Genomic DNA, 40,966 nt, shown 5'->3' on the forward strand with positions numbered 1-40,966 from the left:
CGCGACGACGCCGATGATGAGCCGAGGTCTCGGCATGGCGTCCTCCTTCCTTCGAGAGGGTTAAGCGGGGCCCCTTCCTATACCGGAGGCGTTAAGAAGGGGCCCCGCCTTGCATCTCAGCTTCGGGGGGTCCACTGCTGGTTGGTGCCGCCGTGGCAGTCCCAAAGGTTGATCTTCGTGCCGTTGGCGGTGCCGTAGCCGGCCGCGTCCAGGCAGCGCCCGGACTGCACGCCGGTGATGGTGCCGTTGGCGTTGACGTTCCACTGCTGGTTGGCCTGGCCGTTGCAGTCCCAGATGATCACGCTGGTGCCGTTCGCGGTCCCTCGACCGTTCGCGTCGAGGCACTTGTTGCCCAACACCTGCAACTGCTTGGCGGAGGTGTACGTCCAGCGCTGCGGGGTGCCGCCCCAACAGTCGTACAACTGCACCTGGGTCCCGTTCGTGGTGCTGCCGTTCGGCACGTCCAGGCAGCGGCCCGAGCCGCCGCCCACCAACTGCACGTTCTGGTATGTGCCCCCGCTGCTACCCGGGGTGCCGATGCTGCCCTCCACCGACCGCAGTGCGGCATACCAGACGGCGGCCATCTTGTCGTAGCCCCCGGCGGTCGGGTGGATGCCGTCGATCAGGTCGGCGGTGCTCAGCGCCGAGTGCTGGTCGACCAGGTGGACCCGCTTGCCGGCGTTCACCTTGGACTGCACGATGCCGGGGATGGCGGCGTTGAAGGTGCGTACCGCCGACTCCTGGCCGGAGTTGGCGAGCGGGATGATCTGCGCCACGAACACGTCGGCGTTCGGCGCCGTCGCGGTGATGTGGTCGATCAGGGTGGAGAGCCGGTTCGGCGCGCCTGACACGTTGTAGTTCTGGAGGATGTCGTTGGTGCCGATGTGCAGCAGCACGGTGCGCGGCTGGTAGGTGTTCAGCCAGCCGGTGATGTTGGCGTCGATCTGGTCGATCCGCCAGCCCGGGTGGCCCTCGTGGTCGTGGTCGCCGAGGTTGCCCGGCCCGTTGAACTGGGAGCCGACGAAGTCGATCCGGTAGCCGCCGGAGGCGAGCCGCTGCCACAGCCCGATCCGGGAGCCGCCGGGGACCTGGGTGCCCTCGGTGATCGAGTCACCGAGCGGCATCACCCGCACCCCGCCGTTGGACTCGGCGCCGGCCGGGCCGGCCGGGGTGAGCACCCCGGCGACGGCCATGGCCAACGCGGCGACTGCGGCGAGCCACCCTGTCCTTGTGCGCATGAGTGTTCCTCTCAGGGGCTGGTGCAGGTCAGGGACGGGTTCGACGCCGAGCCGTTGGCCAGGAAGCCGAATGTGGTGGTGCCGCCGGCCGGCACCGAGCCGTTGTAGGACACGTTGCGCACGGTCGCCGTGGAGCCGCTTGTGCTCAGCGTGCCGCCCCAGATCTGGCTGATGCTCTGGCCTCCCGCCAGGTTCCAGCCCACCGTCCAGCCGTTGATCGCCGAGGCGCCGGCCGTGACTGTCACCTCGCCCTGGAAGCCACCGGACCACGTGCTCGTGGTGCGGTAGGTCGCGGCGCAGGCGCCGCTGGTCGGGGGCGGGGTGGTCGGCGGCGCGGTGGTGGGCGGCGGGGTCGTGGGGGGCGGGGTCGTCGGCGGTGCGGTGGTCGGCGGTGCGGTGGTCGGCGGGGTGCTGGTGCCGGAGCTGAACCGCCAGTGGTCGATGTTGAACAGCGAGCCGCTGCCGCCGGTGAACCGCAGGTAGAGGTCGTGGGTGCCGGTGGCGCCGCTGACCCCGCAGGTCGTGTCGGCCCAGGTCTGCCACCCGCCGGTGCCGGACACGCGGCAGCTTCCGACGAGCGGGCCGCTGGTGCTGTCCAGGCGCAACTCGATGGTGCCGCCGCTACCGGCCGAGGCCACCCGGGCGGTGTACGAGGTCGCTCCGGTGCCGAAGGCCACGCCCTTGACCTTGATGTAGTCCCCGTTGTCGATGAAGCCGACGTTCATGCCGCCGCCGCTTGCCGCCTCGGTCTCGATCCCCTGCCCCCAGGCGATCGTCTCGGCCTCCTGCCGGACGTACGGGTTCAACGTCCCGACCTGCGGGGCGCCCGCGTTGGTCATGGACATCGTCGGGATCGAGCCGTCCGATCCGTAGGAGAACTTCTCCACCGCCACCGACCTGGTGAAACCACCGCCGCCGGGCAACGCGCCGTTGTGGTAGAAGAAGTAGGAACCGCCCTTGAAGTCGACGATCCCGGGGTGGTTGGTGAAGCTGCTGCCCTGGGTGGGCATCACCGTCCCGCGGTAGGTCCACGGCCCGGTCGGGCCGGGCGCCGTCGAGTAGCCGATGAACTCCGAGCAGCACTTGGCGGCGAACACGTTGTAGTAGATGTTGTTGCGCTTGTAGACCCAGGGCCCCTCCTCGTACAGGGTGGGTCGGTTCGCGTCCCCGGTGCGGGTCCCGAAGCCCGCGGTGGTCAGCGGGATCTGCGTCGCGCTGCCCGAGTACGAGATCATGTCCGAGTTCAGCTTCACGTACCACAGCTTCGGGTTGCCCCAGTAGAGGTACGCCTGGCCGTCGTCGTCGATGAACACGGTGGGGTCGATCTCGCCGTTGCTCACGAGTGGACGCCCGATCGCGTCCCGGAACGGCCCGGTCGGGCTGTCCGCTACCGCCACGCCGATGCCCATCTGGCCGGTCGCCCGCACGACCATGGGTACGTACCAGTAGAACTTGCCGTTGCGGTAGATCGCCTGGCCGGCCCAGGCGTCCTGCTTGGCCCAGCTGAAGGTGGCGAGGTTGAGCGGCGAGCCGTGGTCGGTCCAGTTGACCATGTCGTCGGACGACCAGACCCGCCATTCCTTCATGGTGAACCAGGTCGAGTTGTCCTCGTCATGGCCGGTGTAGAGGTAGACCCGGCCGTTGTAGACGAGCGGCGCCGGGTCGGCCGTGTAGATGTGCTGCACGATCGGGTTGTCCGCCCGGGCGATCGCCGGGAAGAGCCCGATCACGACGAGCAGGCTGGCGATCACGGCGAGTCCGCGCCGGGCCGGCCTTCTTGAGAGCGCTAACATCACGGTCCTTTCGGGGGTGGTGTGCGGGTGGTCTCAGCGGTAGCCGGCGGCCACGACGTTGGCCTGGACGGCGTTCTCGGTCGCGTCGGAGGGATAACCGGCCACCATGGCCCCCTCGTAGAAGGTGCCGGCGCTGAGGTTGGCGCCACCGCCGGGCTTGCAGCAGTCGCCGCCGCTGCCCAGGATGATCGCGCCCTGCTTCTTCATCGGGCTGTAACCGTTGGGCAGCGACCCGTCATAGAGGGTGTAGAGGCTGCCGGACTGGGCGTTGCTGCCCTTGATGGCGAACCGGCTGGTGCCGTTGTTCTTCAGCGTGGCGGTGACGAACTTGCTGGTGAAGGCGCGCTGGTTCGGGTTCCAGGACGAGCTGCCGCCGGGGAAGAGACCCCATTCCAGGTCGGCCTGCACCCAGGGGCCGCTGCCGGAGCAGCCGCCGAACCAGCAACTGGTGCTGAAGTTGATCGCGTCCATCGCTCCCGCGGCGTCGGCCTTGCGGGTGGTCTCGCTGTTGCCGTAGTCGAAGCAGCAGCCGCTGTTGACGTGGGTGCCGCTGGTGACCATGTACATGCCCTCGGGCGCGCTGCCGGTCGGGATGCCGGTCAGGTGGCCGTCGCGCCAGTAGCTGTTGTTCGGATTGATGTAGAGCGAGTACGCCTTGGCGCCGCCGACGGTCAACGACTCGCTCGTGGCGGTGGCCGGCCGGCTCGACGACGAGCCGGGGACCTGCGCCGAACCCTGGTACCACAGGTCGTTGCCGCGTCCCGACTGGTCGTAGACCACCGTGATCACGCAGGTCGTGCCGCCGCAGAACGAGTCCTGGCCGGCGGCGTCGGCGTAGCCACCGGCGCTCAGCACCCCGATGTTGCGGGTGGCGTTGTCCGAGGAGCGGCGGACCTGGTAGAGGTTGCCGCCGTACGCCGCGAGCAGCGCCCGGGTGGTGCTGTGCGCGGCCACGCACGGCGTCCCGCCGGCGGCGTAGATGTCGCACGGCCGGCCGCCGGCCGGTGGCGGCGAGGTGGGCGGCGGGGACGTCGGCGTCGTCGACGTGGTCCACCGCTGGTTGGCGCCGCCGTTGCAGGTCCAGAGGATCAGTTTGGTGCCGTTTGCGGTGCCGGCGGCGTTGGCGTCGAGGCAGAGGCCGGATTGTTGGCCGGTGATGGTGCCGTTGGAGTTGACGTTCCACTGTTGGTTGGCCTGGCCGTTGCAGTCCCAGATGATGACCGCGGTGCCGTTGCTGGTGCCCTGGCCGTTGGCGTCGAGGCACTTGGTGCCGTACACCTGGAACTGGCGGGCCGACGTGTACGTCCAGTTCTGCGCGCTGACGCCGGTGCAGTCGTAGAGCTGGACCTGGGTGCCGTTCGTGGTGCTGCCGTTCGGCACGTCGACGCAGCGGCCGGACTGCGCGCCCACGACGGCGCCCGGTCCGGGGGCGGCGACGGCCATGCGCGCCTGTGTCGCCATGGCGGTGCCGCCGGCTGCCAGCACGAGGGCCAGGGCCGAGACCAGCAGGCGTAGGCGTCTGTGCCGGACGGTTCGGGGACGGGAGATGGGCATGACGGCTCCTCGGATACGCAGGCTCCAGGGCCGTCCGTACCGGCGTGGAGCCTCACGGGTGGTGATGGCCGTCGATGAAAGGCTGACGCGCGCAGGATGAACCCACCGCCGGCGCCCGGTTCCGGCGCGAGGCCCGCACGCATGACGATGCCGGAGGTGCCGGTGGTGGCAAGCCGGACATCGATGTTAGCGCGAACATCGACGCGAATAATTAGAACACATCGGCGGGCCGGACGCGCCGGGGCGCATCGGCAGACTCCCGTGGGCCGACGGGTTCGAAGGGGGCGAGGCGCTACGCGCTGGACTGGCGCGGCGGGGTGAGCGCGCTCAGCGGGCGCGCTTCGTCGCCCGCTTGCGCGGCGGGGTCAGCAGGTCGGCGATGGCGGCGATCGAGGCCGGCACCACCCGGTAGTAGGCCCAGACGCCGCGCTTCTCCCGTTCGAGCAGCCCGGCCTCGGTGAGGATCCGCAGGTGATGACTCACCGTCGGCTGGGACAGCCCGAGCGGGGCGGTCAGGTCGCTCACCGACGCCTCGCCCTGCGGCGCGGACTGGATCAGACTGATCAGCCGCAACCGAGCCGGATCGGCGAACGCCTTCAGCACCCCCGCGAGGCGCTCGGCGTCGGCACGCTTGATCGGCTCACCGGTCAGCGGCGAGATGGACGGCATGGCAGTTTTCGCAGTTCCCACGCCATCCATAGTCGCACCAACGCCATCGATACGACGGCAAAACGGCAACCATCACGGGTGATGAATCTCCCTCGGATGCGGTCCGTGCGCCGCGCGGGGGGTGGCCGGCACGAGCCGGCGGGTGATCCACAGTGGTGAGGTGACGGCGTTGCCCATCACCACCGCGTGCGCCCCGGCCGTGAAGGCCCGGCCGATCTGCTCCGGGGTGCGGTACCGCCCCTCGGCGATCACCGGCACCGGCAGCAGCGCGGCGAGTCGCGCCACGAGTCCGAGGTCGGGCCCGTCGGTGGACGGGCTGGCCGAGGTGTAGCCGGAAAGGGTGGTGGCGACCGCGTCCGCGCCGGCCGCCACCGCCGCGACCCCCTCGGCCACGGTGGAGACGTCGGCCCAGACCAGCGCGTCGGTCCGCTCCCGCAGCGCGCGTACGGTGTCGGCGAAGCCGCGCCCGTCCGGCCGGGGGCGGTCGGTCGCGTCGACCGCGACGACGTGCGAGCCGGCCCGTGCCACCTCAAGCGCGTGCGCCGCGGTCGGGGTGATGAACACGTCCTCGGCGCCGTGCTTGTACAGCCCGATCACCGGCACGTCGACGGCGGCGCGTACCGCCCGGACGTCGTCCGGGCCGTTGACCCGGACCGCCACCGCGCCGCCGCGCACGACCGCCGCGGCGACGTGGGCCTGGACGTACGGGTCGCGCATCGGGTCGTCCGGCTCGTCGGGCAGCGGCTGGCAGGACACCACGAGCCCGCCGGCCAGGTCGTCGAGGACGTTCACGGTCCGGTCCCTCCGTCGTCTGTCGTCCGGGTGGCGAGTCGGGCCGCGCCGACCAGGACGGCGTCGGCGCCCAGCGCAGCCGGCAGCAGCGGCACGCCGGCCCAACCCTCGGGCAGCTCCGCCCGGTAGGCGGCGGACGCGGCGGGCAGCAGGACCGCGGCGGCCCCGCCGGAGACCAGGACGGCCTCCGGGTCGAGCAGGGCGACCAGCCCGGCCAGGGCCGCGCCGAGGGCGGCGCCGGCCCGGTCGACGACCTGCCCGGCGACCCGGTCACCGGTGTTCGCGCGTTCCGCCACGGTCCGGCCGGCGAGCCGGGTGCCGGTCGCCACGGCGTACGCGGCGGACAGCCCGGTGCCGGAGGCGATCGCCTCCAGGTGCCCGTACCTGCCGCAGCCGCACCGCAGCCGGTGCGCGCTGGGCGCGGGCAGGTGCCCGAGCTGGCCCGCCGCCCCGCGGGCGCCGGTCTCGACGCGGCCGTCACGGACCACCGCCCCGCCCAGCCCGGTGCCGACGGCCACCAGCAGCACGTGCCGGCGACCCCGGCCGGCGCCGGCCCAGCTCTCGCCGAGCGCGGCTGCGCTCACGTCGTTGGTGACGCGCACCGGTCGGCCCAGGCGTGCGGCGAGGGCGTCGGCGACCGGGGTGCCGGCCCACCCGGGGAGGCTGTCGGTGGCGTACCGGATGGTGCCGGTGGCCGGGTCGACGGTGCCTGCGGTGCCCACCCCCACCGGGCCGGCGCCGGCCGCGCCGAACAGGTCCGCGGCCAGGCCGGCGGCGGTGTCGAGCACCGCATCGGGCCCGGCGCGGGCCGGGGTCGGCACCTCCCGGCGGGCCCGTACCCGCCCGTCGGGGTCGACCAGGGCGGCGGCGGTCTTCGTGCCGCCGATGTCGACGCCGATCGGCGGCGCGGTCACCCCTTCAGGCCGGTGTGCGCGAGGCCCTCGACGAACTGCTTCTGGGCGATGACGAAGACCACCAGGACCGGCAGCGCGGTCATCGACGCCGCCGCGAGCTGGACGTCCCACATCGGGCCGCCGTAGGCGTCGACGAACTGGGTGAGCGCCTGCGGCAGGGTGAACTTCTCCGGCGAGGAGAGGAACACGATGGGTTCCAGGTAGAGGTTCCAGCTGTGCAGGAAGGTGAAGATGGACACCGCGCCGAGCGCGGGCCGGGACAGCGGCAGCGCGATCCGCCAGAACGTGGCGAAGCGTCCCAACCCGTCGACCCGGGCCGCCTCCTCCAGCTCGTCGGGGAGGCTGATGAAGAACTGCCGCATGATGAACGTCGCGAGCACGCTCGGCGCGCCGAAGATCGGCACCAGGATCAGCGGCCAGTGGGTGTTGATCAGCCCGGCCTTGAAGAACATCTGGAACAGCGGCACGATCGTCACCTCGCTGGGGATGAGCAGGCCCGCGAGGACGACCAGGAACAGCAGATTCTGGCCCCGGAACCGGATCCGCGCGAACGCGTACCCGGCAAGCGCCGCCACGGCCAGCGTGCCGACCGTGACCAGCAGCGCGATGTAGAGGCTGTTGAGATACTGCTGCCCGAACGGCTGCAACTCGAACACCCGCCGGTAGGCGTCGAGCCTCGGGTCGGTCGGCAGCAGCTTCGGCGGGAAGGCGAAGATGTCCGCCACCGGCGTCAGCGACGAGGTGACCATCCACCAGGTGGGGAAGACGAACGGGACGGCCAGGACCAGCAGCGCCCCGTAGAGCACCAGCTTGGCCCGGCGGGACAGCTCACGATTCATGGAAGACCCACCTCTTGCGCATCTGCCACTGCAGCACGGTGAGCGCGAGCACGATGACGAACAACAGGATCGACAGCGTCGCGCCGTAGCCGAAGTGATGGAACTGGAAGGCCTGCTGGTAGAGGTAGTAGACGAGCACCGTGGTCGAGGTGCCGGGCCCGCCCTGGGTCAGCACCGCGATCTGCGCGAAGACCTGGAGCGACCCGACCACCGTGATGATCGACGTCAGCAGGATCGTCGGGCTGATCAGGGGCACGGTGATCCGCCAGAACTGGCGCATCCGGCCTGCCCCGTCCACCTCCGCGGCCTCGTACAGGTCCGCCGGCACGCCCTGGAGGGCGGCCAGGAACAGCACCATGTTCAGGCCGACGTTCTTGAACACCTGCACGACGACGACCGACAGCATCGCGGTGCCCTCTCCGCGCAGCCAGTTCGGCCCGGTGACGCCGACGCTGTCGAGCAGGCCGTTGATCCCGCCGTTCTTCTGCAGCAGGAAGCCCCAGACGATGGTCCAGGCCACCAGGGAGACGACGACGGGGGAGAAGAACAGGGTGCGGAACAGGATGGTGCCCCGCAGCTTCTGGTTGAGCAGCACGGCGAGCAGCAACGCCAGGCCGAGGTTGAGCACGACCAGGCCGACGGAGAACAGCCCGGTGGCCCGCAGGACCGAGCCGAGGTTGGGGTCGTCGGCGAGCGCGGTGTAGTTGTCGGCGCCGACGAACTCGAAGCTGCCGGCGAGCACGTTCCACTCGTGCAGGCTGTACCAGACCACGAGGACCAGCGGCACGATCACGAAGAGCACGCTGCCGAGCAGTTGCGGGGCGATGAACAGGTAACCGGTGAGCTGGTCCCGGCGACGGCTGGTCCAGAACGGCCGGGCCCACCCTGGTGTCCGTCTGGGTCATGATTCTCGGCCCTACTTCGCCAACAACGGCTGGATCTTGGCGCAGACGCCGTCGAGCACGGCCTTGACGTCGGCGTTCGGCTGCCACAGCGGGTCCAGACCGGCGCGGACCTGCTGGCTCAGCTCGGCCTGCCCGGCGTGGCTGGGCTTGACCACGCCGCTTGTGATGCCGTCGACGACGACCTTCTGGAGCTGCTCCGGCTTGAGCTTCGGGTTGGTCTTGCCGAGCGTCTCGGCGGTGAGCTGCGACGTGCGCGGCGGCGGGAAGAACTGGGCGAGCTTCGCCGAGTTGGCGGGGTTGGTGAAGAACGCCAGGAAGTCGGCCGCCTGCTCGGCGTGCGGGCTCTTCTTCATCACCCCGAGGCCGGCCTGGCCGACCACCGCGTACGGGCCCTTCGGACCGGCCGGCAGGGGGACCAGGTCCCAGCCGAAACCGTCGTCCTTCAGCAGCGAGGCACGCGAGATCTGGGTGACCGTCATGGCCGCGTCACCGGCGAAGAAGTCGGCGGTGGTGCCCGGCCCGGGCAGCGCCTTGCCGGTGAAGATCCCCTTGTGCAGGGTGGTCATCGCGTCGACCATCTCCGGGCTGGCGAAGCCGCAGCTCCGGCCGTCCTCGCTCCACGCCTGGGCGCCCCAGCCGGTCCAGAAGGTGGACAGGTTGTCCCAGCCCTTGTAGTCGAAGTCGCGGATCACCAGGCCGGCCTTGCCCGACTCCGCCGCGGTCGCGCCGGCGGTGGACAGGGCGTTGTCCCAGGTCCACTGCCCGGCCGCGATCAGCTCGGCAGGCGTCTTCTGCCCGGCCTTCTTCACCATGTCGGTGTTGACGAACACCCCGAACGGCGAGGTGGAGAACGGGTACGCGTACAGCTTGCCGTCCTCCTGCCAGAGCTTGAGCGTGGCGGCGGAGAGATCGTCGTACTGGTAGCCGTCGGCCTTCTTGAGCGTGTCGTCGAGCGGACGCAGCGCGCCCGAGGCGACGAAGTCCGGGGCCGAGTTCTCGAAGATCCACGCCAGGTCGGGCGCGTTGCCGCCGGCGATCTGGGTGGTCAGGGTGGTGGTGTAGTTGTCGAACGGCAGCGGGTCGAACTTGATCTCCGCGACGTCCGGGTGGCTCTTGCGGTATTCGTCGGCGATCTCGTTGAACAGCTTCAGGTGCGCCTCGTTGGCCGACCAGACGGTCATCCGCAGGCTGGCCGGGCCGTCGTCCTTCGCCTCGCCGCCACCGCCGCAGGCGGACAGCGCGAGGACACCTGACAACGTCGCGGCGACGGCGGCCAGGCCCTTTCGTGTTTTCACTATCTTCTCCTCACCGGGGGTTTCAGTAGCCCGCGATCTGCGGCCAGCGGCGCTGGACGCCGGCGGCCGAGACGCGATCAGTGAATTCGGCCAGCAGGCGGGGGGTGCCGCGGACCGCACGCGGGGACTCGCCCCGCGTCAGGCAGAAGTCGGCAAGCAGGCCGGCGACCTCGCCGACGTTCCACTCGACCGGGTGCAGCCGGTAGCTGCCGTTCGTGACGTGCGTGGTGCCGATGTTCTTGCCGGCCGGCAGCAGGTTCTCCATCCGCTGCGGGATCAGCGCCCCGAGCGGGATCTCGAACGGGCAGGAGCCGACGTCGATGTAGTTGTCGCCGCCGGTCGACGGGTGCAGGTCGATGCGGTACATCCCCACGCCGATCGAGTCGGGGTAGCTGACCGCGCCGTGCTCACCCCGCACCGCGAGGGAGAGATCCTGCTCCACCACCGTGTACTCGGCGCGGATCCGGCGGGACTCCCGGATGTAGGGCGCCTGCGCCAGGCCGTCGGGGCTGCCTGTCACGTCGCCGCGCAGCCGCAGCCCGGGGAAGCCGGTGCCGCCGTCGGGACGGGGGGCCTCCGTCTGCAGCCAGTACAGGACGGAGTACGACAGCTCGCGGGCCTTGGCCAGGTGCCAGGCCGCGTTCGGCACGTCGATGACCGGACTCTCGAAGTAGTCGATCATCGGCCAGTTGACGAGCGTGATGTCGCTGCCGTACGCCCCGTCGACGAAGTTGCGCCGCGCGGCGATGCGCCGGAACGTCCACAGGTTGCCGTCACCGGGGTTGAGCCGCTGGTCGGCGTGGACGCTCAGCGGATCGTCGTCGGGGTTCGGGGTGAAGCTGCGTTCGACGATCTCCAGCGTCCGCGGGTGCGGCGACCGCCAGGACAGCATCCGGTCGCCCCAGAAGTCGGGCTTGTAGTCGCGCCAGAAGTCGTAGCCGGCGGGCCGGTCGATGGTGTGGTCGCCGTCGACGTGGTCCAGGGCGAGGCAGACGGACACCGCCTGCATGTTCATCGGCTGTGCCTGCGCCGGCGCGCTCGGTTCGCCGGTCTCCGCCCGCGACTCGAATCCGGTGACGTACTCGGTGCCGGTAAGCGGCAGCAGCTCGCCGGTCTCGGTGGCGTCCAGGACGTACGGCGCCACCACCTCGATCCGGTCGTCCCGGTCCCGGTGCGCGAGCGTGACGCCGGTGACCCGGTCTCCGTCGGTCTCGGCGGCCACCGGCCGGTAGGGCTGCAACACCGTCAACCGCCCGGACCCCCGGTGCGGCGCGAGCATCTGCTCCAGGACGGCGACCGCCACCCGGGGCTCGTGGCAGAGCCGGCTCACCCAGCCGGCGCCCGGGTTGAGGTCGGTCCAGGCCCGGGACCGTTCGGTGAGCGGGTAGTGGCGGCGGTAGTAGTCCCGGATGCCGTCCCGCAGCTCCCGGTAGCTCGCGGTGGCGCCGAACTGCTCGATCCAGGAGTGCTCGTCGGGTGGGACGGCCTGGCTGGTGAGCTGCCCGCCGAGCCAGTCGAACTCCTCGGTCAGGACGACCGAGCGGCCGGCCCGGGCCGCGGCGAGCGCCGCGGCGACGCCGCCCAGTCCGCCGCCGACGACGAGGACGTCCGCACGCATGAATACCATTGCTTCCTTCCAGTTGCGCGATCGACGGCTCAGCGCCTGTCGACCGCCGGTTCAGGTGCGCCGAGGGTGTCGCCCTCGACGAGTTCGCAGGGCAGGAGGCGCTGCTGCGGCCCGGCCGCGCTGCCGTCGATGACGCCGGTGAGCACCTCGACGGCCTGCCGGCCCATCTCCTCGCGCGGGATGTGGAACCCGGTGAACGCGATGTCTGTGGGCACCGGGGACGTCGGGTCGCCGAGCGTCACGATCGACAGGTCGCCGGGCACGGACAGCCCGCGCCGGCGGGCGGCCGACTCCAGTGCGACGGCGGTGGCGAAGTCCTCCACGAAGGCGACCGTGCTGCCGTCGGCCCGCAGTTCGTCGACGGCGGCGTCGGCCGTCCCGGCCGCCGCGACGACCTGCCGGGCGTTCTCCGCGCCGGTCGCCGCGGCGTCGAAGCCGCGCCGCCGGTCCTGCGAGGACTCGGCGGTCATGCCCATGCCCACGTACGTCAGGCGCCGGTGACCGTCGCGCAGCGCCCGCTCGACGAGGCGGGCCACCGCCGTGGCGTAGTCGGCGCCGACGTAGGGCACCGGACCGCTGGCGTCGTCGCGGCGCCCGACGGCGACGTAGGGGAATCCGTCGCGGTTGAGCCGGTCCAGCTCGGCGCTGTCGATCTCGCGGCCGAGCAGGAGGCAGCCGTCGGCGAGCCGGAGCCGGTTGTCCTGGTGGAAGATGCGCCGCCGGCCGTCCACCACCGGCGCGCTCGTGAACAGCAGCAGGTCGCAGCCGACGCGCTCGGCGTACTCCTCGATGCCGAGCAGGAACGGGTGGAAGAAGTCCCGGCTGCCGCTGGGGAAGGCGGGCTCGTACGTGAACACGCCGATGATCCGGTTGAACCGCGAGGCGAGGCGGCGGGCGGCCGGGTCGGCGGCGTAGCCGGTCTCGGCGATGACCCGCAGCACCCGGTCCCGGGTCTCCGGGGCGATGCGTACGTCGGCGTCGGTCCGGTTGTTGAGCACAAGCGACACGGTCGCCTGACTGACACCGGCCATCCGCGCGATGTCACGCTGGGTTACGCGCTTGGGGGGAGCGGTCACGTCGGTCCTTCCGGGGCGGCTAATGCGTATTAGCCTCGGCGTTGGGATGGAGCCTGACCTCTGCCCGGACCCCGTGTCAAGGGGGTGAACGAGATTTCCGGCGGATGAACTCCCTGAAGTAATGCGCATTAGCGGCAGCCGGGGTGCCCCCCTTGACAGGAGCGGCGCATGGCCCGCAACATTTGAGAAACATAGATGCTAATACGTATTAGCACACCGGCGGCGCATCGGCCTCGACGGTCGATGACGCCTGCACCTCTACCGAGAGTTATGCCTGTCCCTCGGTGCCACCCGACAGCACAGGAAGAAGACGCATGCCGAGACCATCCGTACCGTCACCCCGACGCGCCGTCGCCACCGCCGGCGTCGCCCTGCTCGCGGTCACCGCGGCCGGCGCCGTGCCGGCCGCCGCCGATCCCGGACTCGACTTCCCGGCGTTCACCTACGCGGGCACCGCCTTCGACAAGGACGACCTCGCCTACAACCCGACCGGCGAGTTCATCTTCCCCAGCGTCATCCGCGCGGCCGACTACTTCCCCCACCCGCTCGGCGCCTACTACCTCTACTACGCGCCGCACGAACGACCGGGCGGCATCGCGCTCGCGTACTCCGACTCGATCGACGGCCCGTGGACCGAGTACGACGCCAACCCGCTCATCGGCAACACCTGGCTGCCGCACTACACCACGGTCAGCCACGTCTCCTCCCCGCACGCCGTGTGGATCGAGGGTGAGCGCAAGCTCTTCCTCTACTTCCACGGCGAGAACTCGATCACCAGGTACGCGACCTCCGACGACGGCATCCACTTCAGCTACGGCGGCACCGCCGTCAGCCGCGACGCGAGCACCGGCGGCGAGACCTCGTACGCCCGGGTGTTCGAACAGTCCGTGGCCCGGCTCGGCACGCGGTACCTGATGGTCTTCATGGACAACCCCACCGGCGGCGCGCCCGGCCCCACCGGGCCGGTGTCCCGCCGGATCCGCTGGGCCGTCTCGAACGACGCGCGGACCTGGGCCGTCCAGCCCGACCCGATCGTCACCCCGCAGGGCGACGAGGGGCCGAACGCCTCGGGGCCGTTCTTCCTCCGCTGGAAGGACCGCAACCTGGTGATCTACCACGCGGCCGACGGCAACATGCACGCGGTGGACGTGGGCGCGAACTTCGACCAGGAGGTCCACCTCGGCGTCGTGCACGACTCGATGGACGCCGCGCCCGACCTCGGCCGGTCGGCGGCTCCCACGTTCTACTTCGACGGCCGCACCGCGCACATGTACTACGAGGCCGGCGCCCGGCTCACCGCGACGATCGGGCACGCCACCGCCACCCTTGCCGCACCCCTGCCGGTACGGCCGTTGGACTGCGTCGTGGACCGGCCGGTCCTGTGGCCGCCGAACCACAAGCTTGTCGACGTCAGCGTGAGCGTGGGCCTGCGGGACGGGGTGCTCGGCCCGCACGCGTTCACCCTCACCGGCGTGACCGGCGGCGGCGCCACCGACGTCAGCGGCTTCACCACCGGCACTGCCGACACCGGGGGCAAGCTGCGGGCGGAACGAGCCGGCAACGGCGGTGACCGGGTGTACCGCCTGACGTACGCCGGTCACGACGAGATCGGGCGGCCGGCCGGCTGCACCGTCACCGTCACCGTTCCGCACGACAGGCGCGGTGCCTGACGGGTGGTCCGCGCGGTCGTCGGCCGCGTGCTGCGGGGCGGTGTGGTGTGCCGCCCCGCAGTGGTCTCCCGTCGCGCCGCCGGCCCCGGAGATCCGTCAGAGGGTGATGACGACCTTCGCCCGCGCGTGTTCGCCTTCGAGGTATCGGATGGCCTCGGGCACCTCGCGCAGGGGATAGGCGCGGTCGATGACCGGGGTGAGGTGGCCGGCCTCGGCGTGGGTGCGCAGCGCGTCGAGGTGGTGCCGTCCGGGCGTCGTGGACAGGACGACGACGCGCTGCCGGACCAGCGGCGCGAGCAGCCGCCCACGCGCCATCAACCAGACCGGCCCGACGAGGCTGCCACCGCGGTAGACGCCGCCGCCGGAGAGCACGAGCGTTCCGGTCGGGGTCGACGCCCGCCGCAGCGCGCGGAGTGAGCGGTTGCCCACCAGGTCGAACACGACGTCGTGCCGGCCCGCGGCGCGGGTGAAGTCGGCGCGGGTGTAGTCGACGACGTCGTCGGCGCCGAGCGAGCGGACCAGGTCGACGTTGCGGGTGCTGCACACGCCGGTCACTGTCGCGCCGAGCGCCTTGGCGAGTTGGACGGCCAGGGTGCCGACGCCGCCGGAGGCGCCGTTGACCAGGACGCGGTGGCCGGGCTCGACCCGCCCGGCGTCGCGCAGCCCGACGAGCGCGGTGACGCCGGCCAGCGGCAGGGCCGCCGCCTGCTGCGGCGTCAGGTTCGCCGGCCGCGCCGCGACCAGGGACCCGGGTACGCACACGTACTCGGCGAACGCGCCGTTGGCGTCGCCGAGGTCGGCGAAGACGGCGTCGCCCGGCCGGATGCCCTGAACGTCGGCGCCGACGTCCTCGACCTGGCCGGCGACGTCCCGGCCGCGGATGCGCGCCCGTGGCCGGGCCCGCCCCAACGCCAACCGCGCCATCCGCGGGTCGCCCCGCATGGCGTGCCAGTCGTACGCGTTGAGCGAGGCGGCCTCGACCCGGATGAGCACCTCGTCGGGGCCGGGCCTCGGCGTGGGGACGTCGGTGAGCGTGAGCGTCTCCGGCGGGCCATATCGATCCTGCACGATCGCCTTCATCGTTCCTCCCGGGTGTACGGCGTACGCCCATCATGGGTGTACGCCGTACACCTGTCAAGGAGGTTAGGGTGCAAGTACTGCCCCCGGAAGACGAGGACGACATGGTCGAGCAGGCCGAGGCGCTGCGCCGCACGCCCCTGAGCAGGGAACGGGTGCTGGGCGCCGCCGTCGCGCTCGCCGACGCGGGCGGAATCGAATCCCTCAGCATGCGCAACCTCGCGCAGCACCTGGGCGTCGTGCCGATGGCGCTCTACAAGCACGTGGCGAACAAGGACGAACTGCTCGACGGCATGATCGACGCGGTGGTCGGCGAGATCGACCCGCCGGAGCCCGACGCCGACTGGAAGCAGACGATCCGCGGACGCATCCTCTCGGCGCGGCAGATGCTGCTCCGCCACCCCTGGGCGGCGCTCGCGATCGAGTCGCGGAACACGCCGACGCCAGGTGTCCTCGGCTATCTCGACTCGATGGTCGGCGCGTTCCGGGCCGGCGGGTTCTCCACCGACCTGGCCCACCACGTGATGCACGCGATGGGCAGCCGGATCCTCGGCTTCAGTCAGGAACTGTTCGACGCCTCCCGCCGCGCCGGCCGGTCCGGCACGGCCGAAACCGAGCCGGCGGCGGCCGGCTTCCCGCCGGAGGCCGCCGCCCGGTTCCCGCACCTCGCCGAAATCGCCGGCGCGGCGTCCCACGACGGCACGTCGGTGGTCGGGCCGGGCTGCGACGACCAGTTCGAGTTCGAGTTCGCGCTGGACCTGCTGCTGGACGGCGTCGACCGGCTGCACCGCCAGGGCTGGACCTCCTCGCCCTGACGGCGGCGGAGGCCGTCAGGGCAGTTGGCCCGGCCGGTCCACGATGGCGATCCGGAGCAGCGCGGTGGTCGAATACAGCGACTCCTTGCCGTCCCGCACAAGCGTGTCGCGGTTGCCGAGGTAGACGTGGGTGTCCCGGTCGAAGATGAAGTCCACCTTGGCACCGATCACGCCCGGCATCCGGATCGCCACCCCGTGCCGGCCGGCGGCGTCCACCACGTCGCCGGAGATGACGACCGCGCCGGGCTCCCGCGCCAGCAACTCGTACAGCGCCGCCAACGCCCGGGGCGGCACGTACTCGTCGAGCATCCACCGCGCGGTGGTGTACGCCATGCTCCCGTCCCCGTACACGGCCTCCTCGTCGGCGCCGGCGGGCAGGTGCAGGTCGACCGGATGGGCCCGCAGGTAGCGGAGCAGCTCGTCCGGGTCGGTGGGCAGATCCCCGTGGTAGGCGGGCGGTGGAAGCTCGTCGTCGAGTTCGCGGCGCGGATCCGCCGGATCGGACGGTGGGACCGTCACCAGCCGGCTCCACCCGTTCGGGTCGGACTCCGGCCGGCGACGTACCTGCATCTGCGCGAGCCCGCCGGCCGACTGCCACATCTGCACCCTGCCGGTGGTGTACGGGCCGCTGACGGGCTCCCGCCGGGACGTCGTCAGCGTCTCGGTGAAGACGTACTGGTCGGGTCGGGCGGTGAGTTCGGGCTGCCGGCGGGCGGCGTCGGCCGCCAACCGGAGGATCTCCGACGCGCTCGCCGTGGGCGGCGGGTCACCCACCCCGAGCGTCTGGACCGCCAGGCCACCAGCGGTCAGCGCGACCGCCAGCCCGACGGCCCCGGCGAGGCGCCAGCCGTGCGGGAACCGGATACGGCGCCCGATCGGGCCGGTCACCGGAACCGTCTCCGAGCGATGGGCGACGTGTGCTTTCAGATCGGTGAGGAGGCGCTCCTCGAAACCGCGCGGGGACTGCTCGGTCCTGGTCATGTGGTCATCTCCGTTTCTCAGGCGAGGGTGGTGGCCGGGCGGGCGAGCACGGCGCGGACGGTGCGGCGGGCCCGGTGCAGGCGGACCCGGGCGGCGACCGGGGACATCCCGAGCGCGGTCGCCGCCTCCGCGACGGGAAGACCGTCCACGGCGACGAACTCCAGCAGCGCCCGGGTGTCCTCGGGCAGCCCGCGCAGCGCCCGGAAGGTGCGGCGGGCGGCGGACTCGGCGTCGATCCGTTCCTCGATGCGGGCGATGTCGTCGGCGTCCAGATCCCGTCGACCGGCCAGTCGGCCGGTCACCCGCAGCCGTTGGGCGGCCCGACGCCGCTCGTCGGCGATGACGTGCCGGGCCACCCCGAACAGCCAGCCGATCTGGCTGCCCCGGTCCGGTCGGTAACCGGCCGCCGACTCGATCACCGCCAGGAACACGTCAGCGGTCAGGTCGGCGGCGACGTGCGGGTCGTCGACCCGCCGCGCCACGAACCGGCCCACCGTCTCCACGTGCCGCCGGTAGAACGCCTCGAAGGCCGCCGGATCGCCCCCGATGCCGGAGATGTCGTCCTGCGTCGAGCCGGGATCATGCACGGGCTGTCCTCTCTCGTAGCCGTCACACCCGTTCTTCGTCCGGCGAGGCGCAGGCGTTACCGAGCGGCTCCCGGCAGCCCATTCCGCGCACCCGCAATTCCTATAGAAATAGCGGTTTTTCAGCAAGCTCTCAGGTTTTCCCGGATTGACATCAATGGGGTCGTCGGGGATATTTTGGCGGCGCGTCGGGGCGCGGGGGCGAGCGGCCCGGAGCCTGCCGAAGTGGCTGTCCGAGGTGCGCGGAAGTGCCGGTGCGCCCTGCTCCGCCAGGGCGCGGACAGGGTCTGGAGAAATGATCAATCGCGCCGTCGAATTCGCCAAGCACAATTCGCCGAACTCGCTGCGCGTCGCGGCCCGGCGAGCGCAGATGGAAGCGCGCAACGCTCGAATGCGGCTGACCGTTCCGGTGGTCGCCCGCAGCGAATTCGACAACATCTTCCACTGCACCGTCCGCAAGACGGGTAGTCAGTGGATCAAGGCGTTGTTCAGCGACCCGGCCGTCTACCGCCACTGCGGGCTGCTGCCCTACGACCCCCGCTTCTATCCCGGCGGCGCGACCGCGCCGGTGCCGGCCGGCCGTACCGGCCTGGCGATCTTCCTCTCCCACAAGCGCTTCGAGGCCGTCCCGAAGGCGGGTACGTACCGCGCGTTCTTCGTGATCCGCGACCCGCGTGACGTGGTGGTGTCGAGCTACTTCTCGCTGCGGAACTCGCACGCCCCGATGGGTGACATCCCGCAGGCGCGCAAGGCGTTGCAGGAGAAGCCGAAGAAGGACGGGATGCTCTACGTCATCGACCGGCTCCGCGACAAGAAGCAGTTCGGGCAGATGCGGTCGTGGGCGCAGGCCCGGCCCGCGGAGACGTTCCGGCTGTTCCGCTACGAGGACCTGACCGGCGAACGGCAGGCCGACGAGGTGGACCAGTTGCTGCGCCACTGCGGCATCACGCTGCCCCCGGCCGAACTGGAAGCGCTCCTCGCCCGCTACAGCTTCACGAAGATGAAGAAGGACAAGGAGACGCCCGGCCGGATCTCGCACTACCGCAAGGGCGCGGCAGGCGACTGGCGCAACCACTTCGACGACGAGATCTACGCGGCCTACATGGCGGCGGCGGGCGACCTCGCCGAGGTGCTGGGCTATCCCACCCGCGACGCGTCCGCCGGTCCGCACGACGGACCGGAGCCCGCCACCCGATAGGGAAGGTGTGCCAGGATCCCCGCGTGAAACGTGCTGATCTCGTACGCCAGATCGAGGTCCGGTCTCGACTCACCGGACAGTTCCTCCTGCGGTCCGGCCGGGTCGCCGACGAATACTTCGACAAGTATCAGTTCGAGGCCGATCCGGTCCTGCTGGACGCCGTCGCGGAGCAGATGGTCGCCCTGGTTCCCCGGGGGACGGACGTGCTGGCCGGCTTGGAGATGGGCGGCATCGCGGTGGTGACCGCGCTCGGTCGCCACACCGGCCTGCCCTGCGCGTTCGTCCGAAAGACGGCGAAGCCGTACGGCACGGCGCGCCTCGCCGAGGGGGCGGAGGTGGCCGGGCGGCGGGTGCTCGTGGTGGAGGACGTGGTGACCTCCGGCGGGCAGGTGGTGCTCTCCATGCGGGAGTTGCGGGCCCTCGGCGCCCGGGTCGACACCGCGGTCTGCGTGATCGACCGCCAGGAGGGCGGAGCCGAGGCGCTTGCCGCCGAGGGCATCACGCTTCGCCCTCTCCTCACCCGCGCCGACTTCGACCGGTGAGTGGAACACCACGGGTGTCACACGAGCACGGAGAGACCCCTGACGTTCCCCCACGACGGCCGGTCCGGTTCGGCGGGTTCTGGGCGCTTGGCGGCGGCGCGGTCGTCATCGCGGTGGCGCTGCTCGTCCTCCGCCCGATCGTGGACCAGCGGGACTGCCCCAACTACGGCGGGAGCGGGAACGCGAGCGCCTTCGGCGACGAACGCCGCGACGGCTTCTTCCTGCTGCTGCTCCTCGGCTGGCTGGTGGCGGTGCTGGTGGAGCAGGCGCTGCCGGTGGCGTGGCGGGACCGGCGTCCGGCGGAGATCGCACTGCGTGCGGTGGCTGCCGTGCTGCTGGCGTTGACCGGTTCCTGCTGTCTCGCGCTCGGTCTGCTCACGGTCTGTCACTGAGGCGGATCGTGTCAGGGCAGCGGGACCACGTAGGAGTCGACGCGGGCGATGAGCCCGTCGCGGAACGTGAACAGGTCGTTGAAGGCGAACCGGAACGGGCCGTGCTCGACGCTTGTTCCTCGGCCCTCGCCGGTGACCACGACCACCGGGCCGTCCTCGTGCACCCGCTCGACGTCGAGCTGCGGGCTGCCGGTGAACGCCGGGTTCTCGATCTCGCCGTCGAACTCCGTCCGCCCCCGGGTGGTGCGGTGGCCGTGGATGACCCACTCGACGTCGTCGGTGAGGGTCGCCAGGACGCGCGGGTGGTCGCTGGTCCGGAAGCCGGCGAAGTATTCGTCGACCAGGTCACGCTGGGTCATGGTTGTTTCCGTTCTGGGCGAGGTTCTCGGACAGGTGGGCGGCGAGGGCGTCGAGGATCGAGGCGAGGCCGTCGACCGCCCGGGTGCTGCGGAGCTCCGGCGGGAGCCGTCGCTGGTGGACGGTGAGATCCGTGCCGTCGTCGGCGGGCCGGAGCGTCACGGTGGTGCGCAGGCCGGTGACCGGTTCGTCGAACACGAGTTCGCGGGGCGGGTCGAGGCGCACGTAGACGAACCGCAGCCGGCGGGTGGCGCCGTCCGGCGCCCGGGTGTCGAGCGCGAACTCCCCGCCGGGCCGGGCGTCGACGGTCACCGACCCGGCTGGCACCCGGGCGTGCGAGCCGCCCCAGAACGCCGCGATGCTCGCGGGCGTGGTGAAGGCGGCCCAGACCCGTTCCGGGGCGGCGGACAGGTGGCGTCGGGCGATCAGTTCGTCGCCGTGCAGCTCGGCGCGGGCGGTCACCGCGTGCCCTCCTCGTCGGTAAGGTGTCGGTCGAGCGCGTCGAGCCGGTCGTGCCAGGCCCGGCGTTGCTCGTCGATCCACGTGCCGAGCAGCGCGAGCTGGTCGGCACGGAGCCGGCAGGGCCGCCGGGTGCCCTCGCGTCGTTGCTCGACCAGCCCGCAGCGGCGCAGCACCCCCACGTGGTGGGAGATCGCCTGTGGGGTCAGGTCGAACGGCGCGGCCAGCTCGCCCACCGTGGCGTCGCCGCGGGCGAGGCGGGTCACCAGGGCGCGGCGGACCGGGTCGCCGAGAGCGGCGAAGGCAAGGTCGAGGTCGGGCACGCCGCTATATTAATACAAGCATACGCTTGCACAAGCAGTTGTTTGCGTATCCATGGTGTTTCGGTCCGGACGGCAGCGGGCAGGTGCCTGAGCGGGACCATCGGACGGAGGTCGACGTGCACGGACCGGATCGACGACACCGGCGGCTGCTGGGCCCGCCACTGCTCGCCACCGTGCTGCTTGCGGCCGGGTGCACCGCCGGCGGGGGTGACCAGGGGCAGGGGGCCACCACCGCCCCGGCGTCGGCGCCGACACCCGACACCACGCCGTCGGCGTCACCCGCGACCGGCGCGCCAGGCGCGGCCGTGACGATCCCGAAGTCCGCCTTCGTCGACCTGCCGCCGGAGATGCGCAAGAGCGCCCCGCGGTCGATGGAGGTCGCCGACGCCCTGCCGAAGCTGTGTGCCGAGGAGTTCGCCACCGGCGGCCGGTCGACCGCAGCCGCCGCCATGATGAGCATCTACAAGACACCCGAGGACCCACCGGAGAACGTCCCCTTCGGCACGCTCAACCAGACCGTGTTCGCCTTCGCGGGCACCGACGCCGGTGACTACCTGCGCCGGGTCCGCGAGGCGCTGGAAACCTGCCGGTCCTTCCCGGACGCGGGCAACACCGTCACCGTCCGGGCGCAGCCACTTGCCGACACGGGGGACGAGGGCCTGCTCGTCACGTTGACCCGGCCCGCGACGAACCTCGACGGCAGCCGAAGTGGAGGCACCGCGACCAGCCAGATCACGGTGGTGCGGGTGGCGGATGGCGTGACTGTGGTGCATGACCAGGGCTGGGAGGGCAGCAGCAACAACCCCGCCTTCGCCGACGACGTCGCCGGCGCCGCGGTCCGCGGCCTCAGGTCCTGGCAGACGTAGGGGCGACCCGCCCGTCAGGAGACCGCCGCCCGCACCAGCTCCACGAGCTTCTTCTCCACCTCGGGGCTCCACCTCAGCAGCGCGTACGACGCCGGCCACATGTCGCCGTCGTCGAGGTTCGCCGAGTCCTGGAAGCCCACAGTCGAGTAGCGGTAGTTGAACTTCCCCGAGTCCTGGAAGAAGACCACGATCTTGCCGGCCGCGTTCGCGTACGCGGGCATGCCGTACCAGGTCTTCGGCGACAGCTCGGGTGCGGTGGAGGTGATCGTCACGTGCACGCGCTCGGCCAGCTCCCGGTCGGCCGGTGCCATCTGCGCGATCCGGTCCAGCAGCGTCTGCAACTCGTCGGCCTTCTTCGCGCCCTTCTTCCCCTCGGCGCGAAGTTCGGCGGCGCGCTCCTTCATGGCGGCGCGCTCCTCGGCGCTGAAGCCCTCGGACATCTCGGTTCCCCCTCGTCGTCGACGGTCGGCGTGGTGTCGTCCGCTCGACAGCAACGCTATGACCTGGGAAGGTTTGGCGGCTTCTCGATTCCTGATCAGCTCAGGAGTAAGGCGGGGGCCCCGCTTAACGCCTCCGGTATAGAAGGGGCCCCTTCTCACACGGTCTGGGCCGGTAACCCCCTCCCGGGCCGATGAGTTTGGCATGCTGCGGCGGTCTACCCGTCGACATCACCTGACGTGAAGGAGCACCGCGATGGCGAAGGTCATCTCCACGCTGTTCATCTCGGCCGACGGCGTCGCCGAGATCGACCCGGACTGGCACTTCCCCTATTTCGACGACAACATGGGCCGCGCCGTCACGGAGGACTACGAGACCGCCGACGTCCTCCTCATCGCCCGTCCGACCTACGACAGCTTCGCCGGCGCGTGGCCCGACCGGGAGGCCGCCGGTGGGGAGGACGCGCCGTTCGCCAAGCAGCTCGGTGACATGCGCAAGGTGGTCGTCTCGCGGCAGCCGCTGGAGTTCTCGTGGCGCAACTCCGAGCTGATCCAGGGCGATCTGGCGGAGGCGGTCGCCGCGCTCAAGGCCGACCCCGGCGTCAAGGGCATCCTCATCCCCGGGTCCATCTCGGTGGTGCAGCAACTGCTCGCGGCCGGGCTTGTCGACGAGCTGCGGCTGCTGGTGCACCCGGTGGCGGCGCGCAAGGGCCGCAAGCTGTTCGACGAGGGCGACGCCCCGTACCACCTGAAGGTGATCGCGACGGAGGCGTACCCGACCGGCGTGATCCGGGTGATCTACGCGCCGGCTGAGGCGCCCGGCACGGTCGGCTACGACGACGTCAAGGAGCAGGTGCCGGCGGGGAACTGACCGCGCCCGGGGGCGGGTCCGTCCGGTCGAGCAGGGCGAGCAGCGCCTGTAACGCCGGGTTGGTGCTGTCGACCGGCCAGGCCAGCCCGACATCCACGGTGGGCGTCGGGGCGGTGAACCGGCGCAGCCGTACGCCGGGCAGCCGCAACGCCCGGGCCCGGCCGGCCGGCACGGCCGCGACCACGTCGCCGCGCGCCACCGCGCGCAGCAACTGCTCGTCGTCCGGCTCGTGCCGGACCAGCCGGAAGCCGCCGCCCGGCCACACCTGGGCGATGGTCCGGTCGAACATGCCCGGCCCGTTCTCCCGTGGCCACATCACCGCCGGCAGGTCGACCACCTCGGCCCGGCTGATCCGGTGGCGGCCGGCGGCGAGCGGGTGGCCGGCCGGCAGCGCCAGCAGCAGTTCCTCGGTGTCGACCGTGCGGCAGGCAAGCGCCCGCTCGTGCACCGGCGGGCGGACGAACGCCGCGTCCAGCCGGCCGGCGAGCAGGCCGGCCACGTTCGGGGCCGTCCAGGCCGTCTCGGAGACCAGCTCGACGCCCGGGTGGGTGGCCCGGAACCGGTCGATGAGCGCGTCGACCCGGCCGCCGCGCGCCGATCTGGTGTACGCCAGCCGCAACCGGCCGCCCCGGCCGCGTGCCAGATCGCGGATGCGGGCGGTGGTGGCGTCCACCTCGGCGATCAGCCGCCCAGCCTCGGCGGCGACCCGGGCGCCGACCTCGGTCAACGTGCAGCCCCGGCTGGTGCGGTGCACAAGCGGCGCGCCGAGCTGGCGTTCCAACGCCCGGATCTGCTGGCTGAGCGCGGGCTGGGCGATGCGCAGCCGGGCCGCCGCGCGGGTGAAGTGCAGCTCCTCGGCGAGCACCACGAAGGAGCGCAGCCGGCGCAGGTCCGACCAGGTGCCCGGGGCCTCGACCATGCCACCATCATAAGCGCCGCTTATCGCCGCCGGTCCGATCCGTCTTGGACGGCAGCGCCGCCGGGGGCCCACCATCGGAAGAACATCGACGGTACGGGCGACGGGAGCGGACGATGGCGGCAGCGGACGTGGTGGTGGTCGGCGGGGGAGTGATCGGGCTGACGGCGGCGGTCGCCCTCCAGCGGCGCGGCGCGCGGGTCACCGTGCTGACCGCCGACGACCCGGCGGAGATCGTGTCCACGGTGGCCGCCGCGGTGTGGTACCCGAGTCACACCGAGGAGGACCCGCGGGTGCTGCGCTGGGCCCGCGACACCCACGCGGAACTGCGCCGCCAGGCGGCCGACGGCGTGCCCGGGGTGGTCGACCGGCCCACCCGGATGTGGCTGCGCCGCCCGTACCCCGGGCCGCCGTGGTGGGCGGACGCCTGCGGCGACCTGGTGGCGGAGCCGGCCGACGCGCCCTACACGGCGCTGCTGCGGTTCACCGCCCCGACGGTGGAGATGACCCGATACCTGACCTGGCTGCACCGGCAGGTCGAGGCCGCCGGCGGCCGGATCGTCCGCCGCGCCCTGGGCGCGCTCGCCGAGGCGTACGAGATCGCGCCGACCGTGGTCAACGCGACCGGACTGGCCGCCGGCCGGCTCGCCGCCGACCCGGCCGTCCACCCGGCGCGCGGGCACATCGTGCTGGTGGCGAATCCCGGCCTGACCGTCTCGGTGCGCGACGAGGACCACCCGGCCGGCGTCACGTACGTGCACCCGCGCCGGCACGACGTGGTCCTCGGCGGCACCTACCAGCCCGGCGTGGACCACACCCGGCCCGACCCGGAGACCGCGGCGGCGATCCACCGCCGGTGCGTCGCCCTGGTGCCGCAGTTGGCGGGCGCGCCGGTGCTGGGGGAGCGGATCGGGTTGCGGCCGGTCCGGCACGGTGGCCCCCGGGTCGAGGTGGATCCCACGGGCGGGCGGCTGGTGCACGCGTACGGGCACGGTGGGGCGGGGGTGACGCTGTCCTGGGGCTGCGCCGCCGAGGTGGCGGACCTGGCCCTGGCGGTCTAGGTTTCCGGCGTTCGCAGCACCGGCCGGAGCTGGCCGGCGACTGAAAGCGTCTGTGCCTCGCCGTCAGTTCAACTGCTCGGCCAGCGCGAGGATGATGCCGCTCGGCCCGCGGAGATAGCAGAGCAGGAAGCTGTCCTCGAAGCGCGTCACCTCGCCGACGAGTTCGGCGCCGTGCGGGCGGAGGCGGGCGAGCGTGTCCTCGATGTCGTCGACGGCGAACATGACGCGGTGCAGGCCCACCGTGTTCGACGGGGTGACCGCCGGCTCGGGGGTGATCGCCTTCGGGGAGTGGTAGGTCGCCAGTTCGAGCCGGCCCGGCGCGTCCGGGATCCGCATCATCGCGATCTCGCTCCGCATGTCGTCGAGCCCGACGACCTTCCCCGCCCAGGCACCCTCGATCGGCATCCGGCCCTCCAGCTCCATGCCGAGCGCGGTGAAGAAGGCGACCGCGGCGTCCAGGTCGTCGACCACGATGCCGACGTTGTCCATGCGTTGAATCGTCATGACCCCGAGGGTAGGGCGGAGGACCGACAGCCGGCGTTGTGCTCCGCCACCAGACCCGGCAGTTCGTCGAGCGACCCGATCCGGAACAGGCACCGCTGTGCCACGGCCGGCATGTCGAGGATGTGCCCCCACGGGCCGCGCCGGATCAGGCAGGCCCGCATGCCCGCCGCCATGGCCGCGTGCGCGTCGTTGTCGGGCCGGTCACCGACGTAGAGGATCGACGCCGGGTCACGGCCGGCCGCGCGGACGACCCGCGCGAAGAACTCCGGCGCCGGCTTCGCCACGCCCCACCCGTGCGACGTGCCGATCACGTCCACCGGGAGGTCGAGCGCGCGCAGAGTCGCCTCGGCGTGCGCCGGCTGGTTGCCGGCCAGGCCCACCAGCAGGCCCTGCTCCTTCAGGGCGGCCAGGCACGGCCGCGCGTCGGGGTGGAGATCGTCCTCGCCGAACGACTCCGGCCGGCCGGCCGCGACCCGGCGCGCCAACTCGGTTGCGAGATCGAAGTCCTGCCGGAAGGTCCGGAACGCCTCCTGCCAGTCCTGCCCCCGGGCGATCACCGCGCCGAAAACGGCGGAGAACGTGTGCCGGGGTACGCCGAGCCAGTCCGCCCAGTCCGCGAACTCGCGCGACTCGTCGAGGATCGTCCCCCCGACGTCGAAGAAGACCGCCTCGATCATGGGTGCTTGTCGAACGGCCAGGGCTGGGCGCCGAAGAGATCGGTGCAGGCCGACAGCAACTTCTGCCGCGCCTCGGCCACCCTGGCGTCGGCGGGGCCCCGGTCCACCTTCGGGTCGTTCTCCACCCAGAGCTTCTCGGCCTCGATACCGACGATCACCAACTGCCGGCCGGCCTCGCGGATGCCCGGATCGGTCGACTTGACGGCCCGCGCGCCGGACCGGGTGCCGGCGCCGATACCGACATCCTGCTTCTCGATCGCATCGGCCACCAGGACGCATGCGCTGGCTGCGTACCGGTCGGACGGCGCGGTGGGGCTGGCCTGGGTGGAGCCGGCCGCGTCGGTCGACCCGCAACCGGCGACGAGTAGGAGGGAGAAGGTAGCGAGGCGACGGATCACCGCCGGAGAATAGCGGCCATCCCGCGCCGGGGCTGCCCCGTGATCAGGCGACGTTGTGGGGCATCAGTGGCTCGTCACGCGGCGACCGGCCGACAGCAGCAGCCCGGCGGCGGCCAGCACCGTCCCGGCGGTGGCGGCGTACCCGGGCAGGCTCGTCGGAATGCCCAGGTAGACGGTGATGCCGAGGATGCGGGACAACCCCCACGGCAGCAACGCCATCTGGTCGTTCCACACGGTCAGCGCGCGTTCCGGGCCGACCCACGCGACCAGCCCGGCCAGCACCGCCAGCGGCACCCCGGCGGCGGCGAGCGTCACCCCGACCGCGCGGCGGCGGGCCAGCCGGTAACGGTCGCGCAGCACCACTGCGGTGGCCACGAACAGCCAGCAGAACGCCGCCACCGCGACGGTCAGGTAAACCGCCCGGCGGGTCGGCGCGGTCCAGAACACGAACCAGTAGCCGCCCGGCCCGCGCGCGGCAAGCACCGCAAGCAGCAGCACGCTACGCAGCAGCGCCACCCCGCCGAGGACCGCCCACAGCCCGAACGGGTCCCGCCGGCCCACGGCCAGGCGCGCGACGAGCGCGAACAGCGCCCAGGCGCCGAGCGTGACAAGCAGGTGCGCGGGCGCGGCGAACCAGGTGAACACCAGGCGGCTCGCCACCAGCACCACGGCCGGCACGAGCCATACCAGCACCCGGTCCGGCCGGGACTCCGGCGTCGGCAGCGCGGCCACCCGCCACGGGCGCAGCGCGCCGAGCAGCAACGCCCGCGCCGCCGCGCCGCCCGGCCCGCGCCCGCTGTCGCCTTCCCGTTCGCGCCCGCGCAGGCCGAGCGCCACCACCGCGCCGACCAGGACCAGCAGCGCCCGCGCCGCCCAGGCCATCGCCGGGTCGCGGTCCGCGCGCCGCGCGCCGAGGTCGGCCGCCGTGAAGCGGTACGCCGGGAGATCGACGTCCCCGCCGTAGCGCTGCCGGTGCCGGTCCCGCGCCTCCCGGTACGCGCCGGCCGCCGACCGCCACTGCGCGTACGCGGTGTCGGCGCCGGTGTCCAGCCACTGCGCGTGCCGCAGCACCATGCTCCGGTAGGCGGCAAGTGTTCCGAACAGGTCCACCTGGTAGTCGAGCGTGTCGACGAACCGTTGCCGCAACCAGGCGTCCCGCCACGTCGCCGGGTCGGTGCCGGCCACAAGCGCACGCATCCGCCTGGCGGTCGCGACCGCGTCGGCGCCCTCGGCGACAGCCGCGTCGACCCGGTCGCCGGTGACCGCGTAGATGCTGTCAAGCGCCGCCGAGTCCCCGGTCGGGATGTCCCACTCGAAGATCCACATCATCGGCGGTGGTTCCAGCCCGAGCGCCCGCACCGACATGTCCGCGTACGGGCCGATGTAGAGGCCGGTGGTGACCGCCGCGCGGGACAGCGCCATGGCCTGCCCGATCGCCGCCACGGTGGCCGGATCGGCGGAGAACGTCCGGTACGCCCAGTCCGCCGTGATCCGCGCCGGGTCGGCGTCCGGATCCCAGGCCAGCCGGGCGACCGCGTACGTGTTCAGGTCGTAGAGCTGCCAGAAACCGGCGCGCAGGTAGAGCGACATCGGCCCGGCGCGCAGCGGACCGCCGTCCTGGGTCCAGTTCCACACGCCCTCGACGTGCGGATTCGCGGCGAGGAACGCGCGCAGCGCGGCCCGGTGCAGCGGACCGAGGTCGTTCGGCAGCGCGCCGAACCCCTCGAACTCGCGCCGGGCCTGGAACTCCACGATCCGCCGGTGCGCGCCGCCGAGCAGCGTGGTGTTGAGCGGCAGGTGACTGTAGAAGTCACCGAGCGTGTACTTGGTGGACACGATCAAATGCGGATCGTCGAGCCCGCCCAGCACCTCGGCGTACGACTCCGGGTTGGTGTGCAGGTCGCCGACCGCGCCGACGCCCACCGTCCAGGTGCGGAAGATGATCTCCTTGCCGGCCGGTCCCGCCGTGTCGAGCAGCGCCCGCAGCATCGCGCGTACGCCCTCGGCGGTGGTGACCGCGAGCTTCGAGGTGTAGTCCCAGCCGTCGCCCGCGTACACCTCGCCGCCCTCGCCGACGCGGACCATCAGGCCGGCGACGAACGGCATGCCGGCGAACAGCTCGGCCAGCCCGGCGCGGTAGACCGCCCAGAGCCGGGGGTCGGTGGTGTCGAGCCCGCCGACGGTCCGCTTCAGGTATGCCTCAAGCGGCGGCGACACCGCAAGCATGTCGGTGAGCAGGAAGACCTTCAGGCCCATCTGGTCGGCGTACCGGAAGACCGGCCCGAACGCCGCGACCATCGCGCGGGCCCGGTCCACGTGCGGGTCGCCGGCCGGATGGACCGCGTGCCCGTCACCGACGCCGGCGAACGTGACGTACTCCAGGAAGCCTGGGACCACCACGCCGTTGTAGCCCTGCGCCGCCGCGTGGTCGACGAACTGCCGGAACTGCGCGTCGACGCGGGCCACCGCGACGGCGTCCACCCACGGGGCACGGGGCAGCAGCGCGGGCGTGACGATGTCGGTGTTGAGGCGGTAGTCGTCGCCGAACGCCGTCGGGTCCGCCTCGCGCCCCACCGAGCCGGCGTCGGTCAGCCGCAGCCCCAACCGGGGCGCGACCGGCCGGCCGGCCTCCGCCGCCGGCAGCACCTCGGCGCCCGAGCGGATGCGGTCGGCCAGCCGGTAGAGCCCGGCCACCACACCGGCGAGGTCGCCGGTGACGGTCAGCTCCGTCCGGCGGGCGTCGATCCGGTACGACTCCGGGGCGCCGCCGTCGCGCAGCTCCGCGCGCAGCGTCGTCACTGCCGGCATGCTCGCGGTGCTCGCCCCCCGGCCGGTCTCGGTCGGAGCCGTGTTCCCGTTCGGGCCGGCTCCGTTCGGGCCGGCCGTGTTCGCGTTCGGGCCGGTCCCGCTCGGGTCGGTCGTGTTCGTGTTCGGGTGGGTCCTGTTCGGGTCGGTCTCGTTCGGGCCGGCCGTGCGGGTGCTCCTCGTCGGGGCCGAGCCGGACAGCCCGGTTCGGACGACGGTGGGGCGGGGGCGGCCTCGCGAGGCGAGCGCGTCGGCCACCGCTACGGCGGCCTTGACGGTGCGGAGCTGGTCCGGCACGACGATCGACGTCAGCGGCGGCACCGGTGCGGGTGCGCGGGGTGGCGCGGCGACGGCTGCCTCGGACGGAACGTCGGCCGGCGTGTGGCTCAGCCCCAGCGCCCCGTCGACGCCCCAGGCCACACCCCCGCCAACCAGCAGCACCACCACCACCGCGACCACCAGCAGGTACGGCCGTCGAACCTGAGCCACCCCCGCATCCTAGTGGCGGCCATGCCCGACCCCACGCCTCCGATGCCGTGATCATGAGGTTAGCAGCGATGTTGATCTCCGTCGATGCCGCCAACCTCATGATCAGCCCTGGGCCCCGCTCACCTGGGCGCGGCGGGTCGGGGGTGCGCGCAACCAGGAACAGGATCTTGGTACGGATCTGCCCTTCTGAGGGCGTTCTCGTACCAAGATTCATCCGGTGCCACGATGCGGAACATCAATCTCGTAAGGGGAGACGGAGCGGTGTGACCGCTCCGGCACGTCGATGGAACCCACGGCGGTGCGACCCGCGCCACTCTCGATCGTGGAGCTGTGGTGCCTCAGATGTCCGCTGTGCGGACTTCGGGAGATGCCACGGCTCCGACATCGACGGATGTGTGGTGGCGCGCGACGAAGTCGCGGCGGGACGCGATGTCGCTGCGCGGCAGGACGGTGAGGTCGTAGCCGTGCATGGTGTAGGCGGCGACCATCGCCTCGTAGGTGCGGACAGCCTCGGCGAAGTCCTGCTGTCGCTCGCTGTCGGTGGCGTAGATCTGCGGCCAGGGCGGTGCGATGAACACCCGCCGGTGGTAGCGGAACTTCCGGGCCGCTGCTGTCACGTGCTCGGGAACAGGCCGGCCGAGCAGGAGGTGGTAGCCGACCAGATCCGGAATGCCCCGGTCGAAGAAGACGACCCCGGCGTGCCGGCCGGCCTGGCGGTAGGAGCGGATCTCCCAACTGAGCATGATTTCGGCGAAGAGCCCTGAGTCCTGGTTGTGCAGCGCCCGACCACCGATCGACATCTGGTCCTGGATGATCTGTCGGCCGGCTTCGTCGACGCAGGCGTGGCCGGCTTGCCGCAGGCTGTTGAGCAGCGTGGTCTTGCCCGCCCCGGGACCACCGGTGATCACCACGAACCTGCTGCTCATCTCGTCCTTCTCGCTTCTGATCTGGATGTCGGGGGAGTTCGCGCAGGGCCTGAGTCGCCTGGGAGCAGCCGGACGAGTCGGGTGCCGGCGGCCCGGCCCCGACTCAGCATCACCGCATCACGTCCGGTCGTCGAAGCGGCCGGCGCGGGTGGCGGCGACGAACCGGGTCCAGCTCGCCGGGCCGAAGCTCAACGTCGGCCCCCGCCGGTCCTTGGTGTCCCGCACCGCTACCGCGTCGGCGAAGCCAGCCACCTCGACGCAGTTGCCGTTGCCGCCTGATCGCGACGACTTGCGCCACACCCCGTCACGTTCCATGGGTCATCTCCTTCGCGATCTCCGTGATCAGCTCACGGGACTCATCCTCATCGAGCGCCCGCTCACCGAGCGAGCGCCACGCATCCTCATAGGTGCGGATCTCGTGTGGCTTGTCAAGGTAGACAGCGCCGCAGGGCCCGTCCATGTAGATCGTGGTCGGCTCCGGTTCCCGCACGTCGGTTGGGAAGTCGAGCATGGTGAAGGTTCCTGTAGACGCCCAGCGGTAGAGCCCGACGCCGAGCGGAAGCACTCGAATGCCGATGTTGTGCCGCTGACTGTTGACCACCAGGGCATTGAGTTGCTTGGCCATCGCGCCCGGAGCACGTAGCGGTCGACGCAGCACTGCCTCGCTGAGCACCACGTCGAGGTAGGGCGCGCGCGGAACTGCACGAGCCAGCAGCCGCTGGCGACGCAGGCGGACATCCACCTTCGCTTGTCGTTCAGCCTCGTTCAATTGAGGGTTGTCGGTGCTGATCACCTCGGTCATGTAGTCGACGGTCTGCAACAGGCCCGGTACCAAGTTGGCTTCGTGGTGGCGGATCTTCGTGGCGGCGGCTTCCAGCCCCACAAACAGCTTGAACCAGTCTTCGACCGCCTCGCCGTAGCTGTGCCACCAGCCGTGGGCCTTGGTCTCCCGGGCCAGCGCCCGCATCGTCTCGATCGTTTCGCTGGACGTGCCGTAGACCCGGCACATCGCCTCCACGTCGTTCGGATGCATGGGGACCTGGCCCGTTTCGTAACGCCAGATCCGGGGCGTCGACCATTCCAACTCCTTGGCCGCCGCGCTCACCGTGATGTGCGCGCTTTCGCGAATCTCCCTCAGATATCTGCCGAGTTGCCTACGCGGGACGGTGCTTCCCGAGTCGTCCACGTCATCTCCTTTGCTGCTGTCGCGTAAGGCACCTCATCCCTTGGTCCGCATTCTGCTGCAAAACATTGCCTGACGCCAGTAATGAATCGACCATTGTGGGCATGACCGACGCCCGTCCGGACCGCCTGCTCCCACACCACGTTCGCGCTGTCGTCTTCGACACGCGCTGGCGTGGGCTGGATCCGGTGCAGGTCCGCGACCATCTCGGCCGGGTGGCGGACGAACTCGAATGCCTGAATCGAGAGCTGATCACCGCGCGGACCCAGAACGACCGTGTGCGCCAGGCGCTACGCCAGTGGCAGTCCCAGCATCGCGCCTGCCGCCGCCGCGACCCGGACCTCCCGGACGGCACGTGATCGTGCCAATTCCACATTCGCAATTCCCACCTCGTCCAATCCGCGTGGAGGCGCCCGCCGATGTTTGCCGAACGCACCGACGCCTGGCGGCTTCCGTGACCGACGAGACGGATCGATTCTGGGCGGCGGTGGAGAATCGTTGTCCGGGGCTGCTGCCGGAGCGAGACGCGCCGCTGTTGCACGCCTCTCTGCGGCGGCTGCTCGAAGGCGGCGACGACCGCGCCGGGCGGGTGGCGTCGCTGCGGGTGCTCGGGTCCGCGTACCGAAGCTTCGGTCTGTGGCCCTGGCACGCGGCGGCGATCGGCGACGCCCTGCTGCCCGCGCCCGGCGTGCGCTGGTGGCGGGCCTGGCGGCTGATCGAGCGCACCGCCGCCCGTCTCGGCGACGGGCCGCCGTGGTGGCCGGTCGAGGTGATCGACTACGACCGGCCCGTCGACACCATCGCCATGCTGACGGTACGGCCGTGGCGGCGGCTGCCCCACCGACCCGGCCAGGCCGTCCCGGTACACACGCCGCGCCGGCCGGGACGGTGGCGGTGGCTGTCCCCGGCCAACGCGCCCCGCCCGGACGGCACGCTTGAGTTCCACGTCCGCGCCCTGCCCGCCGGCTCCGTCTCCCGCAGCCTGGTCGAGGAGGTACGCCCCGGCGAGCTGCTCCACCTCGGCGCGCCCGCCGACACCGGCCTGGAGTTGACCGAGGGCGACGGAGACTTGTTGCTTGTGGCCGGTGGCACCGGCCTCGCGCCCCTGCGCGCCCTTGTCGAACAGGTCGTCGACGCGCCGGGCGGCCGGCGGGTCACGCTGGTCCTGGGGGCACGTACGTTCACCGACCTCTATGACGCGATCGCCCTCGACAAGCTCCAACAGGCGCACGACTGGTTGACGATCGTGCCCGCCTTCTCCGACGACCCCGACGCCGGGCCGTCCGAGCGTGGCAGCGCCATCGCCCTGGCCAGCCGTCATCACCGGCCCGGCCAGGAGGTTTACGTGTGCGGCCCACCCGCCATGCTGGTGACCGCCCGCCGCTGGCTCGCCACTGCCGCCGTACCCATCGGCGAACGGCACCTGCCGACGATCGGCGAGCGATGACGGCCGGTCGGAAGCGAGCGACGACGTCAGCGCGCGGCCGGGGCGCCGCACCTCATGAGCCGACGCAGCGCGTCGAGTGCCACCGGGGCGAGCACGTCCGGATCCGTGGGGTCGGTCAGGTCGTGGCCCACGCCCGGCAGCACGACCCGGCCCGGCCCGCTCGTGTGCGCCCGCTCCAGCGCCACCGCCAGCGGCGTGGTGGTGTCGCAAGGGACCTGCGGGTCGATGGTTCCGCAGGTGAGCAGGGCCGGGGTCCGAGGCGGTAGCCGGCGCGCGACCGAGGCGGGGTCGACGGCGTCGATGGACTCCACGTAGCGCCGGCTGGGGCCGCCGAGGCCCTGGAAGAGCGCGGCGAGCGCCTGCGGCATGGCGCTTGTGTCGATCGGGCGGTGCGCCCGCAGGTCGGCGACCGCCTGGTCGACGGCGCGCCCGACGGCGCGTTGCTCCTCCGGGCTCATCTGACCGGCGGCGACGGCGGCGGCGAGCTGGTCGTGCAGTTGTCGGGCGAGCACGTCGAGGAACCGTTCCGCCAGGGGTTGCAGCAGCCCGACCCCGGCCGTACGAGGTTCGGCGGCGACCGCGACCATAAGTGCCGTCAGCGCGCCCTCGCTGTGCCCGATCGGGCGTACCGCTCGCCTGTCGACCTCGGGCTGGCGGGCGAGCAGCCGGTACGCGGCGTCGGCCTGGCGGACGAATGCGGGATAGTCGATCGTCTCCGGCTTGTCGGCGTAAGCGCCCAGCCCGGTCCGGCCCGTGCCGTACTTGTCGAAGCGCAGGCTGACGACTCCCTCGCCCGCCAGCGCATCGGCGAGTTTGGCCAGGGTGTGCGGGGTGAGCGCGGGCGGCTGGTCGCCGTTGCGGTCGGTGGGACCGCTGCCGGGCAGCAACAGCACGGCCGGCATCCGCTGCCCCCGGCGATGGGCGGGGAGGTGCAGGGTGCCGTACGTGATGGTCCCGTCCACGGTGAAGGTGATCTCACGGTCCGCGGCCGGGGTGACCGGCCTGGCTTGCGCGGCGCCGCTGGGAAGCACCCCCGCGACGATGCTGCCGACCAGGACGGCGCTGATGGCGGCCCGTCGGGCGAGCGGGATCATCGCGCCACCGCCTGCTCGATGAGGGCGACCGTGGCGGCCGGGTCGGCGACCTCCACCACCAGGCGGGCGTAGTGCTCGTCCGCGAGTTCGATGACGACGGCGCGGGCGCCGTCACGGATGTTCCAGAAGACGCGCTCACCGTCCTGGTGGAAGGTTCCGGCGGTGATCACTCCGGGCAGGTGCGTACCCGGCGCGCGAACGCCCTTGGGATCGGTGGCGATACCCGGGTCGGCGGTGGCGCCACGGACATTTGCCAACGGGATCACCAGGCGGCTCTTGAGCGACCACAACCGGTCCATCCCTTCGATCTCCACGACGACATCGTCGCCGTCGATGCGGACATTGGCCATGACAACGGTCCTTTCGCGCAAGTCCCGGCGACACCGGAAGCGGGGCGTGGTGGAGCACCGGCGCGGCAGCGTCGGGCGGGGAGAGGGTTCGGTTACGAGGGGTCGGCCGGTGCTGCCGCGGCGCGGGCCCGCAGTCGCTCACCCAGCAGCGCGTCCAGCCCGTTCGCGCGTGGGCGGTCAGCCGACGGCGCCCGTGGCAGGGCCTGTTCCAGTGCCTGCCACGCCTTGGCCACCAGGGCCGCCACCTCGACGTCGCTGGGGGCACGCTCGATCGCGGCCAGCAACAGCAGATCGAGTGTGGAGTCGTCGGCGACGTCCGCGCCGGCGGCGAGTTGCTCGGTAAGCGCTGGCAGCCGGTGCTCGATGTGCCACCGCAGGGCGGCGAGATAGAGCCCCCGCTTGCTGCCGAAGGTCTTGTAGAGACTGTTGCGGTGCACCCCCAACTGCTGGACGAGATCGTCGACGGACACCCCGTCGTAGGCCCGGCCGGCGAACAACTCGGCCGCCGCGGCCGTCACGACTTCCTCGTCGAAACCCCTCGGGCGACCCATGCCGAGAACACTAACCGTTTAGGAACGAGCAGTCAAGAACGATCGTTCCTCATTCGTGTGGGACTCATCAGAGTCGAGCGCCGCAGGGGCGGCCCGGTCAGTCGTGGCGGTGACGCACAATGTGGTCGATGTGGCGGAGCGTGTCCTCGCGGTCGTCCGCCCTGATCGAGTCCCAGAGATCCGCCAACCAGTAGAGCGAGCCCGACAGCATCCAGGCCCACCCGCGTACCCAGGTCGCCTCGTCGAACCCGAGCGCCTCCCGGTAGGCGGTCCGCGCGCGGGCGTCGAACAGACTCCAGCCCGGCCGCACCTCGACCGCCGGATCGCCCCGGCCGAGACCGCCGAAGTCGATCACTCCGGTGAGCCTGCCCCGATCGACCAGCAGATTGCCTGCCAGGAGATCGCCGTGCAGCCACACCGGCGGTTCGGACCACTCGTCCGCCGCCATCGCCTCGTCCCACGCCGCGGTCACGGCCCGCCCGTCGATCCGGTCGCCCAGCGCCGCGATCGAGCGGCGGGTCAGCTCGTCCCGTCGCACCAGCGGCACGCCGCGTTGGATCCCCTCCTTGACCGGCCCGCCCATCGGGTCGATCGCGATCATCGCGTGCACGAAGCCGGCGAGGTCGACGGCGAGGTCGGAGAGATCCCGCCCGACCTCCGGATTGTGCCCGTCCAGCCACGGGACGACCGTCCACGGCCACGGGTAGTCCCCGCCCGGCCGCCCGACCGCGATCGGCACCGGCACCGGCACCGGCAGGTGTGGCGCCAGCCGCGGCAACCAGGTCGCGTCGGTCGTCACCTGGTCGACCGCCCACCGCGCCCGCGGCAGCCGCGCCGTCAAGAAGTCACCGAGCCGGAACAGCGCGTTGTCGGTGCCGTTGAGCGGCTGCGCCACGACCGGCAGGCCCGACCACTCGGGGAACTGCTCGTCGATCAGGGCGCGCACCTGCTGGACCGTGACGACAATTTCTCCAGGGCGCATCGCGGGACCGTAGAACCCGCTCGATGTCCCGTCAATCGAGTTCGGGTCACGGCGCGCTGCGGGACGCCGCCACGGGCCGACCCGCGCCCACCTGCCCGCCGCCGGGGTCGTCGCCCCATCGTCCCCCGTGCACGACGTGGCGACGCCCCGGCGGCGGCGGTCAGCGGCCCCCGTCGAGGAAGGCGAGCGTGACGGCGGCGAACAGCGGCGAGTCGTGGATGTCGTAGTGGCTCAGGCCGGGCAGGATCGCCAGCGCGTGCCCGCCCGCCGGCCGGCCCTCGCCGGTCCAGCCGCCGTCGCGGAGCCCGCCGTCGAGCAGCTTGAACACCTCCACGTAGTGGCTCGGCGGAGCCATGTCGGCGTCGGCGGCGACCACGAGCGTCGGCACCCGCAGGCCGCGGACCTGCTCGGCGAAGTCGAAGTCCACCCGCATCGCCGCGCCGATCTTGTCGAGCAGCCGCGGGAAGTCCTCCGGACGGGGCGCCACCCGCTGGTACAGCTCGTACATCGGGGTGTCCCTCAGGAACTCGGCCACCGAGGCGTTCATCTGGCCCTGCTGCGCCAGCAGCTCCGGGTAGACCGCGTCGCGGCGGATGTGCGCCGACGCGGAGACCAGCCGGCCCACCTTCTCCGGGTGCCGGAACGCCACGTGCATCGCCACGCCACCGCCGAGGGAGTAGCCCACCAGGTCCGGCCGGTCCAGGCCGAGGTGGTCGATGAGCGCGGCGACGTCGTCGGCCATCAGCGCGACGTCGAGCGGCCGGTCGATGTCGGCGGTGCGGCCGTGCCCCTGGAGGTCGACCAGGATCACCCGGTGCCCGGCGGCAAGCGTGGGCAGGATCGGCGCGAACATCTCACCCGAGCCGAGCCCGCCGTGCAGCAGGATCATCGGCCGGCCCGCCCCGTGCGACTCGACGTAGAGGCGGATGCCGTTGACGTCGGCGTACCGCCCGGGGGCGCTCGTCTCGATGGTGGCCATCGGATGCTCCTTCGCACGTTCCCTGCTGACGACTGATGGACCGGACCCGCCCGGCGAACTCATCGGTGCGCGCCACCCGAATTCCGGGTGCTCGCGTTCGCGCAGCATATGGGCTAGTTTCGAACAGGTGAGCGAGGTGGCGAGCGTCCCCGTGGAGACGCAACTTGAGGCGTACCGGTCGGAACTGACCGGCTACTGCTACCGGATGCTGGGCTCGGCCTTCGAGGCCGAGGACGCGGTGCAGGACACCTTCGTCCGGGCCTGGCGCAACTTCGACCGGTTCGAGGGGCGGTCCGCGCTGCGGACCTGGCTCTACCGGATCGCGACGAACGTCTGCCTGAACATGACCGCCAGCGCACAGCGCCGGGTCCGGCCGATGGACCTCGGCCCGGCCGGCAGCGGCACCGCGACCCACCCCGGCGAGCCTCGGCCGGAGCAGATCTGGCTCGGCCCGATGCCGGACGACCGGGTGCTGCCCTCGGCCGGCGACCCGGCCGAGGTGATCGCCGGGCGGGAATCCGTCCGGCTGGCGTTCGTCGCGGCGTTGCAGCACCTCCCGCCGAAGCAGCGGGCCGTGCTCATCCTGCGCGAGGTGCTTGCCTGGTCGGCGCAGGAGGTCGCGGAGCTGCTCGACACCTCCGTGCCGAGCGTCAACAGCGCGCTGCAACGCGCGCGGGCCACGATCGCGTCCGCCGACACCGCCGCCGACGTGCGCCGGCCGCTCGACGAGGAGCAGCAGGCGCTGCTGACCCGCTACGTGCGGGCGTTCGAGGCGTACGACCTCACGGCGCTCACCGAACTGCTGCACGAGGACGCGACGCTGTCGATGCCGCCGGTGCCGCTGTGGATGCGCGGGCCCGACCACATCACGGCCTGGATGACCGGCACGGGCAGCGGTTGCCGCGGCTCGCGCCTGATCCCGGTGGCCGCCAACGGGATGCCGGCGTTCGGGCAGTACCGGCGCGATCCCGACTCAGGGCACGTGCCCTGGTCGCTGATCGTGCTCGGGCTCTCCGGCGGCCGGATCACCTCGCTCAACCACTTCCTCGACACCGACCGCCTGTTCCCGCTCTTCGGCCTGCCGGACCGGCTCGAAGAGGGCGTCGGCCAGCCCGAGCAGGCCGGCCAGGTCGCGTAGGCCGACACCCGCGCCGCGGACCTCCAGCCGCCACCCGAACCGCCGGGCGGTCAGCCGGAGCCGGGCCAGGACCTCGACCGTGACCAGGTCGGGCCGGGTCACCGCGGACACGTCGCAGACCACCACACCCCGGTCGCGACCGCGTACCGCCTCGGCCAGCTCGGCGCAGCGGACCGCGATGTCCGCGCGGGTCGGCGTCTGATCGGCCAGCCGCAGCACGAGTGTGGTCACCCGGATTGGACCGCCGTACGGCCCGAATCTCATCGCTCATGGAAGGCGAGGACCATGACCACGTACGTCCGGATCGGGTTGCCACGATGGAGCCGGCGGCGCGATCCGGTGGCCCTGCGCGTGGAGATCACCGCGTGGGCGACCTCGCCGGCCATGCGCGACCTGGTCGAGTGCTTCGAGGAGAGATGGCCGACCGGTGACGTGCTCCTCGGGCTGGCGGAGATCTCGGCCCGGCACTGGGACTTCCGCCGGGGCGGCGAACGCGCCACCGCCCTGCGCCGGGACTTCACCCCGGACGTGACCGAGCGGGTGCGCGCGGCGGTCACCGCGCTCGGCCTGCGGCACCGCGACACGCCGAGCCGGGACCGGTACGAACACGTCCTGATCCACGGCGGCCTGCTCCGCAGTTGCCTGATCCGGGCCCGGCACGCGGCGGCGCTGCTCGACGACCGGATCACCAGCGGCACGGTGTGCGGCCTGGGCAGCCACCGTCCCACCTCGACGCAGGAGCGGACCCTGGCGGCGGACCTGGGCGTCGTCGCCTGCCCCACCGAGTTCGCCGCCATGGACGTCGCGCTCCGGGCCGCGTTCCCGGGTTCCCGCAAGCGCGGCGACCTCGGCGGGCCTACCCTGACGCGCGACTACGACACTCCAGACGGCCGGCGGTTCACCGTGCTCGCCGCGTCGTCGTCCGACCCGAACCGGCGGGCCAACACCGCCGACACGTGCGCGTACTGGGCTTCCCAGGCCCGGCCGAAGCCGGGGGAGAGCATCCTCCTGATCACCACCGAGCACTTCGTACCGTTCCAGCAGGCGGACGCCATCCGGACGCTCGGCATCCCGTACGACTGCACGGTGGAGACGATAGGTGTCGACCCGGCGGCGGTGCCGGATGCGCGCCTCCGGCAGCCGCTGACCACGGCCGAGTATCTCCAGGAGACCCGGTCGGCCATCCGGTCGATGTGGACGCTGCGGGACGCGGTGACGACGTGACCCCGGCCGGCAATTTACTCAGGTCATCTTGCCGGATGCAGTTACATCGACGTTAACTGCTATACCAATCATCGGTGGGCGGCTATATGATCCCCGGTAGCTCGCCCCGTAGCCTCACGAAACAGCAGCTCCAGCACGCCTCAGGCCGCGCTCCGCACCGCGTGCTCCGCGTTGGTGGCGGTCCGATCCGCCGCGCCGAAAAAGGCGCGGGTAATTGCCGGGCGCTGCGCCAGCCTGCCGGAAAGGTGGGAACGGATGACAGCGATCCCGTCCTTGGTCATCGGCATCGCGTCCTCGGCGACCGAGCGCCGGCAGCTCGCCCAGCTACTCGGCGGCACCGAGACGTTCCTGATCGTCTCCAGCGCGCACCAGGCCCGCCGGTTCCTCGACCTGGTCCGCCGTTCGGCGGTGACGCCGGTCTCCGTACCCTCGATCGACGCCGACGCTGTTCCGCCGGTCGATGCCGATCCGCCGGTGGATGCTGCTCCGTTGGTGGATGCTGGCTCGCCGGTCGCCGGCTCCGTACCCGCACCTTCAGGTGTGGGTGGTCGGGCTGTCGACGCCGGGGCGCCGGGTGAGCTGCCAGGGCTGGAGTTGGCCGTCGACTCCGACCGGCGGGTGTTGCGCTGGCGGGAGCGGGAGGTCGGATTGACGCCGCTGGAGCACGACCTGCTGGTCTGCCTCGTCGGGACTCCGGGCCAGGTGTGGACGTACGCGCGACTACATCGCGCGGTCTGGGGCAACGATCATCTCGGCCGGGGCTCCGACATGCATTCGGTGGTCCGCCGCATCCGGCACAAGCTGGGCCGCCTGGACGCCGCCGCGACGATCCACGCCGTCCGAGGCGTCGGCTTCCGCCTAACCCCCGCCTAACTCGAAAATCGACCGTAACTTGACGTGCGGCAGCATCCCGTGTCGCGAAGCGGCGCGGGATGGGTCTTGTTGGGTGGTGCGTTAGGCGGCGAGGT

At 71.9% G+C, this 40,966-nt stretch carries 46 protein-coding genes and 1 pseudogene (1 of these 47 running past the window's edge); 14 read left to right on the top strand and 33 right to left on the bottom strand.

Features of this window, described 5'->3' with window-relative positions:
• The 12 genes from SM450_RS13245 to SM450_RS13300 form a co-directional block, all read right to left on the bottom strand.
• Window positions 1-36, bottom strand: partial view of a ricin-type beta-trefoil lectin domain protein gene (locus tag SM450_RS13245; protein ID WP_474620013.1) — the beginning only. It extends 1,314 nt beyond the left edge of the window; the window shows 36 of its 1,350 coding nt (coding positions 1-36); it begins with the start codon at window positions 34-36; its stop codon lies beyond the left edge, outside the window.
• Between the two features lie 80 nt (window positions 37-116).
• Window positions 117-1,238, bottom strand: a complete 1,122-nt coding sequence (locus SM450_RS13250; RefSeq protein WP_474620014.1) for an RICIN domain-containing protein — start codon at window positions 1,236-1,238, stop codon at window positions 117-119.
• A gap of 11 nt (window positions 1,239-1,249) precedes the next feature.
• The gene (locus tag SM450_RS13255) at window positions 1,250-3,031 is read right to left on the bottom strand and encodes a family 43 glycosylhydrolase (protein WP_474620015.1); all 1,782 of its coding nucleotides are present in this window, start codon (window positions 3,029-3,031) and stop codon (window positions 1,250-1,252) included.
• A gap of 33 nt (window positions 3,032-3,064) precedes the next feature.
• On the bottom strand, window positions 3,065-4,585 hold the full coding sequence (locus tag SM450_RS13260) for an arabinofuranosidase catalytic domain-containing protein (protein WP_474620016.1): 1,521 nt from the start codon (window positions 4,583-4,585) through the stop codon (window positions 3,065-3,067).
• Window positions 4,586-4,912: 327 nt separating this feature from the next.
• Window positions 4,913-5,284, bottom strand: a complete 372-nt coding sequence (locus SM450_RS13265) for an ArsR/SmtB family transcription factor (protein ID WP_474620017.1) — start codon at window positions 5,282-5,284, stop codon at window positions 4,913-4,915.
• A gap of 42 nt (window positions 5,285-5,326) precedes the next feature.
• Window positions 5,327-6,046, bottom strand: coding sequence for an N-acetylmannosamine-6-phosphate 2-epimerase (locus SM450_RS13270; RefSeq protein WP_474620018.1), 720 nt, complete (start codon window positions 6,044-6,046; stop codon window positions 5,327-5,329).
• Window positions 6,043-6,960, bottom strand: coding sequence for an ROK family protein (locus SM450_RS13275; protein ID WP_474620019.1), 918 nt, complete (start codon window positions 6,958-6,960; stop codon window positions 6,043-6,045). Before SM450_RS13275 ends, SM450_RS13270 begins: the two co-directional genes overlap by 4 nt.
• Complete coding sequence (locus tag SM450_RS13280) at window positions 6,957-7,799, bottom strand: carbohydrate ABC transporter permease (RefSeq protein ID WP_474620020.1); 843 nt, start codon at window positions 7,797-7,799, stop codon at window positions 6,957-6,959. The genes SM450_RS13275 and SM450_RS13280 overlap by 4 nt, the downstream gene beginning before the upstream one ends.
• The gene (locus SM450_RS13285) at window positions 7,789-8,592 is read right to left on the bottom strand and encodes a carbohydrate ABC transporter permease (protein WP_474620021.1); all 804 of its coding nucleotides are present in this window, start codon (window positions 8,590-8,592) and stop codon (window positions 7,789-7,791) included. Before SM450_RS13285 ends, SM450_RS13280 begins: the two co-directional genes overlap by 11 nt.
• Window positions 8,593-8,715: 123 nt before the next feature.
• Window positions 8,716-9,999, bottom strand: a complete 1,284-nt coding sequence (locus SM450_RS13290; RefSeq protein ID WP_474620022.1) for an ABC transporter substrate-binding protein — start codon at window positions 9,997-9,999, stop codon at window positions 8,716-8,718.
• A gap of 22 nt (window positions 10,000-10,021) precedes the next feature.
• Window positions 10,022-11,617: an FAD-dependent oxidoreductase gene (locus tag SM450_RS13295; RefSeq protein ID WP_474620023.1), complete on the bottom strand. Its 1,596-nt coding sequence runs from the start codon at window positions 11,615-11,617 to the stop codon at window positions 10,022-10,024.
• 38 nt (window positions 11,618-11,655) lie between these two features.
• The gene (locus tag SM450_RS13300) at window positions 11,656-12,702 is read right to left on the bottom strand and encodes a LacI family DNA-binding transcriptional regulator (protein ID WP_474620024.1); all 1,047 of its coding nucleotides are present in this window, start codon (window positions 12,700-12,702) and stop codon (window positions 11,656-11,658) included.
• Between the two features lie 314 nt (window positions 12,703-13,016).
• Here SM450_RS13300 and SM450_RS13305 point away from each other — a divergent pair, with 314 nt between their 5' ends.
• On the top strand, window positions 13,017-14,372 hold the full coding sequence (locus SM450_RS13305; protein WP_474620025.1) for a glycoside hydrolase family protein: 1,356 nt from the start codon (window positions 13,017-13,019) through the stop codon (window positions 14,370-14,372).
• Between the two features lie 96 nt (window positions 14,373-14,468).
• Here SM450_RS13305 and SM450_RS13310 read toward each other — a convergent pair whose 3' ends face one another.
• Window positions 14,469-15,452 (bottom strand): NAD(P)-dependent alcohol dehydrogenase, encoded by a 984-nt coding sequence (locus tag SM450_RS13310; protein WP_474620026.1) that lies wholly within the window; start codon window positions 15,450-15,452, stop codon window positions 14,469-14,471.
• 101 nt (window positions 15,453-15,553) lie between these two features.
• On the opposite strand from SM450_RS13310, the gene SM450_RS13315 reads away from it, so the two are divergent.
• A complete protein-coding gene (locus SM450_RS13315; protein ID WP_474620075.1) occupies window positions 15,554-16,264 on the top strand; it encodes a TetR/AcrR family transcriptional regulator in 711 nt (236 codons plus the stop codon).
• 15 nt (window positions 16,265-16,279) lie between these two features.
• Here the strand turns inward: SM450_RS13315 and SM450_RS13320 are convergent, their stop codons facing one another.
• Window positions 16,280-17,245 (bottom strand): CU044_5270 family protein, encoded by a 966-nt coding sequence (locus SM450_RS13320; RefSeq protein ID WP_474620027.1) that lies wholly within the window; start codon window positions 17,243-17,245, stop codon window positions 16,280-16,282.
• A gap of 17 nt (window positions 17,246-17,262) precedes the next feature.
• Entirely contained in the window at window positions 17,263-17,832 is a 570-nt protein-coding gene (locus SM450_RS13325; RefSeq protein WP_474620028.1) for an RNA polymerase sigma factor, read from the bottom strand.
• A gap of 292 nt (window positions 17,833-18,124) precedes the next feature.
• Between SM450_RS13325 and SM450_RS13330 the strand changes: the two genes are divergently transcribed.
• Genes SM450_RS13330 through SM450_RS13340 form a run of 3 tightly spaced genes read left to right on the top strand, consistent with a single transcriptional unit; the run spans window position 18,125 to window position 19,961 of the window.
• Window positions 18,125-19,027: a sulfotransferase domain-containing protein gene (locus tag SM450_RS13330; RefSeq protein ID WP_474620029.1), complete on the top strand. Its 903-nt coding sequence runs from the start codon at window positions 18,125-18,127 to the stop codon at window positions 19,025-19,027.
• A gap of 23 nt (window positions 19,028-19,050) precedes the next feature.
• Complete coding sequence (gene pyrE / locus SM450_RS13335; protein WP_474620030.1) at window positions 19,051-19,569, top strand: orotate phosphoribosyltransferase; 519 nt, start codon at window positions 19,051-19,053, stop codon at window positions 19,567-19,569.
• A 14-nt stretch (window positions 19,570-19,583) separates the two neighbouring features.
• Complete coding sequence (locus SM450_RS13340; RefSeq protein WP_474620031.1) at window positions 19,584-19,961, top strand: hypothetical protein; 378 nt, start codon at window positions 19,584-19,586, stop codon at window positions 19,959-19,961.
• Between the two features lie 11 nt (window positions 19,962-19,972).
• On the opposite strand, the gene SM450_RS13345 is transcribed toward SM450_RS13340, so the two are convergent.
• Genes SM450_RS13345 through SM450_RS13355 form a run of 3 tightly spaced genes read right to left on the bottom strand, consistent with a single transcriptional unit; the run spans window position 19,973 to window position 21,100 of the window.
• A complete protein-coding gene (locus SM450_RS13345; RefSeq protein ID WP_474620032.1) occupies window positions 19,973-20,320 on the bottom strand; it encodes a nuclear transport factor 2 family protein in 348 nt (115 codons plus the stop codon).
• Entirely contained in the window at window positions 20,307-20,780 is a 474-nt protein-coding gene (locus tag SM450_RS13350; RefSeq protein ID WP_474620033.1) for an SRPBCC family protein, read from the bottom strand. The genes SM450_RS13345 and SM450_RS13350 overlap by 14 nt, the downstream gene beginning before the upstream one ends.
• Window positions 20,777-21,100 (bottom strand): ArsR/SmtB family transcription factor, encoded by a 324-nt coding sequence (locus SM450_RS13355; RefSeq protein ID WP_474620034.1) that lies wholly within the window; start codon window positions 21,098-21,100, stop codon window positions 20,777-20,779. Before SM450_RS13355 ends, SM450_RS13350 begins: the two co-directional genes overlap by 4 nt.
• 116 nt (window positions 21,101-21,216) lie before the next feature.
• On the opposite strand from SM450_RS13355, the gene SM450_RS13360 reads away from it, so the two are divergent.
• The gene (locus tag SM450_RS13360) at window positions 21,217-21,966 is read left to right on the top strand and encodes a hypothetical protein (protein WP_474620035.1); all 750 of its coding nucleotides are present in this window, start codon (window positions 21,217-21,219) and stop codon (window positions 21,964-21,966) included.
• A 14-nt stretch (window positions 21,967-21,980) separates the two neighbouring features.
• On the opposite strand, the gene SM450_RS13365 is transcribed toward SM450_RS13360, so the two are convergent.
• Window positions 21,981-22,406 (bottom strand): iron chaperone, encoded by a 426-nt coding sequence (locus SM450_RS13365; protein ID WP_474620036.1) that lies wholly within the window; start codon window positions 22,404-22,406, stop codon window positions 21,981-21,983.
• 253 nt (window positions 22,407-22,659) lie between these two features.
• Between SM450_RS13365 and SM450_RS13370 the strand changes: the two genes are divergently transcribed.
• On the top strand, window positions 22,660-23,274 hold the full coding sequence (locus tag SM450_RS13370; protein WP_474620037.1) for a dihydrofolate reductase family protein: 615 nt from the start codon (window positions 22,660-22,662) through the stop codon (window positions 23,272-23,274).
• Here the strand turns inward: SM450_RS13370 and SM450_RS13375 are convergent.
• Window positions 23,246-24,193, bottom strand: coding sequence for a LysR family transcriptional regulator (locus SM450_RS13375; RefSeq protein ID WP_474620038.1), 948 nt, complete (start codon window positions 24,191-24,193; stop codon window positions 23,246-23,248). The two genes, SM450_RS13370 and SM450_RS13375, sit on opposite strands and share 29 nt — an antisense overlap.
• A 113-nt stretch (window positions 24,194-24,306) precedes the next feature.
• Here SM450_RS13375 and SM450_RS13380 point away from each other — a divergent pair, with 113 nt between their 5' ends.
• Window positions 24,307-25,251 (top strand): FAD-dependent oxidoreductase, encoded by a 945-nt coding sequence (locus SM450_RS13380; protein ID WP_474620039.1) that lies wholly within the window; start codon window positions 24,307-24,309, stop codon window positions 25,249-25,251.
• A 63-nt stretch (window positions 25,252-25,314) separates the two neighbouring features.
• Here the strand turns inward: SM450_RS13380 and SM450_RS13385 are convergent, their stop codons facing one another.
• The 7 genes from SM450_RS13385 to SM450_RS13415 all read right to left on the bottom strand — a co-directional run bounded on the left by SM450_RS13385 (window position 25,315) and on the right by SM450_RS13415 (window position 32,236).
• Window positions 25,315-25,755, bottom strand: coding sequence for a VOC family protein (locus tag SM450_RS13385; protein WP_474620040.1), 441 nt, complete (start codon window positions 25,753-25,755; stop codon window positions 25,315-25,317).
• Complete coding sequence (locus SM450_RS13390) at window positions 25,752-26,432, bottom strand: HAD family hydrolase (RefSeq protein WP_474620041.1); 681 nt, start codon at window positions 26,430-26,432, stop codon at window positions 25,752-25,754. Before SM450_RS13390 ends, SM450_RS13385 begins: the two co-directional genes overlap by 4 nt.
• Window positions 26,429-26,830: a hypothetical protein gene (locus SM450_RS13395; RefSeq protein WP_474620042.1), complete on the bottom strand. Its 402-nt coding sequence runs from the start codon at window positions 26,828-26,830 to the stop codon at window positions 26,429-26,431. Before SM450_RS13395 ends, SM450_RS13390 begins: the two co-directional genes overlap by 4 nt.
• 63 nt (window positions 26,831-26,893) lie before the next feature.
• Window positions 26,894-30,124: a hypothetical protein gene (locus SM450_RS13400; RefSeq protein WP_474620043.1), complete on the bottom strand. Its 3,231-nt coding sequence runs from the start codon at window positions 30,122-30,124 to the stop codon at window positions 26,894-26,896.
• 338 nt (window positions 30,125-30,462) lie between these two features.
• On the bottom strand, window positions 30,463-31,050 hold the full coding sequence (locus SM450_RS13405; protein ID WP_474620044.1) for an AAA family ATPase: 588 nt from the start codon (window positions 31,048-31,050) through the stop codon (window positions 30,463-30,465).
• A gap of 117 nt (window positions 31,051-31,167) precedes the next feature.
• Window positions 31,168-31,350, bottom strand: a complete 183-nt coding sequence (locus SM450_RS13410) for a DUF397 domain-containing protein (RefSeq protein ID WP_474620076.1) — start codon at window positions 31,348-31,350, stop codon at window positions 31,168-31,170.
• Window positions 31,351-31,354: 4 nt separating this feature from the next.
• A complete protein-coding gene (locus SM450_RS13415; RefSeq protein WP_474620045.1) occupies window positions 31,355-32,236 on the bottom strand; it encodes a helix-turn-helix domain-containing protein in 882 nt (293 codons plus the stop codon).
• 101 nt (window positions 32,237-32,337) lie between these two features.
• On the opposite strand from SM450_RS13415, the gene SM450_RS13420 reads away from it, so the two are divergent.
• Window positions 32,338-32,592: a DivIVA domain-containing protein gene (locus SM450_RS13420; protein ID WP_474620046.1), complete on the top strand. Its 255-nt coding sequence runs from the start codon at window positions 32,338-32,340 to the stop codon at window positions 32,590-32,592.
• 95 nt (window positions 32,593-32,687) lie between these two features.
• Complete coding sequence (locus tag SM450_RS13425) at window positions 32,688-33,680, top strand: FAD-binding oxidoreductase (protein WP_474620047.1); 993 nt, start codon at window positions 32,688-32,690, stop codon at window positions 33,678-33,680.
• Window positions 33,681-33,706: 26 nt separating this feature from the next.
• Here SM450_RS13425 and SM450_RS13430 read toward each other — a convergent pair whose 3' ends face one another.
• The 5 genes from SM450_RS13430 to SM450_RS13450 form a co-directional block, all read right to left on the bottom strand.
• A complete protein-coding gene (locus tag SM450_RS13430; RefSeq protein ID WP_474620048.1) occupies window positions 33,707-34,774 on the bottom strand; it encodes an alpha/beta hydrolase family protein in 1,068 nt (355 codons plus the stop codon).
• Window positions 34,771-35,124, bottom strand: a complete 354-nt coding sequence (locus SM450_RS13435) for a hypothetical protein (RefSeq protein ID WP_474620049.1) — start codon at window positions 35,122-35,124, stop codon at window positions 34,771-34,773. The genes SM450_RS13430 and SM450_RS13435 overlap by 4 nt, the downstream gene beginning before the upstream one ends.
• 92 nt (window positions 35,125-35,216) lie before the next feature.
• Window positions 35,217-35,675, bottom strand: coding sequence for a TetR/AcrR family transcriptional regulator (locus SM450_RS13440; RefSeq protein ID WP_474620050.1), 459 nt, complete (start codon window positions 35,673-35,675; stop codon window positions 35,217-35,219).
• Window positions 35,676-35,772: 97 nt separating this feature from the next.
• Window positions 35,773-36,657, bottom strand: coding sequence for an aminoglycoside phosphotransferase family protein (locus SM450_RS13445; RefSeq protein ID WP_474620051.1), 885 nt, complete (start codon window positions 36,655-36,657; stop codon window positions 35,773-35,775).
• A gap of 160 nt (window positions 36,658-36,817) precedes the next feature.
• Window positions 36,818-37,636 (bottom strand): alpha/beta fold hydrolase, encoded by an 819-nt coding sequence (locus tag SM450_RS13450; RefSeq protein ID WP_474620052.1) that lies wholly within the window; start codon window positions 37,634-37,636, stop codon window positions 36,818-36,820.
• A 127-nt stretch (window positions 37,637-37,763) separates the two neighbouring features.
• On the opposite strand from SM450_RS13450, the gene SM450_RS13455 reads away from it, so the two are divergent.
• The gene (locus SM450_RS13455; RefSeq protein ID WP_474620053.1) at window positions 37,764-38,774 is read left to right on the top strand and encodes a sigma-70 family RNA polymerase sigma factor; all 1,011 of its coding nucleotides are present in this window, start codon (window positions 37,764-37,766) and stop codon (window positions 38,772-38,774) included.
• A 30-nt stretch (window positions 38,775-38,804) separates the two neighbouring features.
• On the opposite strand, the pseudogene SM450_RS13460 reads toward SM450_RS13455, so the two are convergent.
• Window positions 38,805-38,900, bottom strand: a pseudogene (locus SM450_RS13460) (hypothetical protein); the annotation flags it as partial.
• Between SM450_RS13460 and SM450_RS13465 the strand changes: the two are divergent.
• The 3 genes from SM450_RS13465 (at window position 38,854) to SM450_RS13475 (ending at window position 40,871) form a co-directional block, all read left to right on the top strand.
• Complete coding sequence (locus SM450_RS13465) at window positions 38,854-38,976, top strand: hypothetical protein (RefSeq protein ID WP_474620078.1); 123 nt, start codon at window positions 38,854-38,856, stop codon at window positions 38,974-38,976. The pseudogene SM450_RS13460 and the gene SM450_RS13465 overlap by 47 nt on opposite strands.
• An 83-nt stretch (window positions 38,977-39,059) precedes the next feature.
• A complete protein-coding gene (locus SM450_RS13470; RefSeq protein WP_474620054.1) occupies window positions 39,060-39,998 on the top strand; it encodes a hypothetical protein in 939 nt (312 codons plus the stop codon).
• Window positions 39,999-40,253: 255 nt separating this feature from the next.
• Window positions 40,254-40,871: a winged helix-turn-helix domain-containing protein gene (locus tag SM450_RS13475; protein ID WP_474620055.1), complete on the top strand. Its 618-nt coding sequence runs from the start codon at window positions 40,254-40,256 to the stop codon at window positions 40,869-40,871.
• Window positions 40,872-40,966 lie beyond the last annotated feature (95 nt).

Source organism: Micromonospora marincola (assembly GCF_056150385.1).

Coding starts and splice junctions, on each gene's coding strand:
- SM450_RS13250 (WP_474620014.1), bottom strand. CDS start 1,238: ATGCGCACAAGGACAGGGTGGCTCGCCGCAGTCGCCGCGTTGGCCATG.
- SM450_RS13390 (WP_474620041.1), bottom strand. CDS start 26,432: ATGATCGAGGCGGTCTTCTTCGACGTCGGGGGGACGATCCTCGACGAG.
- SM450_RS13295 (WP_474620023.1), bottom strand. CDS start 11,617: ATGCGTGCGGACGTCCTCGTCGTCGGCGGCGGACTGGGCGGCGTCGCC.
- SM450_RS13330 (WP_474620029.1), top strand. CDS start 18,125: ATGATCAATCGCGCCGTCGAATTCGCCAAGCACAATTCGCCGAACTCG.
- SM450_RS13265 (WP_474620017.1), bottom strand. CDS start 5,284: ATGGATGGCGTGGGAACTGCGAAAACTGCCATGCCGTCCATCTCGCCG.
- SM450_RS13470 (WP_474620054.1), top strand. CDS start 39,060: ATGACCACGTACGTCCGGATCGGGTTGCCACGATGGAGCCGGCGGCGC.
- SM450_RS13370 (WP_474620037.1), top strand. CDS start 22,660: ATGGCGAAGGTCATCTCCACGCTGTTCATCTCGGCCGACGGCGTCGCC.
- SM450_RS13445 (WP_474620051.1), bottom strand. CDS start 36,657: ATGCGCCCTGGAGAAATTGTCGTCACGGTCCAGCAGGTGCGCGCCCTG.
- SM450_RS13365 (WP_474620036.1), bottom strand. CDS start 22,406: ATGTCCGAGGGCTTCAGCGCCGAGGAGCGCGCCGCCATGAAGGAGCGC.
- SM450_RS13310 (WP_474620026.1), bottom strand. CDS start 15,452: ATGAAGGCGATCGTGCAGGATCGATATGGCCCGCCGGAGACGCTCACG.
- SM450_RS13435 (WP_474620049.1), bottom strand. CDS start 35,124: ATGGCCAATGTCCGCATCGACGGCGACGATGTCGTCGTGGAGATCGAA.
- SM450_RS13375 (WP_474620038.1), bottom strand. CDS start 24,193: ATGGTCGAGGCCCCGGGCACCTGGTCGGACCTGCGCCGGCTGCGCTCC.
- SM450_RS13420 (WP_474620046.1), top strand. CDS start 32,338: ATGACCGACGCCCGTCCGGACCGCCTGCTCCCACACCACGTTCGCGCT.
- SM450_RS13475 (WP_474620055.1), top strand. CDS start 40,254: ATGACAGCGATCCCGTCCTTGGTCATCGGCATCGCGTCCTCGGCGACC.
- SM450_RS13430 (WP_474620048.1), bottom strand. CDS start 34,774: ATGATCCCGCTCGCCCGACGGGCCGCCATCAGCGCCGTCCTGGTCGGC.
- SM450_RS13380 (WP_474620039.1), top strand. CDS start 24,307: ATGGCGGCAGCGGACGTGGTGGTGGTCGGCGGGGGAGTGATCGGGCTG.
- SM450_RS13405 (WP_474620044.1), bottom strand. CDS start 31,050: ATGAGCAGCAGGTTCGTGGTGATCACCGGTGGTCCCGGGGCGGGCAAG.
- SM450_RS13440 (WP_474620050.1), bottom strand. CDS start 35,675: ATGGGTCGCCCGAGGGGTTTCGACGAGGAAGTCGTGACGGCCGCGGCG.
- SM450_RS13320 (WP_474620027.1), bottom strand. CDS start 17,245: ATGACCAGGACCGAGCAGTCCCCGCGCGGTTTCGAGGAGCGCCTCCTC.
- SM450_RS13450 (WP_474620052.1), bottom strand. CDS start 37,636: ATGGCCACCATCGAGACGAGCGCCCCCGGGCGGTACGCCGACGTCAAC.
- SM450_RS13280 (WP_474620020.1), bottom strand. CDS start 7,799: ATGAATCGTGAGCTGTCCCGCCGGGCCAAGCTGGTGCTCTACGGGGCG.
- SM450_RS13255 (WP_474620015.1), bottom strand. CDS start 3,031: ATGTTAGCGCTCTCAAGAAGGCCGGCCCGGCGCGGACTCGCCGTGATC.
- SM450_RS13345 (WP_474620032.1), bottom strand. CDS start 20,320: ATGACCCAGCGTGACCTGGTCGACGAATACTTCGCCGGCTTCCGGACC.
- SM450_RS13385 (WP_474620040.1), bottom strand. CDS start 25,755: ATGACGATTCAACGCATGGACAACGTCGGCATCGTGGTCGACGACCTG.
- SM450_RS13315 (WP_474620075.1), top strand. CDS start 15,554: ATGGTCGAGCAGGCCGAGGCGCTGCGCCGCACGCCCCTGAGCAGGGAA.
- SM450_RS13260 (WP_474620016.1), bottom strand. CDS start 4,585: ATGCCCATCTCCCGTCCCCGAACCGTCCGGCACAGACGCCTACGCCTG.
- SM450_RS13305 (WP_474620025.1), top strand. CDS start 13,017: ATGCCGAGACCATCCGTACCGTCACCCCGACGCGCCGTCGCCACCGCC.